Origin of the sequence: Devosia sp., from assembly GCF_028290625.1 — a bacterium.
Classification (GTDB): domain Bacteria; phylum Pseudomonadota; class Alphaproteobacteria; order Rhizobiales; family Devosiaceae; genus Devosia.
Genome location: NZ_JAQGJM010000037.1, coordinates 56,479 through 114,149, shown reverse-complemented (window position 1 = coordinate 114,149; position 57,671 = coordinate 56,479). Strand labels below are relative to the sequence as shown.

The 57,671-nt window shown below is 64.2% G+C and carries 48 protein-coding genes (2 of these 48 only partly in view); 28 read left to right on the top strand and 20 right to left on the bottom strand.

The window, feature by feature from the left end; all coding sequences use genetic code 11:
- The 9 genes from JWR51_RS20840 to JWR51_RS20800 form a co-directional block, all read left to right on the top strand.
- A protein-coding gene (locus tag JWR51_RS20840) for an amidohydrolase family protein (protein ID WP_299752200.1) crosses the window boundary here: on the top strand, positions 1-277 show its end. The gene continues 1,199 nt to the left of window position 1, outside the view; 277 of the gene's 1,476 nt are visible here — the last part of the coding sequence; its start codon lies off the left edge, out of view; its stop codon occupies positions 275-277.
- Positions 274-1,737, top strand: a complete 1,464-nt coding sequence (locus tag JWR51_RS20835) for a chlorohydrolase family protein (protein ID WP_299752197.1) — start codon at positions 274-276, stop codon at positions 1,735-1,737. The genes JWR51_RS20840 and JWR51_RS20835 overlap by 4 nt, the downstream gene beginning before the upstream one ends.
- Before the next feature lie 79 nt (positions 1,738-1,816).
- The gene (locus JWR51_RS20830) at positions 1,817-2,527 is read left to right on the top strand and encodes a GntR family transcriptional regulator (protein WP_299752195.1); all 711 of its coding nucleotides are present in this window, start codon (positions 1,817-1,819) and stop codon (positions 2,525-2,527) included.
- Between the two features lie 149 nt (positions 2,528-2,676).
- Positions 2,677-3,648 (top strand): ABC transporter ATP-binding protein, encoded by a 972-nt coding sequence (locus tag JWR51_RS20825; protein WP_299752192.1) that lies wholly within the window; start codon positions 2,677-2,679, stop codon positions 3,646-3,648.
- A complete protein-coding gene (locus JWR51_RS20820) occupies positions 3,645-4,457 on the top strand; it encodes an ABC transporter permease (protein ID WP_299752189.1) in 813 nt (270 codons plus the stop codon). Before JWR51_RS20825 ends, JWR51_RS20820 begins: the two co-directional genes overlap by 4 nt.
- A gap of 50 nt (positions 4,458-4,507) precedes the next feature.
- Positions 4,508-5,287: a transporter substrate-binding domain-containing protein gene (locus tag JWR51_RS20815; protein WP_299752186.1), complete on the top strand. Its 780-nt coding sequence runs from the start codon at positions 4,508-4,510 to the stop codon at positions 5,285-5,287.
- Positions 5,288-5,450: 163 nt separating this feature from the next.
- Complete coding sequence (locus JWR51_RS20810; protein ID WP_299752183.1) at positions 5,451-6,095, top strand: c-type cytochrome; 645 nt, start codon at positions 5,451-5,453, stop codon at positions 6,093-6,095.
- Positions 6,096-6,144: 49 nt separating this feature from the next.
- Positions 6,145-7,908 (top strand): PQQ-binding-like beta-propeller repeat protein, encoded by a 1,764-nt coding sequence (locus JWR51_RS20805; protein WP_299752180.1) that lies wholly within the window; start codon positions 6,145-6,147, stop codon positions 7,906-7,908.
- Positions 7,909-7,968: 60 nt separating this feature from the next.
- Positions 7,969-8,790: a transporter substrate-binding domain-containing protein gene (locus tag JWR51_RS20800; protein WP_299752177.1), complete on the top strand. Its 822-nt coding sequence runs from the start codon at positions 7,969-7,971 to the stop codon at positions 8,788-8,790.
- On the opposite strand, the gene JWR51_RS20795 is transcribed toward JWR51_RS20800, so the two are convergent.
- Complete coding sequence (locus JWR51_RS20795) at positions 8,791-9,396, bottom strand: hypothetical protein (RefSeq protein ID WP_299752175.1); 606 nt, start codon at positions 9,394-9,396, stop codon at positions 8,791-8,793.
- 212 nt (positions 9,397-9,608) lie between these two features.
- Between JWR51_RS20795 and JWR51_RS20790 the strand changes: the two genes are divergently transcribed.
- The gene (locus JWR51_RS20790; protein WP_299752172.1) at positions 9,609-10,415 is read left to right on the top strand and encodes a PIG-L family deacetylase; all 807 of its coding nucleotides are present in this window, start codon (positions 9,609-9,611) and stop codon (positions 10,413-10,415) included.
- A 20-nt stretch (positions 10,416-10,435) separates the two neighbouring features.
- Here JWR51_RS20790 and JWR51_RS20785 read toward each other — a convergent pair whose 3' ends face one another.
- The 4 genes from JWR51_RS20785 to JWR51_RS20770 all read right to left on the bottom strand — a co-directional run bounded on the left by JWR51_RS20785 (position 10,436) and on the right by JWR51_RS20770 (position 15,765).
- Positions 10,436-10,948: a cytochrome b/b6 domain-containing protein gene (locus JWR51_RS20785; protein WP_299752170.1), complete on the bottom strand. Its 513-nt coding sequence runs from the start codon at positions 10,946-10,948 to the stop codon at positions 10,436-10,438.
- 53 nt (positions 10,949-11,001) lie between these two features.
- A complete protein-coding gene (locus JWR51_RS20780; RefSeq protein ID WP_299752167.1) occupies positions 11,002-11,283 on the bottom strand; it encodes a hypothetical protein in 282 nt (93 codons plus the stop codon).
- A 165-nt stretch (positions 11,284-11,448) separates the two neighbouring features.
- Positions 11,449-14,583: an efflux RND transporter permease subunit gene (locus JWR51_RS20775; protein WP_299752164.1), complete on the bottom strand. Its 3,135-nt coding sequence runs from the start codon at positions 14,581-14,583 to the stop codon at positions 11,449-11,451.
- A gap of 3 nt (positions 14,584-14,586) precedes the next feature.
- Complete coding sequence (locus tag JWR51_RS20770) at positions 14,587-15,765, bottom strand: efflux RND transporter periplasmic adaptor subunit (RefSeq protein WP_299752161.1); 1,179 nt, start codon at positions 15,763-15,765, stop codon at positions 14,587-14,589.
- Between the two features lie 146 nt (positions 15,766-15,911).
- Here JWR51_RS20770 and JWR51_RS20765 point away from each other — a divergent pair, with 146 nt between their 5' ends.
- The 3 genes from JWR51_RS20765 (at position 15,912) to JWR51_RS20755 (ending at position 19,013) form a co-directional block, all read left to right on the top strand.
- Complete coding sequence (locus tag JWR51_RS20765) at positions 15,912-16,580, top strand: response regulator transcription factor (RefSeq protein ID WP_299752158.1); 669 nt, start codon at positions 15,912-15,914, stop codon at positions 16,578-16,580.
- 44 nt (positions 16,581-16,624) lie between these two features.
- Positions 16,625-17,935, top strand: a complete 1,311-nt coding sequence (locus tag JWR51_RS20760; protein ID WP_299752155.1) for a HAMP domain-containing sensor histidine kinase — start codon at positions 16,625-16,627, stop codon at positions 17,933-17,935.
- A gap of 67 nt (positions 17,936-18,002) precedes the next feature.
- Entirely contained in the window at positions 18,003-19,013 is a 1,011-nt protein-coding gene (locus JWR51_RS20755; RefSeq protein WP_299752152.1) for a hypothetical protein, read from the top strand.
- 18 nt (positions 19,014-19,031) lie between these two features.
- Here the strand turns inward: JWR51_RS20755 and JWR51_RS20750 are convergent, their stop codons facing one another.
- From JWR51_RS20750 to JWR51_RS20740, 3 genes are all read right to left on the bottom strand, one after another.
- Positions 19,032-21,662, bottom strand: a complete 2,631-nt coding sequence (locus tag JWR51_RS20750) for a glycoside hydrolase family 38 C-terminal domain-containing protein (protein ID WP_299752149.1) — start codon at positions 21,660-21,662, stop codon at positions 19,032-19,034.
- Positions 21,663-21,803: 141 nt separating this feature from the next.
- Positions 21,804-24,431 carry a hypothetical protein gene (locus JWR51_RS20745; protein ID WP_299752146.1) on the bottom strand — a complete coding sequence of 876 codons (2,628 nt, stop codon included), beginning with the start codon at positions 24,429-24,431 and terminating at the stop codon, positions 21,804-21,806.
- Positions 24,432-24,465: 34 nt separating this feature from the next.
- Positions 24,466-25,563 carry a lactonase family protein gene (locus JWR51_RS20740; protein WP_299752142.1) on the bottom strand — a complete coding sequence of 366 codons (1,098 nt, stop codon included), beginning with the start codon at positions 25,561-25,563 and terminating at the stop codon, positions 24,466-24,468.
- A gap of 126 nt (positions 25,564-25,689) precedes the next feature.
- On the opposite strand from JWR51_RS20740, the gene JWR51_RS20735 reads away from it, so the two are divergent.
- Genes JWR51_RS20735 through JWR51_RS20705 form a run of 7 tightly spaced genes read left to right on the top strand, consistent with a single transcriptional unit; the run spans position 25,690 to position 32,711 of the window.
- Positions 25,690-26,469: an SDR family oxidoreductase gene (locus tag JWR51_RS20735; RefSeq protein WP_299752139.1), complete on the top strand. Its 780-nt coding sequence runs from the start codon at positions 25,690-25,692 to the stop codon at positions 26,467-26,469.
- Positions 26,470-26,473: 4 nt separating this feature from the next.
- Positions 26,474-27,697 (top strand): enolase C-terminal domain-like protein, encoded by a 1,224-nt coding sequence (locus JWR51_RS20730; protein WP_299752136.1) that lies wholly within the window; start codon positions 26,474-26,476, stop codon positions 27,695-27,697.
- Between the two features lie 11 nt (positions 27,698-27,708).
- Positions 27,709-28,797 (top strand): sn-glycerol-3-phosphate ABC transporter ATP-binding protein UgpC, encoded by a 1,089-nt coding sequence (gene ugpC / locus JWR51_RS20725; protein ID WP_299752133.1) that lies wholly within the window; start codon positions 27,709-27,711, stop codon positions 28,795-28,797.
- 40 nt (positions 28,798-28,837) lie between these two features.
- The gene (locus tag JWR51_RS20720; protein WP_299752130.1) at positions 28,838-30,076 is read left to right on the top strand and encodes an extracellular solute-binding protein; all 1,239 of its coding nucleotides are present in this window, start codon (positions 28,838-28,840) and stop codon (positions 30,074-30,076) included.
- A 59-nt stretch (positions 30,077-30,135) separates the two neighbouring features.
- Complete coding sequence (locus JWR51_RS20715) at positions 30,136-31,080, top strand: sugar ABC transporter permease (protein ID WP_299752127.1); 945 nt, start codon at positions 30,136-30,138, stop codon at positions 31,078-31,080.
- Between the two features lie 9 nt (positions 31,081-31,089).
- A complete protein-coding gene (locus tag JWR51_RS20710) occupies positions 31,090-31,977 on the top strand; it encodes a carbohydrate ABC transporter permease (RefSeq protein ID WP_299752125.1) in 888 nt (295 codons plus the stop codon).
- The gene (locus JWR51_RS20705; RefSeq protein ID WP_299752122.1) at positions 31,974-32,711 is read left to right on the top strand and encodes a GntR family transcriptional regulator; all 738 of its coding nucleotides are present in this window, start codon (positions 31,974-31,976) and stop codon (positions 32,709-32,711) included. The genes JWR51_RS20710 and JWR51_RS20705 overlap by 4 nt, the downstream gene beginning before the upstream one ends.
- A gap of 3 nt (positions 32,712-32,714) precedes the next feature.
- Here the strand turns inward: JWR51_RS20705 and JWR51_RS20700 are convergent, their stop codons facing one another.
- The 10 genes from JWR51_RS20700 to JWR51_RS20655 form a co-directional block, all read right to left on the bottom strand.
- Positions 32,715-35,345, bottom strand: a complete 2,631-nt coding sequence (locus JWR51_RS20700) for an AAA family ATPase (RefSeq protein WP_299752119.1) — start codon at positions 35,343-35,345, stop codon at positions 32,715-32,717.
- Positions 35,342-36,466 carry a DNA repair exonuclease gene (locus JWR51_RS20695; RefSeq protein ID WP_299752117.1) on the bottom strand — a complete coding sequence of 375 codons (1,125 nt, stop codon included), beginning with the start codon at positions 36,464-36,466 and terminating at the stop codon, positions 35,342-35,344. Before JWR51_RS20695 ends, JWR51_RS20700 begins: the two co-directional genes overlap by 4 nt.
- Positions 36,467-36,529: 63 nt before the next feature.
- Positions 36,530-38,116, bottom strand: coding sequence for an ABC-F family ATP-binding cassette domain-containing protein (locus tag JWR51_RS20690; protein WP_299752114.1), 1,587 nt, complete (start codon positions 38,114-38,116; stop codon positions 36,530-36,532).
- 124 nt (positions 38,117-38,240) lie between these two features.
- Entirely contained in the window at positions 38,241-38,984 is a 744-nt protein-coding gene (locus JWR51_RS20685) for a FadR/GntR family transcriptional regulator (protein ID WP_299752111.1), read from the bottom strand.
- Positions 38,981-40,081, bottom strand: coding sequence for a four-carbon acid sugar kinase family protein (locus JWR51_RS20680; RefSeq protein WP_299752108.1), 1,101 nt, complete (start codon positions 40,079-40,081; stop codon positions 38,981-38,983). Before JWR51_RS20680 ends, JWR51_RS20685 begins: the two co-directional genes overlap by 4 nt.
- Positions 40,078-41,070: an oligopeptide/dipeptide ABC transporter ATP-binding protein gene (locus JWR51_RS20675; protein WP_299752105.1), complete on the bottom strand. Its 993-nt coding sequence runs from the start codon at positions 41,068-41,070 to the stop codon at positions 40,078-40,080. The genes JWR51_RS20680 and JWR51_RS20675 overlap by 4 nt, the downstream gene beginning before the upstream one ends.
- Positions 41,070-42,074 (bottom strand): ABC transporter ATP-binding protein, encoded by a 1,005-nt coding sequence (locus tag JWR51_RS20670; RefSeq protein WP_299752330.1) that lies wholly within the window; start codon positions 42,072-42,074, stop codon positions 41,070-41,072. Before JWR51_RS20670 ends, JWR51_RS20675 begins: the two co-directional genes overlap by 1 nt.
- Positions 42,075-42,079: 5 nt before the next feature.
- Complete coding sequence (locus tag JWR51_RS20665; RefSeq protein WP_299752102.1) at positions 42,080-43,036, bottom strand: ABC transporter permease; 957 nt, start codon at positions 43,034-43,036, stop codon at positions 42,080-42,082.
- 1 nt (position 43,037) lies between these two features.
- Positions 43,038-43,994 (bottom strand): ABC transporter permease, encoded by a 957-nt coding sequence (locus tag JWR51_RS20660; protein WP_299752099.1) that lies wholly within the window; start codon positions 43,992-43,994, stop codon positions 43,038-43,040.
- Positions 43,995-44,055: 61 nt separating this feature from the next.
- Positions 44,056-45,705: an ABC transporter substrate-binding protein gene (locus JWR51_RS20655; RefSeq protein ID WP_299752096.1), complete on the bottom strand. Its 1,650-nt coding sequence runs from the start codon at positions 45,703-45,705 to the stop codon at positions 44,056-44,058.
- Between the two features lie 286 nt (positions 45,706-45,991).
- Between JWR51_RS20655 and JWR51_RS20650 the strand changes: the two genes are divergently transcribed.
- The 8 genes from JWR51_RS20650 to JWR51_RS20615 all read left to right on the top strand — a co-directional run bounded on the left by JWR51_RS20650 (position 45,992) and on the right by JWR51_RS20615 (position 55,067).
- Complete coding sequence (locus JWR51_RS20650; RefSeq protein ID WP_299752093.1) at positions 45,992-46,756, top strand: SDR family NAD(P)-dependent oxidoreductase; 765 nt, start codon at positions 45,992-45,994, stop codon at positions 46,754-46,756.
- A gap of 5 nt (positions 46,757-46,761) precedes the next feature.
- A complete protein-coding gene (gene pdxA, locus JWR51_RS20645; RefSeq protein WP_299752327.1) occupies positions 46,762-47,757 on the top strand; it encodes a 4-hydroxythreonine-4-phosphate dehydrogenase PdxA in 996 nt (331 codons plus the stop codon).
- Positions 47,754-48,671 carry a dihydrodipicolinate synthase family protein gene (locus JWR51_RS20640; protein WP_299752090.1) on the top strand — a complete coding sequence of 306 codons (918 nt, stop codon included), beginning with the start codon at positions 47,754-47,756 and terminating at the stop codon, positions 48,669-48,671. The genes pdxA and JWR51_RS20640 overlap by 4 nt, the downstream gene beginning before the upstream one ends.
- Positions 48,664-49,830, top strand: a complete 1,167-nt coding sequence (locus tag JWR51_RS20635; protein WP_299752087.1) for an exo-alpha-sialidase — start codon at positions 48,664-48,666, stop codon at positions 49,828-49,830. Before JWR51_RS20640 ends, JWR51_RS20635 begins: the two co-directional genes overlap by 8 nt.
- Positions 49,831-49,945: 115 nt before the next feature.
- Entirely contained in the window at positions 49,946-51,214 is a 1,269-nt protein-coding gene (locus JWR51_RS20630; protein ID WP_299752084.1) for a VpsF family polysaccharide biosynthesis protein, read from the top strand.
- A gap of 99 nt (positions 51,215-51,313) precedes the next feature.
- Positions 51,314-52,753: an oligosaccharide flippase family protein gene (locus JWR51_RS20625; protein WP_299752081.1), complete on the top strand. Its 1,440-nt coding sequence runs from the start codon at positions 51,314-51,316 to the stop codon at positions 52,751-52,753.
- Positions 52,754-52,935: 182 nt separating this feature from the next.
- Positions 52,936-53,931 (top strand): sterol desaturase family protein, encoded by a 996-nt coding sequence (locus tag JWR51_RS20620; protein ID WP_299752078.1) that lies wholly within the window; start codon positions 52,936-52,938, stop codon positions 53,929-53,931.
- Complete coding sequence (locus JWR51_RS20615; RefSeq protein ID WP_299752075.1) at positions 53,928-55,067, top strand: GNAT family N-acetyltransferase; 1,140 nt, start codon at positions 53,928-53,930, stop codon at positions 55,065-55,067. Before JWR51_RS20620 ends, JWR51_RS20615 begins: the two co-directional genes overlap by 4 nt.
- 208 nt (positions 55,068-55,275) lie before the next feature.
- Here the strand turns inward: JWR51_RS20615 and wecC are convergent, their stop codons facing one another.
- Positions 55,276-56,562 carry a UDP-N-acetyl-D-mannosamine dehydrogenase gene (gene wecC / locus JWR51_RS20610; RefSeq protein ID WP_299752072.1) on the bottom strand — a complete coding sequence of 429 codons (1,287 nt, stop codon included), beginning with the start codon at positions 56,560-56,562 and terminating at the stop codon, positions 55,276-55,278.
- A protein-coding gene (gene wecB / locus JWR51_RS20605) for a UDP-N-acetylglucosamine 2-epimerase (non-hydrolyzing) (protein WP_299752069.1) crosses the window boundary here: on the bottom strand, positions 56,555-57,671 show its 3' portion. The gene runs 26 nt beyond the window's last position; only the last 1,117 of its 1,143 coding nucleotides appear in the window; its start codon lies off the right edge, out of view — the gene reads right to left on this strand; the stop codon is at positions 56,555-56,557. The genes wecC and wecB overlap by 8 nt, the downstream gene beginning before the upstream one ends.

Sequence of the window (57,671 nt, the reverse complement as noted above, 5' to 3'; positions counted from 1 at the left end):
TCTGGCGCCGAACTGGATGGTTGTGCATCGCCTCGTATTGCAGGCCGTCGGCCAGGACGTCGAGACGGTCATCGTCGATGGCAAGATATTGATGGAGGACAAGCGCATCCTCACCGTCGATCTCGATGCGGTGCTGCAGGAAGCCGAGGCCCAGGCCTGGGCGGTGGTCAAGCGCGGCGGGCTCGAGAGCCATTTGACCGATCCCGGCTGGGGCATGGTGCAGCGCACCTTCGAAGGCCCGATCGACCTGCCGCTGCCGCCGGAGATCGAGGCGTGATCACGCTGGTCAGGGCCGCCTTCGTCATCGGCTACGAGGGGGGCGACCACGTCATCATCCGGGACGGAGAAGTGGCCTATGAGGGCGAAACCATCATCTTTGTCGGCAAGAGCTTTCCCGGTACGCCCGACAAAGTCATCGATGCCGGCGAGGCGATCCTGGGCCCTGGTTTCATCGACCTCGATGCGCTGGCCGATATCGACCATGCCCTGATCGACAGCTGGCATGGCCCCGAGACCGCGACCGGGCTCGATTGGTCCGAAGACTATTTCCTCAATCGCCGCCACGATGTGTTCTCGCCTGCCGACCGCGATTTCCGCCACGAATTCGCCTTCACCCAGCTGATCCGCAACGGCATCACCACCGCCATGCCGATCGGCGGCGAGATGCACAATGAGTGGTGCGAGACCTATGACGAATGGGCCGCTGCCGCCAGCATCGCTGGCCGGCTCGGCCTGCGCCTCTATGCCGGGCCGAGCTATCGCGCAGGCGTCAATGTCGTCCGCGCCGACGGCACGCGCGACGTGCTGTGGAATGAAGCATTGGGCGAAGCGGGCTTTGCCGATGCCGTCCGCTTCATCGAGGATTTCGATGGCGCCCATGATGGCTTGATCCGCGGCGCTTTGCTGCCCGCCCGTATCGAGACCATGACGCCAGAGCTGATGCGCAAGACGGCCGCGGCATCCAGGCGCCTGGGCGTGAAGGTGCGTCTGCACTGCCTGCAGGGGCTCAAGGAATTGCGGCTACTCGACGCGCGATATGGCAAGACGCCGCTCGACCTGCTCGATGAGACCGGCCTACTCGGGCCGGACCTGTTGATTCCGCATGCGATCTTCCTAGATAGCCACAGCCGCAACCCAAACAAGGGCACGGGCGATCTCGAACGCCTCGCCAGCAGCGGCGCCACGGTCATCCACTGCCCGATGACCTCGCTGCGCTACGGCACGGCGCTCGAAAGCTTCCCAAAATACCGTGCAGCCGGCGTCAAGTTCGCCATGGGCACCGACTCCTATCCACCCGACATGATCCGCAATATCGACATCGGCGTACATATCCCCAAGGTCATCGAAGGGCGCACCGATGCCGGCGGTGCCGCCGAGATTTACCGTGCTGCCACACTGGGCGGCGCGGCCGCTTTGGGTCGCGACGATCTCGGCCGCCTCGCGGTCGGCGCCAAGGCCGACATGATCGTGGTCGACCTGACCAACCCGCGCGTCGGCATGATCGAGGACCCGATCCGCACCCTGCACATGAATTGCACCGGCGCCGATATCAGCACCGTCATCATCAATGGCCGCACGGTCATGGAGGACCGAAATCTCCCCGGCGTCGATGCGGAGGCGATGTCACAGCGGTTGAAGGAATACTACGCCACGATGAAGGCGGGATATTCCGAGCGTGACTACCAGCGGCGGCCGGTAGACGAGATATTCCCGCCGACTTTCCGTGCCGCTATCTAGTGTACGAACTGACGAAGAAATGAATCCAATCTTGCGCGGGCCCTGCGGACAACTTATGTAGCGTGGAGAGGGTTCAGGCATGCTGAAATCGAACGAAGATCGCGCATCCGGGGTGGTGACAAGTGGCCGCTGGGGTCAGATCTACGACGATCTGAAATCGGCAATTCTGGCGCACAATATCGCTCCCGGCACCAAGCTTCCCGAGGATGAACTCGGCGAAGTCTATTCGGTTAGCCGTACCCTGGTGCGCGCGGCGCTTCAGGCACTGGCGCATGATCGGCTGGTCCAGCTCGAACCCAATCGCGGGGCGTTTGTCGCCAAGCCGACCAAGCGTGAAGCCCGCGAAGTGTTCGAAGCCCGCGCCATTATTGAGCCGAAGGTTGCCGCGATGGCCGCGGCCATCGCCAAGCCTTCGGACGTCAAGGTCCTGCGCCGCCATCTCGACGAAGAACACAAGGCGATCCACGATGGTCGTCAGGGTGATGCGGTCATGCTGTCGGCGCGCTTCCATGAGGGTATCGCCGAGATCGCCGGCCAGACCATATTGACTGAGATCATCACGTCCCTATGTTCCCGGTCGGCCCTGATCATCTCGCTCTACTCGCGGCGCGCGGATACATTTTGCGAAAGCCACGCCCACCACGCCCTGGTCGATGCCATCGCCGCCAACAGCGAGCTGGACGCCTCCGAGCTCATGACCAGCCACCTGGTCGACCTGCTTTCAGGCATCGATGTTTCCGAAAGTGCCGGCCCGCAACGCAAGCTGTCTGAAATCCTGCGCGGATTTTGACAGTTCTGTTCGCGTTGCACGCGGGAAGATAATCGCTGCCAACGCGCTTTGCGGTGCAGTGTGGCTATGCAAGAAAGTAAGGCTTGCTGATCGGGCTTGCATGGGGCAACCAAGTCGCGTTCAAGCTGACTGATGCGAAAGCGACTGCAATGACCGCCGCCATCTCGGTAGAAGATGTCAGTGCCTCCTATGGCGCCAAGATGGCGCTGGAGCACGTCAGCCTTGATGTTCCACGCGGCACCAGCATAGCGTTGCTTGGCCCCAATGGGGCGGGCAAGACCACCCTGATCAACATTCTCTGCACGCTGCGGCGGCCCGATGGCGGCCGGGCCAGCGTTGCGGGCGTGGACGTTGTCAGCCAACCCACGCGGGCCCGGCAGTCCATCGGCGTCGTCTTCCAGGATTCCAGCCTCGATGATCGGCTCAGCGCGTGGGAGAACCTCGATTTCCACGGCCTGGTCTATGGCATGGCGCCCAAGGAGCGGCGTGCCCGCAGCGCCGCCGTGCTAGAACTGGTCGAGCTGCAGGATTGGCGCGACGAGATTGTCCGCAGTTTTTCGGGCGGCATGCGCCGGCGGCTGGAAATCGCGCGGGCGCTGCTGCACGAGCCGGAAATTCTGTTTCTCGACGAGCCGACGGTTGGCCTCGACGCACAAACCCGCCAGCGCATCTGGCAATATCTCGACCAGTTGCGCCGCGAGCGCGAATTGACCGTTCTCACCACCACGCACTACATCGAGGAAGTGGAGGGTGCGGACATGGTCTGCGTTATCGACCACGGCAAGATCATCGTTCAGGGTTCGCCCGACGAGCTCAAGGCGCGCTATGGCATGCGCTGGTTGCATGTTGTGCCGAAAGATCCCGTTGCGGGCAAAGCCATCCTGGCGCGGTATCCGGAGGCCAAGCCGCTTGGAACCCACGCTCTTGCCCTGCCGGCAAACGACGACGCCGTAGCCGACGCCTTCCTCACCGAATTTCGCGACAGCCTGGCGGAAATCCGGTTCCAGCCGCCGACCCTCGAAAGCGTCTTTCTGTCGCTGACCGGCCGCCAGCTCAGGGATCAGGCCGATGGCCAGCGCGACGCCGAGCGCGCCGCAGGCAAGCGTGGAGGGCGGCGATGAGCAGACCAATAGTCCTGCTGCGTGGCGTCTACGGCGTATGGCTGCGTGAAATCATGCGCGCCACCCGCGATCGCGGCCAGATGATCGGCGGGGTCAGCAGGCCGCTGATCTGGCTGCTCATCCTGGGTGTCGGCCTCAATCCCTACTTTCGCGGCGAGGTCTTTGGGGAGGTGCGTTATGTGATCCCCTACACCTACCTGCAGTTCCTGTTTCCCGCCGTCATCGTGCTCAACATCATGTACACCTCGATCCAGTTCGCGGTGTCGGTCATCTGGGATCGCGAGTTCGGCTTCCTGCGCGAGGTGCTGGTTTCACCCATGCCGCGTTCGCTGATCCTGCTCGGCAAGGTGCTGGGCGGCAGCACGGTCGCCATGCTCCACGGCGCACTGGTGTTGATCCTGGCGCGGTTCGCCGACGTCACGCTGAGCATCGAGCAGATGGCCATGGCGCTGGGACTGATGTTCGTGCTGGCCTTTGGGCTGACGAGCTTTGGCGTCATTCTGGCGGGTCGCGTCCGCAGCTTTGAGGGCTTCGGGGTCTTCTCCAACACCATCATCCTGCCGCTCTATTTCACCTCGTCTTCGGTCTTCCCGCTCGACCCCGCACTGACCCGAACGCAGACCGCCACGGCCTATCCGGAGTGGCTGGTGTTCATGGTGCAGGTCAATCCGATCACCTACGCGGTCGACGCCCTGCGCGGTATCCTGATCGGGTTCAACCAGTTCCCGCCGATCTACGGGCCAGCCGTGATCTTTGGCATGGCCATCATCTTCTTCGCGTTGGCGCTCGTCGACTTCAGCCGCTCATGAATGGGGCAAAGCCACATCGCTGGCTTCAGGCCGCGCTTAATATCGCCATTGTGGCGGCGCTCCTCGTGGCAGTGAGTTACCTGCCGCCCGACACCTCGCTGCAGGACCGGCAGCGCGACGGCGTGCTCAAGGTCTGTGTGCCCCCCAGCTATCCGCCCCTCGTAACCGGCGACCCGTCCCGACCTGGCTTTGACGCCGAATTGGTCGATGCCATTGCCAAAAACCTCGGGCTCAAACTGGCGTTGAACGTCCTGCCTTCGATCGGCAAGGATTTCAATCCGCGCAATTGGTCCCTGACGCGCGCGCAATGCGACATCATTGCCGGCGGTGTGGCCGACACCGCCCAGACTCGTAGCTTTTTGCAAACCATTCCGACCCCGGCCGAAACCGGCTGGGTTGGCATATCGGCAACCGGCACCATGCCTCCTTCGGGCAGCACCGTCGCCATCCTGCCCGGCACCGCCGGGCTGGACCGTCTGGCGCTGTCCGGCTGGCTGCGCAAGCAGGGACTGCGAGCCCAATTGATGCGCAGCCCGGCCGAACTCGAACACGCACTGAAGTCCGGAACGGTCGCCGCCGGAATCACCGAGCGCTTCGTCGCGGCTAGCCTCGATCTCGACATAAACACGCTGACCATGTTCTGGTTAGACGAAAGTATATCCCCGCGCTTCCGCATGGCCTTGGGCCTATGGAAAGGCGATCAGACTCTCAAACGCGCCGTCGCCGACGCTCTGGAACTGCTTGAGAAGTCTGGCGTTATGCTCCGTCTGAGTGTGCGGTATGGCCTTGATAAGGACATCGAGGAGCCGGTCTCCGACCTGCAAAAATGATCTCGACTTGATCTGAATTGCGGCAGCAAAGTGGACGGATCGCGGCAAAATACCCTGTACTTTCGGTTTCTCCAGGGCTAAATCTAGGACACGACGTTTTGCCTTAAACGACTGAGAGCAAACAATTTTGCTGTCGTAAATCATAACTTATAGGGAGGTTTCTGTGCCTTTCAAACTCAAGCGGATCGCCGCTCCCCTCGGTATTGCGACCCTGGTCTGCAGTGCCCTGAGCACCGGCTCCGTCATGGCCGGCAACTTCACCGCCGAACAGGCGACGGCCGGAAAGACTGCATTCGATTCCAACTGCTCCCAGTGCCATGGACGCAATCTCGAAGGCAATGAGGCACCCGCCCTCGTCGGTCCCGACGTGATGCAGAACTGGGACACGGTCGGTGGACTATACGACTTCATCTCGGTGGCCATGCCGCCATCCGCACCCGGCAAGCTGGGTGAGGAGACCTATGTCAACATCATCGCCTATATCATGCAGTTCAACGGCGCGACGCCCGACGATAAATCGCTGACCTCCGACCGTGACTATGCCATCTCGCTTCCGGCCGAGACGGCCGCTGGCGCAGCCAGTGTCGCCGCGGCTGCACTCGACGCCGGCGGCGCCGCGGCTCCTGCTGGCGATGCCGCCGCTCCGGCCGAACCTGTGGCTACGGTGCCGCAGGCTTTCACCTGGGGCAAGCAATTGCCAGGCGGCCCCGCCCCGGCGGAACAGGCAGCGGCCGCACCGGCCGCCGCTACACCCACGATCCCGCAAGCTTTTACCTGGGGCAAGCAACTCCCCACGGTTGGTAACTAACATGGTCAACTCAGACGTGCTCACCACACGTCGTTGGTAGGAGAAATCGATGAAAATCGATCTGATGAAATCACTGCTGGTGGCGACGACGGCTCTGCTCGCCCTGTCTGGCCCGGTCCATGCCCAGGACGCCAAGCCGGCCTATGCGCCCGTTACCGACGAGATGCTGGCAAATCCCCCGGCCGAAGACTGGCTGATGTATCGTGGCGCCTACAACAACCAGGGCTACAGCCCCCTCGACCTGATCAACAAGGATACGGTCGGCAAGCTTCAGCTCGCATGGGCCTGGCCGATGGCCGAAGCCGGCATCCAGGAAACGGCGCCGCTGGTGCATGACGGTGTCATGTTCCTGCAGACCAACAACAACATCGTCGAGGCGCTCAACGCCAAGACCGGTGACCTGATCTGGCAGTACCGCCATGTGCTGCCCGAAATTCCGGCATCCTGGAGCTATCAGGCCAACCAGGCTCGCCGCCAGAAGAACTCCATCGCGCTCTACCAGGACAAGGTGATCCTCACCACCGCCGACGCCAAGATCGTGGTGCTCAGCGCCGTCGACGGCAAGGTTGTCTGGGAAAAGCAGGTTCTCGATTACAACCTGGGCTACAGCTACACGGTCGGGCCGGTCATCGCTGACGGCAAGATCATCACCGCAATTTCCGGCTGCTCGATCGCCGGTACCGCTGGCGGTTGCTACATCTTCGCCCATGACGTGAACACCGGCGACGAACTCTGGCGCTTCAACACCATCGATGATCCCAACAATCCCAAGCAGGAAGAAAGCTGGGGCGACGTTCCTGCTGAAAACCGTTGGGGCGGCACGCCTTGGACCACCGGCTCCTATGACCCGGCAACCAAGACCACGTTCTGGGGCATCGGCATGCCCGGTCCTTATTCCGAGCTGATCCGCGGTTCGGGCGATGGCTCGGTGCTCTATACGAACTCGACGCTCGCCATCGATATCGAGACCGGCAAGCTCAAGTGGTACTATCAGCACCTGCCGCGCGACAACTGGGACTTGGACTCCCCATACGAGCGCATCCTTGTCGACCAGGACGTCGACGGCAAGACGCAGCACCTGCTGGTCACCGCCGCTGGCAAGAACGGCATTGTGTTCGCCCTTGATCGCGATACCGGCAAGTACCTGTGGCACAAGGACACCGTGGTCCAGAACGTCGTCAAAAGCATCGATCCCGACGGCACCGTCAACATCAACACCGACCTGATCTCCAAGGCCGTTGGTGAAGAGCATCTCGTCTGCGCCTCCGTCTCCGGCGGCAAGCTGTGGATGACCGGCTCCTATAGCCCGCTCACCCAAGCCTACTACGTGCCGCTGACCGAAGCCTGCAACACCGTGGCGCCGACCCAGACCGAATTCACCGCCGGCAATGCCGTGGGTGCCGTCAAGTTTGGTCCCCGCGTTCTGCCTGAAGGCATTACGGATGCCGGCCTGCTCGACGCGGTCTCGATCAACCCCACCCAGGGCGACCATATCTGGCAGGCCCGCAGCCGTCCGTCGATGACCTCCTCGGTGCTGGCCACTGCCGGTGGCCTCGTGTTCGGCGGTGACGCCGCTCGCGATATCAAGGCCTGGGATCAGAAGACTGGCGACATCGTCTGGACCCAGCGCCTGAATGCTCCAGTGGGCGGTTATCCGTCGACCTACGAGATCGATGGCGAGCAGTACCTCGTTGTGCCGACCGGCTATTCCAATGCCGCCAGCTCAATCGCCTCGGCCTTCCCGGAAATCCCATTGCCAACCGGTTCGGGCAATTCGATCTTCGTGTTCAAGCTGCCCAAGGCCACCAACTAAGCTGAACTGCAGGAAACAAAAGAAAGGGGCTTCGGCCCCTTTCGCTTTTAGGAGAATACCATGTTGCGTTTTCTCGCCGTGGGCCTGGCAATGCTGGCGACGACCGCTGCCTTTGGGCAGTCTTCCGGCATCCCACCCGAAGAGATGAACAATACGCGCCGCCTCGCCGGCGACGCGATCAATGTCTGCTTCGACGTCACCAGCCTGGCCCGGCCGTTCGACGAGGAAATCGCCAAGGCGATCGGCGACGCCCTGTTCCTGCAGGTCAATGTGATCGAGGGTTTTGGCGGCTTTCCGCTCAATGGCGACGGCTTCATCGATGAGCTGACGCTGGCCATGAACAACACCTGCGACATGTTCATGGGCGTTTCGATTTCCGCCAATTCACCCTTGTCGGATGCGTTTTCGCTGACCCGGCCCTATGCCACCATTCCCTTCGTGATCGCGGTGGCCGAGCCCGACTGGCAGAGCCTGGGCGATATCCCGAAGGACCGCAAGCTGGGCACCGCCATGGCGAGCCTTGGCGAGATGAACTACATCACCTGGGCGCAGCAGCAGGCCAAGCCAGATCGCTGGATCCGCTTCCCCTACGCCGACTTCGACAAGATGGCGACCCGCGTCCTCGACGGCACCATTGCGGGCATGATTCTCTGGCAGCCGGCGCTGGCTCGCCTGCAGAAAGAACACCCCGGCGCCGACAAGCTGCGCGTTATCGCCAACGATCCAATCCCGCTGGCCGATATCAACGTTGGCGCGCTGGTCTCGAGCCGCAATACTTTCCTGCGCAGCCAGGTCGATCAGGCGATCGACGCGCTGGTTCAGGATGGCACCATTGCGTCGCTGATGGAGAAATACGGCTATACCGGCCACGCCGGCGAGTAGTCAGCGCACCTGCAACAACGGCAACAGCGTCGTCGCCAGGTTGGGCATCCAGCCGGCGACGATCGCCACGATCACCAGCGCCAGCCCGAACGGCTCCAGCCGCCGCAGCCGCCGCTCGGCATTCGGCCAGATCGCCTGCAGCAGGCTCCCCCCAACGAGGCCGGGAACGGGCAGCAGGTTCAGCGCTGTGGACGCAATTGCCACCGCCTGCAACTGCCCCAGCACGTAAAGCACCGCATAGCCCCCCGTGCGTGGCAGCAGCAGCGCCGGTCCCCTCAGTAGGTCGAGCAGCGGCACCAGCGCCACCATTGCGGCCAGCCCCAGGACCGCCACGAGTACGATCCTCCACCGGCCCAGTCGATTGGCCTTGGCATCGAACCAGATCGTGCGGATCCAGCTCATGCCGAATAGCGCTGCCATCGCCGCCCCCCATACCGACAGATGGACGAACGGATTGGGCGTCAGTCGTCCGTCATGGGCCGGCCGCTGGTCCCCGAATATCCTGGCCAGCCCGGCCAATAACAGTCCCTGGAGACCGGCGTAGACAATCGCGGCGACGAGTCGCGACACGATTTCCCCCATGCTGAGTTCCCGCAACAAATTCACGCTCAAACTCCCCGGTCCGCATCAGCAGATACGTCCGCAACGGCCCCCATTGCAACTCACGCCAGAGGCGGGCCGCCGAAATTCCAACGCCCAGCGAGCGGGCGATCAGGCGAGCGGCATGACAACCACAATCCAGCCTTACCGCCCCGATGGTGATGCCGTAAGGATACTCGAAGCGTGGATTGCGGAGGGACGAGATGGTGGACGGCGGAATGCACATTGAAGTGGACGCGTGCAAACGGATACTCGTCATTTCACCGCACCTGGATGATGGGGTATTGAGCGTCGGCGGCATAATCGAGCGGGCCGTCGCCAATGGGGCCGAGGTCATCGTCGCCACGGCCTTCACCGCCGACACGCCCGCTGGCGCCCGCATATCGCCGCTGGCGCTGGAACTGCACGCCTTGTGGGACCTCGGGCCAAACCCGTTCGAGCAGCGGCGGGCAGAAGATGTTGCGTCGGTAACGTCGCTTGGGGCGCGCGTGTTGCATGGCAATTTGCTCGATGCATTGTACCGAGCCGACCAGGCCGGCGATCCGCTTTATCCCACCAGACAATCGGTCTTCGGGGCCCCTTCCGATCGTGATCGCATCGGCGATGCCTTGGTTGAGCTATTCGACGCCTGGATCAGCGAAATTTCGCCAGACCTGGTTCTGAGCCCGCTCGGCGTCGGCCGCCATGTGGATCATGTCTTGACGACCAATGCCGTCCGGCGCCTGGCCATGGTGCGGGCGATGAATGTCGCCCTCTATGAAGACTTGCCCTATGCGACGGGCCTGTTTCCGGTCACGGCGCCGGACAGTGTCGAGGCGGCGCTCGGACGAACACAATGGCAAGTGACGAGCCCGCAGGTGATTTCCGTCGATTTGCCGGGAAAGCTGGCTGCAATCGGCGCCTATGCGTCGCAGATTGCGGACATCTTCCCCAACGGCCTCGCGTTCGGGTCCGTCCTGGACACGTATATGCGTCGGGAAGACGGTGCATTTGGCGAGCGCGTCTGGCACACCGCCACCTCGTGACGGCCGTGCTGCGTCGTCCCTCATCGATCGCTCGGCTTGGCGGGAACCAGCATGCGCTTGAGCGTACCGTCGCGCAGGACAAAATGGTGGAACAATGCCGCTACGGCATGCAGGGCGATGAGAACGATGAACGCCGATCGTGTCAGGCGGTGGACGCTCGCGAAGCCGGGATTGCCATAGAAAGTGAGCAGGCCGCTGACGGGTGCGACCACCAGCAGAACATAGAACAGCCAGTGCGTCGCCCTGCCGGCGAGTGCCAGGATTTTGTTGCCTTCCGAGGGGGCCGGGACGCCACTGCGCAAGCGGATGACGAGGCGAAGTATCGCGAGCACCAGGATCGAGCTTCCGACCCAATAATGGCCCGTCGCCAATATGGCGTCGGTCACGCCGAGCGCCGTCCCGTCCTGGGCGGCATGGATCGCCGTTTGCATGCTTTGGCCGAACACCAGTTGGAATATCACCAGCGCGGCGATCAGCCAGTGCAGGCCGATCTGGATCGGCGCGTAGCCGTTGGTTTTTGCTGCGGTCGCCATCGTGTCCTCCTCTGTCGGCTGCAGGCGGTCGAGACCGCCTGCAGGTGCGCCGGTCAGCCGCGGTTGGGGTTGACCTGCTGCAGATTGTCCGGATCGAAGAACACCATGGTGCTGCCGCCATTGTCGTTGGGGACCCAGGCCAGGATCAGATCACCCCAGGCTTCGACGCCGGAGGTAACGACGCCACGGTCGTGCAGGGCGCTGACCAGTGCGAATTCGGAGCGGCCGTGGATGGTGGTGCCGTCGCTGTTGAAAGCACCATTGTCGCTGGCGAAGGCCGGTGCGATCGAGAAGCTGGTGACGGCAAGAATGGCGGCGATGGAGAGGGTTTTCATAATGATGTTCCTTTCTGATTGAACACCCAGAATTTCGCACCCCTCCATTGCCCGAACATTGCGAAATGCTTTTAGTTTCAATTTCTTAGCTAATGCGAAAGCCGCAACGGCACCCTGCGGGGGAGCAGGGTGCCGTGCGGGTGCGACGCTGTGGAGGGATCAGCGTCAGACGTGGGGGAGCGCAGGCTCCATAGGCGGCGCCTGATGGTCGGGTGCGCGCGGCAGGAAGCGGCCGACAAACCGCGACAGTGCATCCACATAGGTCAACATGACCGGCACCACGACCAGCGTTAGCAGGGTGGAACTGATCAGGCCGCCGATCACCGCATGAGCCATCGGCGCACTCTGCTGGCTGCCCTCGTGGATCGCCAAAGCGAGTGGCAGCATGCCGAAGATCATGGCCAGCGTGGTCATGATGATGGGGCGGAAGCGGGTGCCGCCGGCTTCGATCAGGGCATCGACCAGGGTTGCGCCCTCGCGCCGGCGCTGGTTCGCATTGTCGACAAGCAGGATCGCGTTCTTGACCACGAGGCCCATCAACATGACGAAGCCGATCATCGAATACATGTTGAGCGTCGAGCCACCGGCCAGCAGCCCCAGCATCACCCCGACCAGCGATAGCGGCAAGGCCATCATGATCGCCAGAGGCTGCAGGAAGCTGCCGAACTGGCTGGCCAGCACTAGGTAGATGAAGATCACCGCCAGCAGCAGCGCCGACACCATGCTGCCGACGGTATCGGTCAGCATTTCGGCATCGCCGCCCTGGGCGACGCTGACGCCGGCCGGCAGCTCCATCGAGGCCAGGACGGCATCGATATCGGCCGTGACATCGCCCAGCACGCGGCCTTCGATATCGGCCGTGACGCTGACCTGCCGGGTCAGGTTCTCGCGGCTGATCTCGCTGGGACCGACCGTAGGATTGACCTGCGCAATCTGGTCCAGCCTGATGGCGACCGGCGTGTCGGTCTGGCTCTGGGCGATCGGCAGGCCGCCAATGGCATCGACGCTCTGGCGCAATGCTTCGGGCAGGCGGACGACCACATCGAGCTGGTCGCCACTGGCATTGGTCCATTCCGAGGCGGTCTCGCCCCCCAACATGGCGCGCAGAGCCGAACCTGTCGCCTGCATGCCGATGCCCAGATCGCTGGCGGCCTGACGGTCGAGCACGATATCGAGCATGGGCTGGGCCTGTTGCAGGCTGACGTCTACGTCAACCGTGCCCGGTATGGCCGCGATGCGGTCCGCCAGATCGGCTGCCGCCGTGGAGAGGCTGTCCAGGTTTTGCCCGAGCAGCTTGACTTCGATCGGGCTGCCGCCGCCCAGACCGCCGCCGGAGCTGACGACGAAACTGGCGCCCGGTATCGAGCGCAGCGCCTCGCGCACCGGCGCGGTCATTTCCAGCGAGGACCTGGCGCGGTCGCCGGGATCGACAAGCGACACGACGACCGAGGCGCGGTTTTCACCCGAGGCGCTGCCCGCATTGACGGTCGTATAGATGCTCTCGACCTCGGGCATGGCCTTCAACAGGGCCTCGACCTGATGGGCCTTGACCGCCGTGTAGGCCGTTGACGAGCCGGCCCGGGTCTCGAGATCGACCTGGATCTGGCTGTTATCGGCCGCCGGCATGAATTCGGCGCCAACCATGGGGAACAGCACGAAGCTGCTGCCGAACGACATCAATGCCACCAGCATGGTGATGATGCGGTGTCGCAGCGACCAGCCGAGCACGGCGCGATAGCCATGGGAGAGCTTGTCGAAACCCTTGTCGAACAGGCCAATCAGCCGGCCGATCGGGCCGCGCTTGGCATCGGGCTGGGAGTGCGGATCATACCAGACGCTCGACAGCATCGGATCGAGCGTGAAGCTGACGAACAGCGAGATCAGCACGGCCACGGAAACCGTGACGCCGAACTGCACGAAGAACTTGCCGATAATGCCATCCATGAAGGCCAGCGGCAGGAACACGGCGACGATCGACAGCGTCGTGGCCAGCACGGCCAGCCCGATTTCCTTGGTGCCGTCGAGCGCCGCCTGGATATGGGATTTGCCCATATGCAGATGGCGCGTGATGTTCTCGCGCACCACGATGGCGTCATCGATCAGGATGCCGACCGACAGCGTCAGTGCCAGCATGGTCATCATGTTGAGCGTGAAACCGAGAAGGCTCACCACGGTCAGCGTGCCGACGAGCGAGATTGGCAGCGTCAGGCCGGTAATGATGGTCGAGCGCCAGGAATTGAGGAACACAAAGACGATGACGACGGCCAGGACCGCGCCTTCGATCAGGGTCGCCTGCACGGTCTCGAAATTCTGCTCGACCGGTTCGGCCGAATTCTGCAGTACGTCGATAGACACGTCCTCGGGCAGGCTGCCATCGCTGTTGAGCTTGGCAATCGCTGCCTCGACAGCGTGGGCGATGGCGACGGTATTGCCGCCCTCGATCTTGACCACGTCGATGGCCAACGCCTGCTCGCCATCGCGGAACGCCAGGCCCTCGGTATCGGACTGGCCTTGCGTGACGGTTGCGACATCGCCCACCGTAATGGTCTCGCCGCCCTTGCTGGCCACAATGATGTCGCGGAAACCGGCAACCGAGGGGACCTCGGCATTAATCTGCACGGTCTGCACCAGCATGCCGTTGATGATCGAGCCGGTGGGCAGGGTCTGGTTATCCTGCTGCAGCGCGGAAATCACGTCGCTGACGCCAATGCCGAACGCGTTGAGCAGCTCGGGATCGATGAAGATATTGACCTGATTGTCGAGGCCGCCGACGACCGTTGCACTGCCCACGCCGGAAATGGCGGTCAGGGCCGGCGAGACGACATCGTCGGCCAGTGCCGTCAGGTCCAGCACCGATTGGGTCGGGCTGCTGAGGGCCAGCGACATGATCGGGCTGGCGGTTGGATTGAAGCGCAACACCTGGGAGGTATCGGCTGTTGCCGGCATCTGACCGACAATCGCCGCGAGCCGGTCGCGAACATCCTGCGCGGCGACGGCGGGGTCCGTCTCCAGCGTGAATTGCAGGATGACCGTGGAATGACCGGCGCTGGAGGTCGATGTCACCGAATCGATGCCGCCCAGCGTGTTGACGGCCTCTTCGATGGGCTGGGTGATTTCGGTTTCGACGGCTTCCGGTGAGGCGCCCGTATAGGGCGTCAGCACGGCGACGACGGGGAAATCGACGTCGGGATACTGCTCGATGGCCAGGCTGCGATAGGCGGAGATGCCGAACACCATGATGGCCACCATGATCATGGTAGCAAAGACCGGATGCCGGACACTGATGGAGGTGAGGAACATGGCTCAGTTCCCCTCGATGATGACAGGCGCGCCGTCGGTCAGGCCCGACAGGGCCGTGCGCACGATGGTGGCGCCGGCCGAGATCCCGGAGCGGGCTTCGACCAGTTCGGCCGCGGCCCACTTGGTGCCGGTCTGGATGGTTTGCTCAGTCAGCACGCCATCGACAATCGCCATCACATAGCTCGCATCGCCCCGCTGTTGGACCGCCTCCACCGGGAGCGCCAGCACGTCGTCATCCTGTTGCACGACGATCTCGCCGGTAACGAACATGCCGCCACGCAGCTTGCCCTCGGCATTGTCGAGGTCGAGATAAACCTTGATCGAGCGCGTCCCCGCCTCGGCAATCGGGCTCACCCGATCGACGGTTCCGGTGAACTGCTGCCCCGCCATGCCCTGCACGCTCAGGCGCACCGATTGGCCGGCCACAATACGCGCCGAATCCTTGAGCGCGGCGACCACCTCCACCCGCACGCTGGACAGCTCGACCAGCGACAGCATGGTGGTGCCCGGATTGACGATCTGCCCGGGCTCGATGCTGCGCGAGGCCACGGTGCCCGCAAAGGGCGCCGTGACGCGGGCGCGCCGCAAATTCGTTTCGGCCTGCGCGACCTGGCTTTGCTGGGTGGCAATGGCAGCGCTCAGGCGGTCGACCTCGGCTTGCGCGCTATCCAGCGTCGTCTGCGCCGCCAGCCCCTTGTCGGCCAACAGGCGCGTGCGGTCGAGCGTCGCTTGGGCCGCGCGCAATTGCACTTCGTTCGACGCCATGGTGCTGCGCTGCTGGTCCAACTGCAATTGCAGGTCAGTGGTGCCCACCTCAACCAATAGCTGACCGGCCGCGACGCTATCGCCGGGCCGCACAGCGACGGTTTCGGCTAGCCCGCTGACCTGGGCGGCAATCGCTGCTTCCTGTACGGGATGGATGGTGCCGGTGACCTTGACTAGGTCTTCGATCCGCTGTGGCGTGATGGTCACCACTTCCATGGGATGCAGCCGCATCGTGCGCACCACTTGCGGCGCGCTCACCGTGGCTGCGACCGGCGGCGGCGGCAGATGATTGACCAGCAGCACGGACGCGCCGCCGGTGGCCACGACTAGCAGGGCGACGGGCCAGAACCATTTTGCGCGACGCCGGGGCGCTGTGTTGACGACGGCGGTCTCGGCGACGGGGTCGGATTGGTTCATTGCGGCCTCGCATGACGAAAAAATAGGGCCGATTGCGGCCTGTGATCTCACCAATGCTCGCGCTGGATTGCGTGAACGTTGCGCGCCGCGCAATGCAGCCGCAATGTCTGTCGCTAGACTGGAATAAAGTCAGATAGGATAGTGGCATGCGTATTTTGCTGGTCGAAGACGAGATGGACATGGCGGCCGCGCTGACCGCCGCGCTCAGTCGCCACGACATTGTCGTGGACCACGCCCGCACGCTGGAGATCGCCGAGGAGGCCTGCCGCAGCGGCGTACACGACGCCGTGCTGCTCGATCGCAAGCTGCCCGACGGCGATGGCCTGTCACTGATCCCGCTACTGCGGCGCGAACAGGCGGGGCTGCCGGTCATCGTGCTGTCGGCGCTGGGCAGCCCTGACCAGCGCGTTTCCGGACTCGATCACGGCGCCGACGATTATCTGGCCAAGCCCTTTTCCACCGATGAACTGCTGGCGCGATTGCGCGCGGTGATGCGGCGGCCCGCCCAGCTCGGGGAAAGCTCGGTCAGCGTCGGCAAATTGCGCTTCAACCTGACCGAGCGTCTGGCCGAGGTGGCGGGCGAGCCGCTGGACCTGACCCGCCGCGAACTGCTGGCGCTGGAAATCCTGGTGCGGCGCTCCGGGCGGACGGTGGCGCGCAGCGCACTGGAGGAGGCGGTCTATGGCTATGACGACGAGATCGCGTCCAACACGCTCGATGCGCACATCTCCCGGCTGCGACGTAAGCTGAGCGGCGCGGATGTGGAAATCCACGGTATTCGGGGCTTGGGCTATTTGCTGAAGGCCGCCATATGAGGGCCTGGGGACCGACCTCTCTCCGCGGCCGGCTGACCTGGCGCATGGTGCTGATGCAAGCCTTAGTGCTGCTGGCCTTTACCGGCGCGGTCGCCATTCCCATAATCCGGTTGATCAGCGCCGAGCAGGGCCTCGACGACCGCGTCGTCAATGACATCGCCGATTCGGTGCACCGCAATGCCGCGGGCGGTCTGGATCTCACCCCCAACGACGCGTTGCAGCGGGTTGCCGCCAATTACCCCACCCTGTGGTTCTACGCTTCCGACGCTGACGGTGCCTCGGTGCAGATGGGGCCGGTGCCGGCCCGCATCGTGCCCATGCTGGTGGGCCTGACCCGGCTGAACTCGGCCAATATCGCCGACATCGGTACGGGCGCGTCGACGGTGGCTATCGTGCGACGTCACGATAGCCAAGCCGGCCAGCTGTGGGTTCTGACTGCCGGTGGCCCGCAAATTGGCGCCAAGTCAATCGTGGGAGCCTTCGCCAACCCCATTTTTATTGGCTTGCTGTTCGTTTTTACCGTGGTCTCATTCTTGTATATCCCTGTGGTCGTGACGCGCCAGTTGCGCGGCGTCGACCACATCGCGGCGGAGGCCGACACCATCGATGTCGACCAGCGCGGCGTGCGCCTCTCGTCCGCCCATGTGCCCGACGAATTGCATCCGCTGGTGCGGGCAGTGAACTCAGCCCTGCAGCGGCTCGACGACGGCATCGAACGCCGCCAGCGGTTTCTGGCCGATGCCGCCCATGAATTGCGCACCCCGATCGCCATTCTCTATACCCGCGTCGAGCTATTGCCCGACGATGAGCAGCGCAGCCGGCTGATGCTCGATGTCGCCCGCCTGGGCAATCTGGCCAACCAGTTGCTGGACCTGCAACGGCTCGATGCCGACAGCACGGTTTTCCAGCCGGTCAATCTGGTGGACCTGGCCGCGCAGGTCACGGCCGACATGGCCCCCCTGGCGATCGCCGCCGGTGATGAAATATCCTTCGACGCCGAGATTGACACCGTCACGGTGGCCGCCGATCCCGCCTCACTGTCGCGCGCTATCGTCAATCTCATCCAGAATGCGGTCATTCACGGTGGCAAGAAGACGGCGATCCACGTCGCTGTCGGCCGCGATGGCTCGCTGCGCGTCGCCGATACCGGCCCCGGCATTGCCGAGGAGCATCGCTCGACGATCTTTGAGCCCTTCAACCGCATCGTGCCGCTGGATCAGGGGGCCGGGCTGGGGTTAAACCTGGTCCGCGATATCGTGGCCCGCCATCACGGCCATATCACCGTTGGTGACGCGCCCGGTGGCGGCGCGCTGTTCGAGATTTCCCTCCCGCTCGCCGCGGCCCGGGTTCGCTGAAGCCGGTTAGGTGTTGAACCATCGGCGTATCGCAGGCGATAGTGGAGCCGGTGGATGGGGAGCGACAATGAGCCAAGACAAGCGGGCATTGGCCTGGGATCATGGCGTGACCAGCGTGGAAAGCCTTGGCGGCATGCTGGGGGCGACATCGTTCGTCCTGCCCGATGGGCGCCAGGTCGCGCCATTCCAGATCGCGCCTTGGGGGAACGAGCCGGGAGGCGAGGACCTGCCGGGGATCTTGCGGCGGTTGCGTGGTGAATGGCCCTGCGTGCCGTTCGGTTCGGATGCGGACCGGGCGTCGATGGGCGACTGGCCAGGCTCCCACAGCGCCGGCACCGTCGACAGCTTTCCGCACGGCTTCGGATCGAACAATGCGTGGACCTTTGTCGATGGCGGCACCGGGATCGCATTGTCAATCGCCTATCCGGACGACCACCCCATCGCCTCGCTTGAACGCCGCATAACGCCAGACCCGACCAGCGCCGCGCTCGATTTCGAGCTGGTCATCAATGTGCGGCGGGACTGCGAGTTGCCGCTGGGACTGCATCCCTGTTTCCGCCTGCCAGCCAAGACCGGCGCGATGCATATCGAGGTCGGCGCCGATGTGAGCGGCGCGACCTTTCCAGTCGCCACCGACGCATCGTCGATCTTCCAGCAGGACCAGTTCCTGCCGCGCTGGAACGATGTGCCGCTGCTCGATGGATCGCGGCTCGATGTCAGCCGCTTGCCGTTGCCCTACAATACCGAGGAACTGCTGCAACTCATCGACATGCCGGGTCACGCCGCGCTGTGGAACGCGGCCGAGGGCTACCGGGTGCGGCTCAAGTGGAACCGCGAGCATTTCCCCAGCGCGCTGCTCTGGTTCACCAATCGCGGCCGAACCTTCGCGCCGTGGAACGGCCGGCACCTGGCGCTGGGGCTGGAGCCGATCTGCTCGGCCTTCGACCTCGGCCAGCAGATTTCGGCGGCCGACAACCCGATCTCGCGGCGCGGCGTCGCGACGACGCGAAAGTTCACCGCTGGCGAGCGGTTCGTCACGCGCTATCGGGTTGCGGTAGAGCCCGCCGAAATCGTGTGAATTTCGGCGGCCGCTCGATCAGGGGGTAAAGCGCACGAGAACGGTGCGGATTTCCAGCGGCTTGAGGTCGACGCTGAGAGCCTTGCCATCGAGCGGCAGCGCGGCGCCGGGATGCTCAATGGGATCGGCGGCGCGGGCCGCGGCGGGCGAGCCCGTGAAGGTGACGGTCTGAGTGGCTGGCCGATCCGACAGGTTCTGCAGGCGCAGCGCCACCCAGCCATTGTCTTCGCCCGGCTTGGCGGTGACCAGAACCGGCGACGCCGGATCAGCGGAAAAGAAGCTGTCCGAACGCCTGCCGGTGGGGGCGATGTCGCGCATGGCGACGGGCGGCACCGCGACTTCGGCCGCAAAGCGGGCGGCGGCCGCGATATCGACCGGGCCGTCATGTGTGACCAGCCGATAGCGCAGCGGAATGCGGCCGGACTGGCTGGCGGCGAAGTTGACCAGCCAGTGGTTGTTGAGCGCCCAACTCATGATCGTCGGACCCTCGGGCCGCAACGTGCGCGCCCACTTGCCGGTGGTGACGCCACCCAGATGCACCAGCGGCGCGTCGAGGGGCACGACCGTGACGCCGCGCTGGGCATCGCTGACATCGACCCAGCGACCGACCGGATACCAATCCTTGGCGGCGCCATCGAGCTGGTCGTCATTGGGCACGGCGGGAATGCCGTTGAGGTCGAGCGTGAAATTGGCCGCGTCGAGCCGGAACGGGAAGGCGATGAACACCGCCTCGGCCTCCCTGTGTTCCAGCTTGTCGATGCTCCAATCGACCACGACGCATTTGGTGGCGGCGTCGAGCGCATAGACAACGCTTGCAGCTGAAACGCCAGGCGCCTCGATATGCACGGTGATCGAGGCGCGGCCCTCGAAGATTTTCGCCTCATCCAGCGTTACCTTGCTCGCGGTTCCACGCTTCCATGGCGTATCAGTGTGGCCGGTGAAGAATTCGGGCTTGTCGAAGCTGATATCGGCGATGGCGAGACGGTCATCGGGGGAATCCACGGTCTCGTAGATATACTCGCCCGGACCCCAGCCCTGATATTTGGCTGCGAAATCGTGGTCTTGCGCCTTGTCGAAGAACTCCGCGATGGCGCCGCTCTGGCGATCGATCTTGAGCCGATAGTGCTGGTTCTCGATTGTGTCACCTGCGGCCTTGAGGTCGCCGGCTGGTACGCCATTCCGGAGGTTCAGGAAGGCATAGCCCATCGGCGGCACAATGCCGGCGACACGACGAATTTCGGGGAGGGGACGGGGACCACCCCAGGTGCTGCGGCGGTTGAAGAAGGTGTCGAGCATGCCGACGGGAGCGGCACTACCGCGCGGTTCGGGTTCCTCGACGATGACCTGGCGCTCCCAGGGCAAGGTATTGAACACCAGCACGTCATCGATGCCGGAAGGCTTGAAGGCCTCGGCGGGATCGAGATTGCCGAGATTGAAGATGCCTTCCGGCCCCTTGGTGCCCAGCGGCGGCGCCAGGGCATTTGCCGCCTTGGCGACCGAGCCGTGGCCCTCCATGGCCGCCGTATAGGCATAGCCGGCCTTGCGGTTCCACTGCGCCCGGCTGAACAGCGAGTGCGGCGCTTCGACCGAGGAATAGGCGCCCCACGTGTGCTCATCGAACAGCGTCATCGACTCATAGATTTTGGCGGCATGGTCGGCGTTCCAGGCGCTCTGGCCCTTGGAGCGGCGCCAGGCCTCGAGGCTCTCCCCGATGCCCACGATTTCGTGCGCGGCGCGGTTGACGCCGACCTCGAAGGCCGAGGAGCCGACGCCATCAGCCCAGTGATCGGTCCAGTCGCCGCGCTGGATGCCGATGACCTTGGCGTATTTGCCTTCGAGCAGGCGGCCAAAATCGGTGACGGTGATGAACTCCATCCGGTACGGGCGGCCCTCGGCATTCCAGCGCTTGACGAAGTCGGGCATGCGCGCGTCCGGCGGGCCGTTATCGACGCGCACCGGATGAGTGCTTTCGCAGTAGAGGAAATCGAACGGATAGCTCTCGTCGGCCTCCAGCTCATCGATCCAGCGCGGCAGCAGCCGATCCACCAGATCCCAATTGCCCAGCCCGGCCTGGCTGCGCCCGAACAGGTAGTGATAGCCGTTCCAGGCCAGCACCTGCTTGCCGCTAGGGCCCTCCCAGCGGAAGGCGCCGGGGAAGGGTTTTGGCCGCGCGCCACGAATGGGATTGATCGCGGCCGTATAGAACTTGATGCCGAGATCGGCCAGCAGGTCGGCATAAAGCCAGGACACGCCATTGACGTCATCCTGCATCGCCGCTTCGACATGGAAGCCGAACTCGTCACGCAAAGCCCGCAGCGGATAAAGACTGCGGTGCATCTGCTCGACATTGAGCAGCGGCGTCATGTTGTATTGCATGGCCGCGATGTCGATGCGGCCCTGCTCGTGCCAGTGGCGGAAGCGGGCAATTTCGGCCTTGCTCGCCTGCCGCAGGTATTTGAGGAACGGCCCGGTTGTTTCGATCGTCCAGCGATACTGCGCTTCGGCCGGGAAAGTGTCCGTAGCCTCGATCAGGTCGAGCGCCTGGCCGACGAACTCGCCATGCTGGCGCAAGGCCAGCTCCTGATAATCGGTGAAGCCGATATCGGTGTGGGCGTGGTTGCAAATATAGATGGTCTTAATCTTGCTCATCGGGCGGTTCCTTGGGCGGGCGGCAGTGGCTCTGGAATTGCCCCCCACCGGGTCATCCCCGCGAAGGCGGGGACCTCTGTTTGTGCTGATGGTTCGGCAACGGAGGTTCCCGCCTTCGCGGGAATGACCCGGTGAGCGGGGTTAGTTGGTTTTGATCTCCAGGCGGGTCCAGGCACGGGGCGCGACGGATATGCGCACAGTGCCATTGTCGCAGGGCAGCGGTTCCAGAGGCGCGCCGCTCAGGGACGTTCGCTTGGCGCTGGCCGGCTGAAACGTGCCGGCGCCGATGCCGGCTTCGACGGTCTCATCGCTCGGGTTGAGCAGCGTCAGCGCCAGGCCGTTGCCATCGACTTCGAGCCGCGTCAGCAGCAGGCCGCCCAGTTCGGTGGTGAGCAGTGAGGCGGCGGTGCTGTTGACCGGGCCGCGTTCGGCATAAAGATGCGCCGCCAACGGATGAACCTGGGCGAGGGCGCCCTGGATGGATCGGCCGAGGCCCTGCTTGGCCGAAGGCAGGATGGTGAAGCGAAAGCGGATTTCCCCGCCCTGGTCAGCCTGGAAATTGGTGCTCCAGTAATTGTTGGTGAGCCAGGCGATCAAGGTCGGATTGTCGCGCGCCACCCGCCCGTCGGGATCACCAAAACGGCCATAGTTGAGCCCACCGATCAGCCAGAGCGGGGCATCCGGGCACGCGACTGTCAGCTCGCGCTGGTCATCGGAAATGCGCATGAAGCGCTGGGTGGTGATGTAGTGGCGGCTGGCATATGGCAGTTGCTCGTCATCAAGCCGGACAGTCGCACCGCCGGTTTCGTAATCGACACCCCAGGCCCCCGCGAGGGCGGCCGGCAGCGGCAGGTAGAGCGATTGCGGATCGCCCTGCGCCTGCTTGCTGACCACGGCCTCCAGATGCAGGCTAGGGTCATTAGGCAACAGGCGATAGGTGATCTCTATCTTGTCGCCATTGGCCATGACGAACCGCTGCGCCAGTTCGGCACTGCCGCGCTGCACCGTAGCGCGGGTGTTTTCGACCGTGGCGGGCACATCGCGCTGGGCCTTCCAGTCGGTGTGCCAGGCCTTGTGCCAATCGGGCGATTCCAGCTCCACGGGGGCGAACATGTCGGTGCGCAAGCCACTGGCGATGCGCTCGAGCACCGGCACGCCAAACTTCAGGTTTTCCGTCGCCGCGCCGGCATATTCGACGCCGTCAAGCTTGAGCGAGGTGACGCCGCCCGATGCCTGGTCGAGGATAACGGTGAGGCGGCCGTTGCTGAGCGTGCCATCGGCGGCCGAAAGTCCATCTGTGGCGGCGGGCCGCACCTCGGCGGCCGGCAGCGTCACATAGGACAAAGCCGGCACGGCGATCGGCGTGGTCCAATAGGCGCGCTCATCCGACAGGTCCGACAGGATCACGTCCTGGCGCTGGATGCGGTGCGACGAGGGCCCGGTGGGCACGATATCTTCAAGCCCGAAACCGATCTTGGGATCGGGTGCGCCGGCCAGCGGTGGCACATAGGGCAGGCGGATCGACTGCTCGACCGCAAAGGGATGCGGGTTGAACACCAGAAGGCGCGGCTCGTCGCCGCCGGCATCGATGGCGAGCTGTTCCAGGCCATCACGGCGCAGCATTCGGGCGACGCTGGCGCCGTCGGCGGCCGTCGCAAGTTTGAGCAATTGCTGGGTGCGCGTTTCGGGCGAATGCGGATGGCTGATCGAGCGGTCGGCGCCCCAGGTGTGCTCGGCGTAAAGGGCCAGCCCGGCTCGGGCGGTATCATGCAGCATGGCCCGGCGGCGCGGCGTGGCGCCGGGGTGCCAGGCTTCGAGCGCTAGTGCCTCATCGAGATCGCGCTGGCCGCGCAAGGCCTGGGCGGTTTCATGCGCCGTGCTGCCGGCGCCGAAATTCCACCAGTCGGTCCAGTCGCCGCGCAAGGTCGGCAGGGTCTCGGCCGGCTGGGCACGGATACGATCGAAGAATTCCGAGATCGTGCCGAAGCGCAGCTTGACGCCGCCATGCTCCGCATTGCCCTCGTTGAAGCGGCGGACGAAATCGGGCAGCACGGCCTGCGGCGAGGCATTGTCGTGGTAGCGCACATTGGTGATCTGCTGCATCAGGAAAGGATGGGGGTAGCCGTCCTTCTCCCAGCGCTTGGTCCACGCCGGCACGCGCTGGCGGGCTTCGTCCATATCGGTGGGGATACGCAGGCTCTTGTCGCTGGTGACGCCATAGATGAAGCCGTTGTAGGCGGTGATGGTGCGCCCGCCGGGGGCTTCCCAGTTGAAGGCGCGCGGCCAGGGCTTTAGCGCATGGCCATAGTGCTCGTTGATCGCCATGCTGATGCCCGTAATGCCGTGGTCGAGCAGCGCATCCACAACGCCCCAGGGCAGCCCATTGACGTCGGTGTTCATCGCCGAGCGGACGGGAATGCCAAGATCGCGGAAGAACTGGATCGCCTTGAGCACATCCACCACCATGCCGTGGTCCATCAGCGGGGTCATGTGCCAGCCCATGCCGGCCACCTCGAACTGGCCGCGCTTGACGGCGGCGAGGAAGCGGTCGCGATCGTGCGTGGCGGCGTGCTTCCACCAATCCATGGTGATGCCGGTCACCTCGCAGGTCCAGCGGAAGCGGCTGTCGTCGGGATAGTCCTGCGTGCGTTCGGCGATATCGAGGGCTTCGTCGATGAAGCGGCGGTGCAGTTCCATCACCACCGGCTGGGGGTGGGTGTAGCCGATATCGGTGTGGCTGTGATGGACGAAGAGGATTTCGTTGATCATGACAAATGCTCGGGTTGGCGAAAGCGGGTGAGGGTTAGCCGGCGAAGGCGAGGGACATCGGCGTGCCGACGCGGTGCTGCTGGACGATGTCGCCCAGCAGGCCCTTGTCGGTATCGAAGGCGAAGACTGTGAGCGCGTCGGAGTCCTGGTTGACGACCACGACGTGTCGGCCGGACGGGGCGAAACCCAGCGCGCGCGGCGTGGCGCCGCCGCAAGGCCAGCGGCCGGTCTGGCGGAGCGCGCCGGTTGAGGGATCGACCGCAAAGCCGATCACTTCATTGCAGACGCGTAGCGAAACCAGCAGGTGGCGGCCGTCGGGCGAAAGCACGATGCCGGCCGGTTGCACGATGGTGTCGCTGGAGGGTGGGACCGGGATTGTCGAGATCGCCGTCAGAGTGCCATCCGCCGCGAGCGCAAAACTCATCACCGTGGGGATGAGTTCGCTGACCATAAACAGGAGCTGGCCGTCTGCCGATAACACGATGTGGCGCGGACCGAGGCCGGGCGGTAGGGCAAAATCGCGAGTGGGAACGGCGGTGAGGCCGCCGTCGCCGCCGAGGCTGTAGGCCACCAAGCGATCGATACCGAGATCGGCGACGTAAAGGAATTCGCCATCGGGCGTTGGGATGACGCAATGGGCGTGGGCGGTCGCTTGCCGGTCGGCGTTGGGGCCGGAGCCGGCGTGGCGGACATGGGCAACGGCTGGAAGCAGCGCACCATCCGCTGCGAGCGGAAAGATGGCGATGGATTGGTCAGGCGAGCCGGCGGGCGTGGCGCCGTTATAGTTGGCGACGGCGAGGAAGCGGCCGTCCGTCGTGATGCTGGCGTGGCAGGCTTCGTTGCCGCCGGTGGGGAATTGATTGATCAGCGAGAGATCGCCGCTTGATGGATCGATCCGATAAGCGGCGACCGCGCTTTCCTGCGTGCCGGTGACTTCGCAGGTCGCGTAAAGCCGGTCGCCGGCACGATTGGTCACCAGCCAGGTGCTGTCGTCGATGCTGCCAGTGACACCCGTCGTGGCGAGTTTGCCTGTTGTCTCGTCAAAGCTCAGCCGGCTGATTCCCTCGCCATTGGCCGCGCCGTATTGCGGCATGGAACGCGTCAGGCTGCCGGCAAAAGCGTGAATGGGCATCGCACTCTCCTCAGGGCTTTGGGCGGCTTGCTGCCGCTTCTGGACGCTCGTAGCCGAGGTCAGAAGCCAATTGACACGACTAGTATGGTAGCTCTACATTCATTTGGCAAGAGTGGGAGGACGTCGGTGAACGACGCAAAAAGCACAATTCTGGTGACCGGCGCCGCGATGGGCATTGGCCGGGCCGTGGCGGAGGCGCTGGTGGCCGAGGGCAAGAACCTCGTGCTGCTGGACCGCGATGCGGCGGCGCTGGAAAAGACAGCGCGCGAGATTGGCGGGTCGGTCGCCACCCAGGTTGGCTCGGTCAGCGTACTGGCCGATTGCGAGGCCGCGGTGCGACTGGCGGTCGAGAAATTCGGCGGGCTGGGCGGCGTATCCCACAATGCCGGCATCCAGCGTTATGGCGACGTTGTCACCACCACCGAGGCGCTCTGGGCCGAAGTCCTGTCGGTCAACCTGACCGGCGGGTTCCTCGTCGCCAAGGCGGCAATGCCCGAGCTGCGGCGCAACAAGGGCGCCATCGTCATCACTGCTTCTGTGCAGGGCATGGCCGCGCAAAAGGGTGCGCTGGCCTATGTGGTGGCTAAGCACGGCCTGATCGGTCTCGTCACCGGCATGGCCATGGACGAAGCCGCCAATGGCGTGCGCGTGCTTGGCGTGGCGCCCGGTTCGGTGGACACGCCGATGCTGCGCGACGCCATCAACCTCGATCCAGATCCGGCCAGCCTCAATGTCGAAGTCGACACCATGCACCCGCTCGGCCGTCGCGCCCGGCCCGACGAAATCGCCAACGTGATTGCCTTCCTGCTGTCGGAAAAAGCCTCGTTCATGACCGGTGAAACGGTGCGGGTCGATGGCGGATTGCTGGCCCGTATTCCGGGCGCACCCACGAAATCGGGGAAATAGCCGAATGAAGATCGTCGATATCAAGGCCACCACGATCGCGCTGCCGCTGGAAGCGCCGCTGCGCCACGCGTCGGGCGCCCATTGGGGCCGGTTCGTGCGCACCATGGTCGAGGTGATCACCGACGAGGGCCTGTCCGGCTGGGGCGAATTGGGCGGCGGCGGCGAGAGTGCCGAAAATTCGGTGACCAGCCTGCTGCCCTATCTCAAGGGGCACGATCCGCTACAGCTCGAACAATTGCGCTGGAAGATCATGAACCCGGTGGCCAGCCTCTATAATTCGCGCATGCAGGTGCATGCGGCCATCGAAATGGCCTGCATGGACGTGGCGGGCAAGGCGCTGGGCATTCGTGCCTGCGACCTGATCGGCGGCGCGCTTCGCGAGTCGATCCCCTTCGCTAGCTACCTGTTCTACCGCTATGGCAATGCCGACAACGGCTTTGGCGACGAGTTCACCGCCGACGAAATCGTCAAGGAAGCCAAGCGGCAGAAGTCGCTGAACGGCTTCAAGACCCACAAGCTCAAGGGCGGCGTGTTCAAGCCTGATCATGATGTGGAAGTGTTCTCGGCGCTGGCCGATGCCTTTCCGGGCGACAGCTTCCGGCTCGATCCCAACAGCGTCTGGTCGGTCGAGGATTCCATCCGCGTGGCCGGGCAGATCGCCCATATCCGCAATGATTATTTCGAGGACCCGTGTTTCGGCCTCGAAGGCATGCGCCGCCTGCGCGACCGCATTTCCATTCCCACAGCGACCAATACCGTGGTGGTCAATTTCGAACAATTGGCGAGCTGCATTCGCAATGAATCTGTCGATGTAATCCTTCTCGATACCACCTTCTGGGGCGGGCTGCGGCAGGCCTATCGCGCTGGCCAAATCCTCGAGGCCTTCCAGTTCGGCACCAGCGTGCACTCGTCGGGCGAGGCGGGCGTTCAACTCGCCTCCATGCTCCATCTCGGCGCTGCCCTGCCCAATATGAGCTTCGCCGCCGATGCGCATTATCATCACCTGCTCGACGACATCATCGTCGGCGGCAAGCTGCAATATGTCGATGGCGAGATCGCCCTGCCCAAGGGCCCAGGCCTCGGCGTCGAGGTCGATCGCGACAAGCTGGCCCACTATGCCGGCCATTATCGCGACGTCGGCGGCTACACCTATGATCGCGATCCGCAGCGGCCCGGTTGGTATTCGGTACAGCCCGAAAGTCGCTACGCCGATCCGGCACAGCGCTAGGAGGACTAGATTTGGCAACGGTTACCCTGCGCAACATCATCAAGATCTACGGCGAATTCGTCGCCATCAAGGGCGTCGATATCGATATCGAGGACGGCACTTTCGTGGTGCTGGTCGGTCCCTCCGGCTGCGGCAAGTCCACCCTGCTGCGCATGATCGCGGGGCTGGAAACCATCTCGCATGGCGAGCTCAAGATCGGCGGCAAGCTGGTCAATGACCTGCCCTCGCGCGACCGCGGCATCGCCATGGTGTTCCAAAGCTACGCGCTCTATCCGCATATGAGCGTGGCCGACAATCTGGGTTTTGGCCTCAAGATTTCCGGCGTCGACAAGTCCGAAATCGACCGCCGCCGCGGCGAGGCTGCAACCATGCTGGGGCTCGATCCCTATATGGACCGGCGGCCGTCACAGCTCTCGGGCGGCCAGCGCCAGCGCGTCGCCATTGGCCGCGCCATGGTGCGCCAGCCCGAAGTGTTCCTGTTCGACGAGCCGCTGAGCAATCTCGACGCCAAGCTACGCAACCAGACTCGCATCGAGATCAAGCGGCTGCAGCGCCAGCTCGGCGCCACGGTGGTGTTCGTGACCCACGACCAAGTCGAGGCCATGACCTTGGCCGACAAGATCGTCGTGCTCCAGGATGGGCTGGTGGCCCAAATCGGCAGCCCGATCGAAGTGTTTGAGCGGCCGCAGAACCAGTTCGTTGCCGGCTTCATGGGCGCGCCGTCGATGAATTTCATCGATGCCGTGGTCGGCGCCGACAACACGATCCAAGCCGGCGGCATCAGCCTGCCGGTGCCCGCCGAGCGGTTCGATTTGCCCGCGCCCGGAACCCCGGTGACGCTGGGCATCCGCCCTGAGGACATCGTGCCGGAGGGGCATGGCACCCGCCCGGACCTCGGCGCCGATTTCACCGCGACGGTCAATTTCGCCGAAATGCTCGGCAACGAGAGCCTGCTGTTCGCCGACCTCGGAGGCACCGAGGTGGTGGCGCGCATGCAGCAGCCTAGACCCATCGAACCCGACCAGAAGATTGGCTTCAGGATCGATGGCAGACGCGTTCATGTTTTCGACAAGAACAGCCAGGTGTCGCTGCTCAGGTGACTCTGGCCGCCGGATCACGGCAAAAACGGGAGAGAGAAGCATGTCACTAATCAAGACTATCGCCGCGCTTGGACTGCTGAGCGCAGTTTCAGCGGGCACAGCCTATGCCCAGGACCTGACGCTCTATTCGGACAAGACCGAATGGAACCCCGGCATTACCGCGGTGATGACGGCCGCGGGCACCGAAGCGGGCACAACGATCAAAGTGCAGGACGTGACGCCGACCGATAAATATCAGGCGTTCATGCAAACCTCGATCGCCGGCAACAACGTGCCCGCGTTCTTCACCTGGTGGAATGGCAATCAGTTGAGCGACCTGGTCGCCACCGGCGTTGCCGCCGATCTGACGCCCTACTGGGACAAGGCAATCGCCGATGGTGATTTCAGCGCCGCCCAGCGCGACCTGGTCAGCGTCGATGGCAAGCCCTATGGCGTGCTGCTGAACGTGGCCAACTGGGTGGTGTTCTACAACACCGCGGCCTTCGAGAAGGCCGGGATCGCGGCTCCCCCCACCACTTGGGAAGAGCTGATGGCCGATGCCGACAAGCTGAAGGCCGCCGGCTATACGCCGTTCAATGCCCCCACCTCTGGCGGCTGGATGCCCTTCATCTGGTTCAGCCAACTCGTGCTCGGCACCAGCCCCGACGCGTTTGTCGGACTGACCGATGGCTCGGTCGCCTATGACGGCCCCGAAGTGCAGAACGCCTTCAAGGTCTGGGGCGACATGTACGCCAAGGGCTACTTCACCGATCCGCGTGAGCAGGACGACCAGAAGTTCTTCGTCGACGGCACTGCCGCCATGTACCTGATTGGCGACTGGCATTCGGGCTCGTTCGCCGCCGCCGGCATGAAGCCGGGCGAAGACTTCAAGACCTTCCTGATGCCCGCGCTCACGCCCGATGTCCAACAGGCGGTGATCGTCGAGGCCTCGCCGATCGTCGTCTCCGCCCAGGCACTTGCGGCCAATGCCGATCTCGGCAAGGCCGTGCAGTCGATGATGGGCGCAGACGCCTCCAACGCGCTCGGCTCGGCGGTCCAGGTCTATAACGGCAACCTCAAGGCTGCCGCGCCGAACGCCACGATCGAGGCCAACAAGGAAATGGTCGCAGCCGCCAAGCCGCGCGCCCTGGTGCGCTGGTGGGAAGCGGTGCCGTCGCAGATCCAGGGTGACCTGGTGGCGGCCATGGGCTCCTTCATGCTCGACCCAACGCCCGAAACGGCGGCCAAGTCGATGAGCACGATGCAGGCCATCAACGCCGATTACTGGGCCAACAAGTAAGCCTCCCAGGCCGGCCGCGCCTAACGGTGCGGTCGGCCTTCACCGCAGGGAAATCCGCCATGATCAAGACGGCCTCGGCAACGCTCAGCCCCGAAATTCTCAAGGACGCCCGCCGGCGCGAACGGCGCGTGGCCTGGCGGCAGACGCGGATCGCCTGGCTGTTCATCGCCCCGGCCGTGTTCATGGTCTCAGCGTTTCTGCTGGCGCCCGTAGTGTTCAACGTCATCCTCAGCTTCACCAAGTGGCAAAAGTTCACCGGGCTGGACAAGTTCGCCGGCTTCGCCAACTACGCGCGGCTGTTCGCGGTGCCGTATTTTTCCGAGGCGCTCTCCAACACCGCCGTGTGGGTAGTTGGCGCCATGGTGCTGCCGCTGGCCTTTGGGCTGGGCCTGGCGCTGCTGCTGCGCAACATCCCGCTGCAGGAGACGTTCAAGAGCCTGTTCTTCCTGCCCAAGGTGATGGCGCCGACCGCCGTGGGCGCCATCTGGTATTATGTCTATGCGCCCCATGGCGTGATCAATTCCGCCGTCGCCGGCATTACCGGCCAGCCCTTCGATGTCGGCTGGCTCTACGACGCGCAGACCGTTACGCCCTCGGTGATCGCTACGTTCGTCTGGCAGACCGTGGGCATCACCATGGTGCTGCTGCTGCTCGGCCTTGCTGCGATCCCGCGCGATCCGATCGAAGCGGCGCGGGTCGATGGCGCTTCGGGGTGGCAGATTTTCCGTCACATCATCTGGCCGCTGCTGTTGCCGACCGTCCTGGTGGTGACCATCCTCAATGTCGCCGCGGGCTTCACTACCTTTGATCTGCTCTGGGTGATGGCGGGGAGCTATCCCGGCAAGCGCACGCTCTCGCTGGCGGTCTACATGTATTACGAGAGCTTCTCCAACGGCGCCTGGGCCTATGGCTCGGCAGTGGCGGTGGTGCTGGGCGCCATGGTGATCGCCGTGACGGCGGCGCTGGCGGTGCTGCAAAGCCGCGTCGAAAAGAACATCCGGTAGGGCAGGGCCATGGCGATCGATATCACCGACCAGAATTTCATCAACGGCCTGATCGAAAAGGAGCGCCGCGCGCAGCGACCGCGCGGCCGCTGGCTGGTGGTTCCTATCGTCGTGCTGACTATCGCCTATCTGACGCCGTTCTATTATCTGTTCGTCACCATCTTCAAGACCAGTGAGGAATACGCCAAGTCCGGCGTGCTGCAATTGCCTACCTCGCTGGCCCCGATCGTCGACAACGTGGTGCAGGCCTGGACCATTGCCCATCTGGGGCAGGCGGGGCTGAATTCCCTGAGCTATGCGGTGGTTGGCGCCGCTCTCTCGGTGGCCTTCGCAGCCGCCGCGGCCTTCGGCATGACGCGCCTCAACCTGATCGGCGCCAATGGCTGGTTTATGCTGATCTTCACCGGCACCTTGTTTCCGTTCCAGATGTATCTGGTGCCGCTATTGTTCGGCTATCAGCGGCTGGGGCTGATCAATTCCTGGCTCGGCATGCTGTTGGTCTATGTGGCGATCTGCATTCCGTTCCCGCTGCTGGTGCTGCGCAATTCGTTTTCCGGGATTACCCGCGAAGTCGATGAGGCGGCGCGTATCGAGGGGGCCAGCGAATGGCGGGTATTCATCTCGATGATCGTGCCCAATGCCACAGGCCCGCTGATCGCACTGTTCCTGCTGCAATTCACCTTCATATGGAACGACCTGCTGTTCTCCTCGATCCTGGCCAATGGCATCGAAGTGCGCTCGATCATGGTGGCGCTGCAATCTTTGCAGGGCACCTATTCGACTATCGGGCCGAACGTGGTAATCACCGCCACTCTTATCTCCAGCATTCCAACCGTCCTGCTGTTTATCGTGCTGCGAAAGTACTTCATGGCCGGTTTGCAACTTGGCAACAAATGACCAAAACCATGCCCGTCTCCGACCACACCGGCGATGAGACCTATGCCTTCCGCCAGAACAGTGGCTCGATCGCCTCGCAGGTCTACGACCACCTGATGCAACGCATCCTCGACATGGAGCTGGAGCCGTTCCACGAACTGTCCGAGGCCAAGCTCGCCGCCGAATTCGGCATCAGCCGCACCCCGGTGCGTGAGGCGCTGGCGCGGCTGGCCCGGCGCGGCCTCGTCGATATCCTGCCGCAGCGCGGCACGCGGGTGTCTCCGCTCAGTGTCGAGCTGATCGCCAAGTCACGCTTCATTCGCGAAGCGCTGGAGCGACCGCTGGCCCGCATGGCTGCTGAGAAACTGACGCCCGAAATCGCCACCCTGATGATGCGCGAAATCGCGCTGCAGCAGACCTTTGCAGGCCTCAGCGACGATCAGGCCTTCCTCGAATCGGACGACCGATTCCATGCGCTGATCGCGCGGGCGGCGGGGTTCGAATCCATCTGGGACGATGTGCGCGAAGCCAAATTCCATATGGATCGCGTGCGCCGGCTGTCGCTGCTGAGCCAGCAGCACATGTATTTCATCATCGGCGAGCACCAGGAAATTATCGAACGGCTCAAGGCCCACGATGTGAGCGGTGCCGATGCCAGCATGGCCGTCCACCTGGTCTCGGTCATGCGTGAACTCGACCTGATCCGCGAGCGCCATCCCGAATATTTTGCCCGCGAGAGCGCCCGGCAGCGCTAGGTCTCAGGCCGGCGGAGTCCAGTCCTGCATCTGCAGCACATTGCCGCCGAGCTTGGCAAAGGCGCGCTGGCGACAGGAGAAGACCAGGATCTGCTGGTCGCGCGATTGGCGGTGCAGGGCGTCGAACATGCGCTCGATCCGGTCGTCGTCGGAATAGACCAGCGCATCATCGAGGATAACCGGCGTCGGACGGCCGTCACGGGCGAGCAGGCGCGCAAAGGCCAGACGGGTCAGAACCGATAGCTGTTCGCGCATGCCACCGCTGAGCCGGTCGACATCCTCGTCCTGCCCATTGCGGCGAACTGATTGAGGCAACAGGGTATTTTCGTCGAAGACGATGGAAATATCGTCGAATAACAGGCCGATCAGCGGCAGGAGTTCGGTGATGACGGGCTTGAGATAGAGGTCGCGGGCGGCCGAGCGGGCGGTGGCCAGGGCCTTGAGCAGGCGGTCGAGCACGGCGATTTCGGTCTCGAACCGCTCGACGCGTGCCGTTGCGGCGGCCAGGGATTCGGTGGCTTCGCGCCAGGCTTCCTCCACCGCATTGTCCGAGCGGGCTTGGATGTGGCCGTTGAGATCGGCCAGCGTTACGCGCAACTGGCCCACTTGCTGCTCAGCGGCATTCTGCACCGAACGGGTGCGGTTCAAGGTGGCTTCGGCCCCCGCCAGATCATGGGCGGCGGCGCGCAGGGGGATGGCGCGGGCCTCGGCGGTGTCGTGCAGTGATTTCTGCGTAACATGCTCGGCGGTCAGCGAAATTTCGCGCGATGGCCGGTCGTTTTCCGGCCCCAGTATTGCGTCCAGCGCCGCCAATTCTGCCTGAAGCGCGGCATGGGCGGTTTCGGCGGTGACGACGGCCGCATCGGCCTGGCTGCGGAGGGGTTGGGTCTCGCGGGCGCTGTTGCGGGTGGCGGCGACCTGCTGGGTGGCGGCGGCGAGGCGGGTGCGGACCTGCTCGGGATCGGCCTTGAGTTCGAGGTTGCCGGCGCTGAGCGCGGCCAGCCGGGCGATCTCCTCATGCAGGTGCGGCAGGCCCTTGGGCGCGAGGTCGGTGAGGCGCTGGCGGGCGAGGTTGAGTTCGGTGTTTTTCTCGCGTGCAGCAGCGAGCCGCTGGTGTGCGCCGGCGAGGCTGTCGACGCCTAAAACAGCCAGCATGCTGGATTTCTTGTTCTCGGCCCGGTCGAGCGCCTGATCGGATTGTGGCGGTCGGTTGGAGCGCAAGGCGAGAGTGCCGATGCCGGCGATGTCCAATCGCAGCGAAGTCGCAAAACTGACGTCGGTGGCGTCGGGGATAGCTTCGGCACCGATGGTGATCGAGCCGGCGGCGCCGTCGACGTAATCTAGCCGCAACGTCGGCAAGCTTGCGGCTTGTGCAGCGCGCAGGCCGACGAGTTCGATTTCCAGCGCCTGCAACTGATCGACGGTTTGCTGCGGCAGTGACAGCAAAGCGAGAGCAGCTTCGCTATCCTCGACTTGTTTGCGGGCGGCGTCGGCTTGATCCAGTCGCTGGCGCAAGTCAGTGAGGCGTTCGGCAGCGTCGCGGGCCAGGAGGGCAGCGTCGAGGCGGGCGAGCAGGTCGCGGGCCTCGTGCTCGTCCTGTTCGGCCACCTGCACGGAGGCGATGGCCTGCTCGTTGGCGGCGATGGCGCCGGCGCGGTTGGCATTGGCTTCGTCGCGGCGGCTTTGCGCCAGGCTCGATTGATGGCGCAAGTCTTCGGCGCGTTGCAGGGCGGCGCGGAACTCCGACAATATCCGCGCGGCCGTGTCGCGGCGGTTTGCGGCGAGGGCGGCTTCGGCTTCGGCGGCCTTGAGGGCTTCGCTGTGCGATTTGGCGGCTTCCAGCGCTTTGTCGGCGGCGGCGATGGCGGCGCGGCGAGCGGCGTCTTCGTCGGGGTTTTCCAGCTCGGCCAGACGCGTCAGAGCGATACGGCGCTTGTCGAGCGCGTCGCGCAGGGTGGTGACCTCGGTGGCGAGGCGTTGCTCAAGGGCGAACCACTTGTCGCGCTCTTCGAGGGCCGCCGCATAGCGGCCACCGGCTTTGGGGCGCAGGGTGGCGGTGACGAGACGATACAGTTCTTCCTCGCAGGCGGCGGCGATTTCGGCCATGCGGCGGCCGCCAGTGAGGGCCTCGACTTCGCCCTGCACGGAGGACAGGAGACTTTCGCGGACGCGTTTTTCGCTGTCTTCCTCGGCATTGCTGCGCTTGTCGATGCCGGTAATGCCTTGGCGCACCCAGAGCAGGCCGGCAGGACCGCCAGTGCCGCCCCGGATCAGTCCTGTTATGAAGGCCTCGGCTTCATCGGCCTGCGCGACAAGGCGCCCGCTGGCAAGATCGGTGACGCTGGCGCGCTTGCCGCCATAATACTGCTTGGTCAGGCGGTACCGACCGTCGTCGGTGGCGATATCGGCTTCGACCATCGGATTGCCGCCGCTATAGGGGCGCAGCAATTGCACGGCTTTGGGCGTGCCGGTATGGGGCTGGAAGAACAGGGCGTGCAGCGCCTCGAAGCAGGTCGACTTGCCATATTCATTGGCGGCGCTGAGCACGTTGACGCCATCGCTGATGCCCTCGATGGCAACGCCGCGACCGGCAAAGCGCTTGACGTTGTGCAGGCGCAGCGCGGTGAGTTTCATGGCTCCACCGCCTCCGCATAGCTGAACAGGCGGACGAGAGCGGCGCGGGCAATGTCGCGCTCGACGGCGGAGCGGGCCGGGTCGTCGCTTTCGGTGAGCAGAGCTTGTGCCGCCTCGCGCAGGGCGCCGGCGCGGTCGATCAGGTCCAGGTCGTCGCTCTCGCAATCGGTTGCCAGGTCGGTTTCATCGAGTTCGAAATGGGCGAAGTCGTGTGAGGCGGTTTCGGCTGAGGCCACGAGCGCGGTGCGTCCACCCAGTCGAGTGCGGCCGGAGGCGGCAATGCGCAACAGGGTTTGGCGGCGTAGCGGCGCGGCCGGGAGTAGGGCGTCCAGCGCCATGGCGCTGTCCTCGTCGCCCAGCAGGTGCAGGGGCATTGTGCGCCAGGCGAAGGCGGCGGTATCGACCGGTGTTATCTCCGGCAGGCTGCCCGATCCGGCAATCGAGACCAGCAAGGCCTGTCCCGGCTTGTCGTGCTTGAAGCGGTCGGGCTCGGGCGTGCCGCTATAACGGGTGCGATCGTTGACGGTGACCTGGCCGTGCCAGTCGCCGAGCGCCAGATAATCGAGCCCGGCGCGGGCGGCCCGGTCGGGCGCGATGACGTCGGAGGCGGCAGCGTCCTCGGAAAAGTCCTGGATGGCGCCATGCGCGAGGCCCAGGCGGATGGTGCCGTCGGCAGTCGCTGCACTGCTCATCCACTCGGTCAGGTCGCGGCCGGGGCGCCGGGTGGTGCAGGGGGCGGGCAGCACGACGACGCCGGTGGCCACGGTCAGCGGCTCGGCTCGCAGGGCCAGCGTGACATTGTCCGGCACGACGCCGCGTGCGGCTTCCCACAACTGGTCAGCAAGCAGGCTGTCATGATTGCCCGGTAGCACGATCCAGCGTAGCGGGGCGTGATGGCCCATTTCGGCCAAGGCCTGCCGCAGCATGGCGGGCGTCGGCGTTTCGGTATCGAAGGTGTCGCCGGCCAGCAGGATGGTGCTGGTGCCGTTGGCACGAGCCTGGTCGGCCAGCCGGCCCAACACCCCATGACGCGCTTCGCGCAGCCGCCCGCGCAAATCCTCGGGCAGGTTGCCGAAACGCTTGCCGATATGCAGATCGGAGCTGTGCAGGAAACGAAACATGACTCCCCTTGGCCTAAACGGACTCAAGATGCAATCGCGCACTAGTATCGGCCCGATCACGACCTAACGGGCAAGCGCAATCTCCCGCGTGATCCCGATATTTTCGAGGAACTTTCTGTCATGGCTGATGACCAGCAGGGCGCCGTCATAGGCACGCAGCCCCGCCTCGACCGCCTCGATGGCGGCGATGTCGAGGTGGTTGGTGGGCTCGTCGAGGATGAGCAGTTCAGGTGGCCGCATGCCGCCGATTGTGGCGGCGAGGCCGGCGCGCAGCATTTCGCCGCCGCTGAGGCTGGCGACGATCTGCAGCGCCGCGTCGGCGCGGAACATGAAACGGGCCAGTGCCGAGCGACCGGTGTTCTCGTCGGCGTCGGGATTGAGGGCGCGGAAATTGTCGCGGATGCTCAGGGCGGGGTCGAGGAGACTGACGGTCTGGTCGAGCAAGGCATAGCGGCCAAGGATGCGGGCGGTGCCGGATGTGGGCGGCAGCGCGCCGGTCAACAGCCGCAACAGCGTGGTTTTGCCTGAGCCATTGGGGCCGGTAATCGCGACCCGCTCGGGGCCGATCAGGGTGAAGGAGAGGTCGCGGATGATCGGATGGTCGGTGACCGGGCCGCCGGTCAGGCTGTCGCATTGCACGATGGTCTTGCCGGAGGCGAGGCCAGTTGGGGCAAGTTTGACGGAAAGTGGCGCGAGGATTTCCAGCTGTGAGCGGGCCTCGCTTAGCGCTTCGCTGGCTTCGCCGCGCATGCGGCTGGCCAGGCGGGCATTCTCGCCCCCGGTGTTTTCGGCATTCTCCTTGCGGGCGCCAAGCATGATCTTGGGGATATCACCGCGCTTGCCCTTGCGGGCGCCGGCGCCGTCCTTGCGGGCCTTGCGCTCGGCAGCCTGTTGCAGCTTCTGGTCGATCTCGCCCACCTTGCGTTCGGCCACGGCCAGGCCGTGTTCGGCGGAGGCCAGTTCGAGCGCCTTGCGTTCGGCATAGTGCGCCCAATTGCCCCCATAGGTGCGGGCGCCGAGCGTGGTCAGCTCGACGATGGCATCCATTTCGGCCAGCAGCTCGCGATCATGGCTGACCACGATGGCGCCGCCGCGCCACCGCCGCAGCAGATCGGCTACCGCCGCGCGACCGTCGGCATCGAGATTGTTCGTGGGCTCATCGAGCAGGATCATGTCGGGCTGAGCCAGGATCAGCCCGGCCAGAGCCAGTCGCGTGCGTTGACCGCCGCTGAGCGTGCCGAGGCGGCGCTCTGGGGCAAGATCGGGCAGGCCCACTTGCGCCAGGGCCTCGGTGATCCGGTCGGGCAGGGTCCAGTCGGCTTCGCCGGCGTCCTCGATCGTGCCATTACCGGCTTCCAGGCGCGCGAGGCGATCGAGTGCGTCGGCGACGCCCAGCAGGTTGGCAAGGGTTTGGTCGTCATCGACCTGTACGGACTGGCGGAGCACACCAAGGCTGCCGCTGATGGCGATGCTGCCGTCGGCGGGCGTCAGGTCGCCGGCGATCAGCCGGAGCAGGGTGGATTTGCCAGTGCCGTTGCGGCCGATCAGGCCCGTTCGGTGCGGACCGAAGGCGAGATCAAGGCCGGTAAAGAGCGGCTGATTATCAGGGGTGGCGTAGGACAGATGCTTGAGCGTAACCGAGGCGGGCATGGGCGGATTCCAGATGGGCGATGCGGGTGAGGCAGTCGGTCATCGTGAAATCCATTTTGTGCCGTCCAGTCAGTGCTGCGTATGCGCTGAAAATAGGCCGGCAGGCTCTGATGTCAAGTCGGAGCTAGAACGACAGGTCGAGCACCTTGCCTTCGAACAGGCGATCGCGGGAGCCTTCGAGGTGCGCGCGCATGGTGTCGCGGGCGGTTTCGGCATCGCCGCGCGCGACGGCTTCGTAGATGGCGTTGTGCTCGTCGAAGACGCGTTCCAGCTTGATGCGCGGGCCCATCAGCGACAGGCCGTGCAGGTGCATGCCGACGGCGATGTGTTGCTTCAGCGCGTCGATCGAGGCCGTGTAATAATGGTTGTTGGCGGCCTCGGTGACGGCGCGGTGGAACTGGAAATCGGCATCGGTGCGATGCAGTTGGTGGCGGGTCGCGTCGCGCAGGTCGGCCAGGGCGGCGGCGATTTTCTGCACGGCCGCATCGTCGCGGCGCTGTGCGGCGAAATAGGCCGCGAAGGGCTCGATGGTCAGCCGGAATTCATAGCAGCGCTGGATATCCGCGATGGTCTTGACTGGCGAATAGCTCAAGGCCGAGGTCGGGGTGTCCTGCACGGCCACGAAAGTACCGGCGCCCTGGCGGGAATAGACCATGCCGGCTTCGCGCAGGCGTCCAAGGGCATCGCGGACGACGGGGCGGGAGACACTGAGGGCGGCCGAGAGTTCGTGTTCGCCCGGCAGGCGGGAGCCGGCGGCGTAATCGCCCGAGAGGATGCGCTCGCGCAATTGCTCGAAGACGCGATCGACCAGGTTGGGCTTACTGGCCTTGTCGCCATCGGCTTTGACGGTATCGGGTTGTTGCGTCATTGCCCAAGCCTTGCAGTCACGGAATGAGGGTCGCCTTGCAGATGTGTCGCCTGCGGAGCAGATGCAAGCAAGCTGGCAAGCACTCCGGTATCGCCGAATCCACCGGATTTGACAACGCAGCGCAGCGGACGAAGGTTCGGCCGGTTGATCCAGAACCACGGCAGGCCCGGCGCGGCCTCGCCTTGGGGTTCGACCATGGAGATGCCGAGGGAGCGTAGGATGGCCAGCGCCGTATCGCCGCCGCCGGTGACGAGAGTGGCGGGTTGTTCGGTTGTGATCAGCGTGGTGACGCCGGAGCCGAAGCGACGGGCGACTTGTTCGGGATCGCCGGTGAGTGGCCCGGAACAGCGCAGGATCAGCGGCAGATGCTGGCGGTTGGGCGGGACGTTGCCGGCGGGGGCTTCGAGGGCGAGAATGCCGAGTTGGCGCAGATGATCGATTTGGGCATCGGTGATCGGGTCGCGCGAGCCGAGAGCGAAGAGGGTTTGTGGGTCAGGTGCGAAGGCGACGGGGCCTTGGGCCGGGTGGCCGAGCAGGCGGGCGAAGGCGATGCCGAGACCACGGGCGCCGACGGCGATGGTGTTGGACCAGTCGTTAGCGGCGACGAGGGTGTCGAGATCGGCTTGGGTTTCGGCGTCGATGACCGTGGCGGGGCGGTGGTTGTGGGCAAAGAGTGCGCCGATATCGATGGGCTTGTCGACGCCGCGGCCGGTGACTTGGCCGTTCTGGGTCAGGCGCTGCTGGTCCGGCACAGCCGGGGCGACGACCAGCGAAGTACGTCCGGTCATATCGGCGATGGCATGCGCCTCGACGCCGGGATTGCCCTTGAGACGGGAGTCGATCTTCTTGAGGATGATTGGTGGATTGGCGGCGTTCAGCGCGGTTGCAGCCTGCGCGACGCGGGCGGTGGCTTCGAGCGCGGGCAGGGCGCGGGAGGCGGTGTTGACGGCCACGATATCGGCGCCGGTCGCCAGCGCCGCGGCAATGCCGTCGAGCGTGATGGCGACGGCGGCGCGCAGGCCGGCGGCGACGAAGGGCGTGGCGGTATCGAGAGCGCCGGTCAGGTCATCGGCGATGATGGCCAGCCGGAGTGTCATGCGTGCAGGCCGCCCGGCACCATATGGCAGGCGACCATATGGCCGGGCTCAATCTGGCGCCATTCGGGGATGGTCTGCGCGCAAACCTCCTGCGCGATCGGGCAGCGGGTGTGGAAACGACACCCGGTCGGCGGATTGAGCGGGCTGGGCACATCTCCCTGCAACACCTGGCGCTGGCGGGTTTTCTCCAGCACCGGATCGGCCTCCGGCACGGCCGAGAGCAGCGCTTGGGTATAGGGATGCAGCGGATTGGCGAACAGCTGTTCGCGGGTAGCGAGTTCGGCGAGGCGGCCGAGATACATGACGCCGACGCGGTCGGAGATGTGGCGGACCACAGCCAGGTCGTGGGCGATGAACAGGTAGGTCAGGCCATATTTTTCCTGCAGGTCGAGCAGCAGGTTGATGATCTGGGCCTGGATCGACACGTCGAGGGCCGAAATGGCCTCGTCGCAGACGATGAATTTGGGTTCGCACGCCAAAGCGCGGGCAATGGCGACGCGCTGGCGCTGGCCGCCGGACAGCTCATGTGGATAGCGGCCGGCAAAGCGCGGCGGCAGGCCGACATCGGTCAGCAGCCGGTTGATGCGGTCGGGCAGTTCGGCCTTGGTGCACAGCTTGTGGAACAGGATCGGCTCGCCCACGGCTTCGCCGATGGTCATGCGCGGATTGAGGGTGGAATAGGGGTCCTGGAACACGATCTGCAGGTCGCGGCGCAGCGGGCGCATCGCCTTGTCGTCAAAGGTGGCGATGTTCTCGCCCTTGTAGATCACCTTGCCGGACGTGGCCTGGTGCAGGTTCAGAATGGTGAAACCGGTGGTGGACTTGCCGCAACCGGATTCGCCGACCAGCGACAGCGTCTCGCCCTCGATGATCTCGAAATTGACGTCGTCCAGCGCATGCACGGTGGCGCCACGCTCGCCGAAGGCGCCGAGGCGGACGTTGAAGTGCTTGACCAGATTTTCGATTTTGAGCAGCGGCTCGCCTTGCATTATGCGGCCTCCAACTGGCGCTGGGCAACGAAACAGGCGACGCGGTGCGGACCCGAACCGCCCAGCGGCTCCAGCGGCGGCACCGATTGGCGGCAAATGTCTTCGGCCAACTGGCAGCGCGGCGCGAAGGGACAGCCCAGCGGTCGGCGACCCGGCTCGGGCGGCGTGCCGCCGATCGAGCTGAGGCGGTTGGCGGCGACGTCGCTTAGCTTGGGGATCGAGGCGAGGAGGCCCCGCGTATAGGGATGGCTCGGATTGGCGAACAGCTCCTCGACCGGCGCGTCTTCCACCACGGTGCCGGCATAGAGCACGGCGACGCGGTCGACGAGGCCGGCGATCAGCGCTAGGTCGTGGGTGATCCAGACGACGGACATGCCCAGCTTGACGCGCAACTCCTTTACCAGATCGACGATCTGGGCCTGGATGGTCACGTCGAGCGCCGTGGTGGGTTCGTCGGCGATCAGCAGTTCCGGATCGCAGGCCAGCCCGATGGCGATCATCACGCGCTGGCGCATGCCGCCGGAGAGTTCATGCGGAAACGCATCGAGGCGTTCCGCGGGGCTGGGGATGCCGACGAGGCGCAGGAGTTCGGTGGCGCGGATGCGGGCGTCCGCGCGCTTCATGGCCTTGTGATAGATCAGGGGCTCGCAAATCTGGTCGCCGATGCGCATCACCGGATTGAGCGAGGTCATCGGGTCCTGGAACACGAAACCCACCTGCCCGCCGCGCACCTTGCGCAGTTCGGATTTGGACATGGTCAGTAGGTCGCGGCCGGCGAAGTTGGCGGTGCCGGACTTGACCTTGATCTTGTTGGGCAGCAGCCGCATCAAGCTGAGCATAGTCAGCGATTTGCCGCAGCCGCTTTCGCCCACGATGCCCAGGGTCTCGCCCTTGTTCACATGCAGGTTGATGCCGTCCACGATGGTGGCGGGACCGCGGCGGGTATCGATCTCGATGCTAAGACCCTTGACGTCGAGCAGGCGTTCGGGCGCGGACATGGTCATGGCGTTCATTTGCTGCCTCGCGGATTGAGGGCATCGTTGAGGCCGTCGCCGAGGAAGCTGAAGCCTACGGTGGCGAGGCCCAGCACGGCGGCGGGCGCTGCCAGCAGATGCGGATAATGCTGCCAGACACGCAGCCCATCGGAAATCATATTGCCCCAGCTCGGCGTGGGCGGATTGACGCCGACACCGAGGAAGCTGAAGGCGCTTTCCAGCACCATGGCGGTGCCGAGGCCCGCGCTAACCGAAACAATCAACGGACCGACGGCATTGGGCACCACATAGCGCATCAGGATGATGCGGGTGGTGAGGCCCAGCGCGCGGGCGGCGGTGATGTAGGGGCGGCTGCGGATCGACAGCACCTGGGCGCGGACCAGGCGCGCATAGGGCGGCCAGGAAATCAGCGCCATCGAGCCGAACACCAGGATGAAATCGACCCAGATGGTTTCGCGGAAGAACGGGTTCAGCGTCGCCATGTACTGGGCTTCCATCCAGGCCGCGAGCGGCGCCTTGAGCGAAGCGTTGATCACCACGACCAGCAGCAGGTTGGGCACCGACATTGTGACGTCGGTCAGCCACATGATGATGCGGTCCAACCAGCCGCCGAAAAAGCCCGCCATGGCGCCGAGGGCGACGCCGATGGTCACCGCGATGGCGGTGACCACGATAGCGACCACGAAGGCGGTGCGGGTGCCGTAGATGACGCGGCTAAACACATCGCGGCCCAGATCATCGGTGCCGAACAGGTGCGCCCATGACGGAGCGGCATTGCGCGCATCGAGATCCTGGCTGAGGAAATCGTAGGGCGTCAGATACGGGCCGAATGCTGCGGCAAATGCTAGCACAATGATAACAAAAAGACCGAAAATCGCCAGCTTGTTGCGGACCAGGCGATACCAGGCATCGCGCCACAGGCTGGTCTTGGGTTCGTCGAGTTCGGCGGGAGTCATCGGAATGGTGGCCATGTCAGCGGCTCTTCATGGTGTCGGCGGCGCGGGGGTCGAGCAGTGGATAAAGGACGTCCACCAACAGGTTAGACAGCATCACGAGGAACGAGCCGATCAGGGTAATGGCCAAAATGACGGGGTAGTCGCTATCGGTCAGCGCCGAAACGGTCAGGCGGCCAAGGCCCGGCAAGCCAAACACCAGCTCGACGAAAATGGCGCCGTTGACGATGGTGATCATGATGAGGCCAAGCTGGGTGACGACCGGGGTCAGCACCGGGCGCAGGATATGCTTGATGGCCACGATGGTCTCGGGCACGCCCTTGGCACGGGCGGTGCGCACGAAATCCTCGGACAGCACTTCGATCACGGCAGCGCGGGTCTGGCGCACGATCAGCGCGATCGGCTGGAACGACAAAACAATCAGCGGCAGGATGATGCGGGCATCGAAAATGCCGCCCCAGCCATAGGGCACCGGCACATTAGGCAGCAGCACCAGCAGGCCGACCATCAGCAGGGGGCCGGCCACGTAGGGCGGAATGGCCCAGAGGAATAGGGCGGAGCCCAGGATGGCATAATCGATGCGGGTATTCTGGTTGAGCGCCGCGATCATGCCGAGCGGGATGGCGACGACGGCGGTGAGCACGATGGCGCACAGACCCAGGCTCATCGACACCGGCGCGGCCGCGGAAATGATGGCCCAGACCGAACGGCCCGAGCTCAACGAATTGCCGAAATTGCCATGCGCCAGATTGAGAATGTAGCTGATGAACTGCTCGATGAACGGGCGGTTAAGGCCGGCGGTTTCGCGGATGGCTTCGATGCGCACCGGATCATAGGCCACGTCGCCGGGCGCGCGCAGGAAGATCAGCTTGATCGGGTCGCCCGCGCCGTAAAAGGCCAGGGCGTAGACGCCGAGCATGACCAGGATGACCGACGGAATCCAGAGCAGGAAACGTGACGCTATGTAGCGCAGCATGGCGGCCTCCCGCGTGTGGAGCTATCGCCCGACCAGGGCCGGACGATAGCGAAGTTTAGGCTTAGCTGATGGAAATGTCCCACGGGGCAGCGACCTGCCAATCGAGGTTCTTTTCCATGCCCGCGACATTGGCATTGGCCCAACGCGACATGGTCTGGCTGTACCACGGGATGAACATGTAATCGTCGTGGAACAGCTTCTGCGCATCCTGCGCCTTGGTCACGCGTGCCGGATCGTTGGCAGGCAGGGCCGAGGCTTCGGCGAGCAGGGCGTCGATCGCGTCGTTCTTGTAATTGCCGAGCTTGCCCTGGGCATTGCCCGAGGTCGACGCGATGGAGCCGAGCAAATAGCTGGCCGCATCGGGAACGCGGGTGCCGACGTCGTCGCGGAAAATCTGCACCGCGTTCTGGTCGGGGCCCGCATAGGCGTCCTGCTGCGGCTTCATGTCCACGGCCGTGATGCCCAGATTCTGGCGCCACTGTTCGGCGATGAACTGCGCGGCCGCTTCGATAGCCGGGCCGGAAATGCCGACGAACAGCAGTTTGGGCAGGCGTTCCGGGCCACCATAGGTGGACTCGGCGAGCAGCTTCTTGGCGGCTTCGGGGTCGTAGGGGAAGGGCACGAAACCAGAGTCTTCAGCGCCGGGAACGGAGTTGAGAATCTGGTCGGCCTTGACGTGCGGACCATCGGGGAACGAGGCCTTGAACAGGTCGTCGCGATTGACGGCCATGATCAGCGCCTGGCGCACCTTGGGATCGTCCATCGGCGCACGGCTGGCATTGAACCAGAAATGCTGGCTGGTGGGGATCAGCGGGCCATCGGCGAATTCCTTGCCCAGATCGGCCACGATGGTGGAGGTCACCAATTCGGTATGGGCGTTGAATTCGCCCGACTTCAGCAACTGCGTCGCAGTCACATTGTCTTCCACCGAGGTGATCTCGATACGCGAGAGCTTGGGCTTGGTGCCGAAGAAGTTCTCGTTGACCTCGAATACCAGCTTGCCGGCATCCAGATCGATCGAGGTCGGCTTGAACGGGCCGGACACGACGACGCCGTTCTGCGGCATGTACCAGTCCTGCACCTCGGCGCCATCGGCGCCGCGCGCCTGGGCAACCTTGACGATGGGCGCGATATGGTTGGCAACGCGCATGAAGAAGATCGGATCGGCTGCGGCGAGCTTGACCACCACGGTGGTGGCGTCGGGCGCGGTAATGCCGGAGATTTCAGTGCCCGTGCCGCCGGTTACGTCGGTATAGCCGACGACGCCGCCCAGCACCTGGGAAATGCGCTGGTTCTTGGAGGCCGGCATTGCCGACAGTTCCCAAGAGCCCTTGATGTCGGCCGCGGTGATCGGGCTGCCATCGGAGAATTTCGCATCCGGGTTGACCATGAAGGTCCACTCGGTGTTGTCGGCATTTGGGTTCCATGCGACGCAGATATAGGGATGTATTTCGCCGGCCTGGTCGAAATACATCGGGGCGGCGTGCCAGGCCGAATTCCAGCGGTAGGGCGGGCCACCGCCGCGCAGGGGCGACCAATCCTGATCGAACGCCGGATGGGCGACCTTGAGCACTTGCTCGCCCTGAGCCATGACGATCTGCGCATTCATGCCCAGCAGCGTCACGCCGATGGCAGTGCCCAGGCTATATTTGAGCACGTCGCGACGCGACATGCCCGCGCCGACGCTGGCGCCAGTATCCTTATGAGACATCCCTGTCCTCCCTTGTAGCTCGATCATGGTTCCTCCCCCGGCTTGCAGGCAGGCAAACTGGAGCGCCTTGACGATGGCCGGACATTTGCGCCGGATTGTAAAGATGTCAACTGAATTTCAATGATGATTCGCTCGTGAAATTGCCGTCTTGTCATAATTACCTGGATATTCAGCACATTATGGGAATTTCAGGTTGTTGATGAGGGTATCTATCGCAAATGGCAACTTGACAAGTTTGCTTGATTTGGGGAGTTGTCAGGTCAGCGGTAGACACAAGGAGGCGCCAGTGAGCACGGACCTGAATGGCAAACGATGCCTGATCATCGGGGCAAGCTCGGGAATCGGCGCAGCGGTCGCGCGGCGGTTCGGCGAACTCGGCGTGCGACTGGTGATCGTGTGCAATGAGAATCGGGCCGGTGCCGATGCGGTAGCCGACGAGGTTCGGCAGGGCGGCGGAGTGATCGACGTGTTGCAGGCCGACGTGGCTGATCCCAAGGTCGCAGCCCAAGTGATCGACGATGCCGTCGAACTGCTCGGCGGGCTGGATATCCTCATCAACAATGCCGGCGCCATGTTCGGACGCACCGCCATTGCGGACGCCACCGACGAGCAATATGCCAAGGTGATCGAGCTGAATATCGGCGGCGTGTTCTTCGCTTCGCGCCGCGCGGCGGCGATCATGCAGGCGCAGGGCCATGGCGCCATCATCAATACCACCTCGATCGCGGCGCGCACGGGCGGTGGCGGGGGAGCGGGCCTCTACGGCTCGGCCAAGGGTTTCGTGAGCACTATTACGCGGGTATTGGCCAAGGAACTGGCGGCATCGGGCGTGCGGGTCAACGGCGTGGCGCCGGGGGTGATTACGACGCCCTTCCACGAGCGCGCCTCGACGCCCGCACAGCTCGAAGAGTCGCGCAAAGGCATTCCGATGGGGCGGCTGGGCACTCCTGAAGACTGCGTGGGCGCCTATGAATTTCTCGCCAGCGCGGCGATGAGCGGCTACATCACCGGACAGATTATTGAAGTCAACGGCGGACAATTGATGCCATGAGCGAGATCAGCAAGACAGTCGGTATCACCATGGGCGACCCCGCCGGCGTGGGGCCCGAAATCATCGCCAAGGCGCTGGCTGAAATGCCGGTGGAGCAACGCCTCCTGACCCGGGTCTATGGCGATATCGACATGATGCGCGCGGCGGCCGGGTTTGTGGGCGCCGACATTCGGTTCAGCGAAGAGCGCAATCCGACCGATGGCGCGATCAGCGTCGATCATTCGCCGACCCCGGGCGGCATCGAAATCGGCAAGCTCGATCCACGCGCCGGCGATGCCTCGTTCCGCTATATCGCCAGCGCCGTCAAAAGCTCGGTGAGCAACGAGATCGGCTGCATTGTCACGGCGCCGATCAACAAGGAAGCGCTGAACTCGGCCGGGCATCATTATGATGGCCATACCGGCATGCTGGCGGCGCTGACGGGTTCGCGGTCGTCGTTCATGCTGCTGGCCGATACGCGCATGTCGGTGATCCATGTGTCGACGCACGTGTCGCTCAAGGACGCGATCGGACGGGCGACGACGGCGCGCGTGCTGGAGACGATCCGGGCCGGTTACAACCATTTCCGTCGCATCGGCGTGCAAAACCCACGCATCGCGGTGGCCGGCATCAATCCGCATTGCGGCGAGCACGGCCTGTTCGGCACCGAGGACGAGGACAATATCGCCCCGGCCGTCGAACTGGCGCGGGCCGAAGGCATCAACGCCATGGGGCCGATCTCGCCCGATACGGTGTTTTACCGCTGCTATTCGGGCGTGTTCGATCTGGTGGTGGCGCAGTATCACGACCAGGGCCACATCCCCATGAAGCTGGTCGGCTTCGACACCACGGTCAATGTGTCGCTGGGCCTGCCGATTGATCGCACCTCGGTGGATCATGGCACGGCCTTCGATATCGCCGGCACCGGCAAGGCCAACCACGTCAACATGAACGCCGCCATCGCCTATGCGCGCAAACTGGCGGGCACCCCCAGGATTATCGCACAGGACGCCGCACTATGAGCCAGTTTGCCATTACCGGCGTCTACAGCGCCGCCGCCACGCCATTGAACGCCGATTATTCGCCCGACCTCGGTCTGTTCGCGGACCACTGCAAGCACCTGATCGCCGATGGCTGCCACGGTATCGCGCTGCTCGGCACCACCGGCGAGGCCAATTCGTTCTCGATCGGCGAACGCAAGACGATCCTCGAAAGCGCACTGAAATCCGGCCTTACACCGGATCAGCTGATGCCCGGCACGGGCCTCGCCTCGGTGCCAGATACCATCGAGCTGACCCGCCATGCGCTGTCGCTGGGCGTGACCAAGGTCGTCATGCTGCCGCCGTTCTATTACAAGAGCGTCACCGATGAAGGCCTGTTTTCGGCCTATGCGCAGATCATCGAGGGCGTGAAGGACGACCGGCTCAAGGTCATCCTCTATCACATCCCGCAGATGTCGGGCGTGCCGCTGACGCTGGACCTGATCGAGCGGCTGATCAAGGCGTTCCCCAATACTGTCGTCGGCATCAAGGACTCCGCCGGGCAGTTCGACAATATGCAGGCCATGGTTTCGGCCTTCCCGGGCTTTTCAGTGCTGGCTGGCGCCGATCCGTTGCTGCTGCCGCTGATCCAGGCGGGCGGCGCCGGCTGCATCACCGCGACGTCGAACCTGGTGGCACGCTCCCTGCACACCGTGTTCGAGCACGGCGCCGATGCCAGCAAGAGCGCCGAAGTCGAGAAGGCGCAGGCGCGCATCATGGCCTATCGGACCCTGTCGAACGACTACACGCAGATCCCGGCGATCAAGGCGATGATCGGCATCCAGTCCAAGACCCCGAGCTGGTCGCGCGTCCGCGCGCCAATGCTCGCGCTGGACGAGGCCAAGCTGGCCGATCTCGCCACTAAGTTCGCCGCGCTCGAGGCGATCCATGGCTGAGGGTATAGTTCCCGAATTCGTTGCCGATCTGATGGATGGGCTGGTACGACCCGCTGGTGGCAGGCGCTCCGACGCTTTCCTGCCCTGCGCCACGGTGCAGAACCATGCCGCCAACCTCGCCTACCTGCCCGATGGCACGCTGACCTGCGTCTGGTTCGGCGGCACCATGGAGGGCATGGGCGATATCTCGGTCTATCTATCGCGCCTCGCGCCGGGCAACGACACTTGGTCGGTGGCTGAACAGCTATCCGACGATGCCGCCAAGTCCGAACAGAACCCGCTGATCTTCGTCGCGCCCGATGGCACGGTGTGGCTGCTATATACGTCGCAGACGTCCGGCAACCAGGACGGCTCGGTGGTCAAGCGCCGCATCTCCACTGATGGCGGCAAGACTTTCGGCCCGGTCGAGACGCTGTGCGACGTGCCGGGCACCTTTGTGCGCCAGCCGATCATCATCAACGGGCGCGGCGAGTGGCTGTTGCCGCTGTTCCGTTGCATCAAGATCCCAGGCCAGCGCTGGACCGGCGACGCCGATTTCGCCTCGGTGCTGATCAGCGCCGATGGTGGCGCCAGCTGGAGCATGCATGATGTGCCCGATAGCATCGGCGCGGTGCACATGAACATCGTGCCGCTGGCGCGCGACGAAATGGCGGCCTTCTATCGCCACCGTTTTGCCGAATACGTGCTGCGCAGCACCTCTGGCGATGGCGGGCGAAACTGGTCGGCTCCGGTGCCGACCAATCTGCCCAACAACAATTCCTCGGTGCAGGCAGTCAAGCTGCGCTCCGGCAAGATCGCCATCGTCTACAATCACTCCAGCGCCGCCACCTCATCGGACCGCCGCCTGTCGCTCTACGACGAGATCGGGGGCGAGGAGCCGGAAGTCGTCCCCGTGGCCACGACCTCGACAGAGCGTAAGGCCATCTGGGGCGTGCCGCGCGCGCCATTGAGCCTCGCATTCTCCAGCGATGACGGGATGACCTTTGCCGATCGGGTGGATCTCGAAACCGGCGACGGCTACTGCCTGACCAACAATTCCAAGGACGGGCTGAACCGCGAATTCTCCTATCCCTCGATCATCGAAGGCCACGACGGCGCGCTGCACATCGCGTTCACCTATTTCCGCCGCGCCATCAAATATGTGCGGCTGGCGCCGTAGGACACCGTCCTCCCGTGGTCCGTTGGGGCGCCATTAACGCCAAGTCCTAAGGGCGGCCCCACAAGGGCCGCTCTTGGTTTATGCTGGGCTCGATCGCAACCCGCCCAGGTGAAACGTGAGCGTCTCCGCTGCCGGCCCAGACCGAACCCTGTCCGCCAGCGCACGCCGCCACAATGCGGTGTCGCTGCTGTTCCTGATGTGTGCGGCCTTCGCCTTCTGCTTGCGGTTCTTCGTGTCGCCACAAGTGCTGGACCTGGTGGTCGATTATTCCATCGATGCTGGTGCGTTCTACGAGAAGCTGCATTTCGGCACCTATGCGGTGCTCCTGCTGCTGCCCTTCGTGCTGTTTACGCGGCCCTTCGTGCTGGCCGGCGACGACATCGGCAAGTTCAAGGCGCTGCTGCGCTATTGCGGCCTGCTCCTGCTGCTGATCGCCTATCTGTTCGCCTTCGGCCATAGCGGCTCGTCGGTCTTTGTCGTCGATACCTATTTGGCCGCAGGCGCCGCAGGCCTGATCATGTTGGCCCTCAATCCCAGTGTGCGACGGGCGCTAGGCGACCTCACCCTGATCATGCTGATCCTGAGCGCACTCCTCGGCCTGGTCGAAGAAATTACCCATCATCGCCTGCTGCCTTACCCCTATGTCGAGCTACAATTCCGCCCGATCGGCCTGTCCGAGCATCCGCTGGCGCTGGGGGCGCTATGCGCCACCGCCGTGGGCTTCGTGGCGGTGACCAATTGGCGGCTCTGGGTTCGGGTCGCGGCGATCTTTATCCTGCTGATCGGTTGTGCTGCCTCGGGAGCGCGCTTCGCGCTGCTGCTCACAGCCGCCGAGATACTGGCATTGCTGGTCTTCGTGCGCTGGCCGCGCCTGTCGCCCCGCCATGAGCGCCAGGCCAAGGTCCTGGTGCTGCTGTCGACGCTGGTCGGCGGCGCGCTGCTGGTGGCGGCCCTGTTCGCCGGGGGGCTCTTGGGCCGATTCAGCGACACCATTTTCGACGAAAATTTCTATGCCCGCGTCAACATCTACCAGGTGTTTGGGTATGTGGATTGGAAAGACATTGTCTTCGGCATGAGGGCCAGCGACCTGATCGGTATCGTGCGCGAGCAATTGCATTTGCCGGCCATCGAAAGCGCGCCGGTGGTGCTCATCCTGCTGCTGGGCCTGCCCATCGCGCTGGCCTTTGGGGTGTTGGTGTTCTGGATGCTGCTGCGCCTGTTGCGGGGCGCCCCCATGCCGATCTGGATCGCCACGATAACCTTCCTGCTGGCCGCCCTGTCCAACAATACGCTGTCCGCCAAGACGCCTGTGGTGATGATGATCGTGGTGCTGATCCTCGCCTACAATTCCAAGCCTGTGCCGACGCCGCCGAAGACAGACTGAAGGCGGCCCGTTTACTGTCCGCCGGCTTTTCGCTGGGTTTGGGGCATCCGAAGGATTAATCCAGGGTAAACGGGCTCGCCATGGCCCAAGGACATGCCCTTGCTGCTGCGCTCCACCCTCATTTATGCCCCGGCGATCCTGCTGACGCGCATCTCGGCGCTGCTGTTGCTGGTCATCGCCACGCGGCTGATCGACCAGAGCGAATATGGCCTGCTGACGCTGGTCGTCACCGTCGGCGAAATGACCGACGTGGCGGTGACCAACTGGCTGCGCATTGCACTGCTGCGGCTGGGCGGCAAGGGCGAGGTGAGCCGGGGCAGCTTGTTCCTCGCAAGCCGGGTGCTGCTGGCGACCACGGCCCTCGGCATTGTCGTCTCGATCGCCGGCGCAACCCTGATCGCGCCCGAACGCTGGGTGGAATTCTCCATCGCGGTGTGCAGCTATCTGGTCGCCGGCTCGATCGGCCGTTTCGCGCTGACAGTCCTGCAAATGCAGCAGCGCCATTCGACCTATTCGCTGCTCGAGGCGCTGCGCGCGGCGCTGCAGATGATCCTGCCGGTGGCGGCAATTTTCATCTTTCACAATTCGTTCCTGATGGTGTCGCTGGGCTCCTCACTTGGCGTGCTGATCGCCGGGCTGGTGGCTAGCGTCATGGCCTTCGGCCGGGTTGCGCCGGGTCCGGCGCGGTTCACCCATCGGGCTTTCTTCGCTTTCGGGGTGCCGTTGATCGTCATGGCGCTGATGGGCTTTGGCCTCAACAGCGCCGAGCGCGTGTTCCTCAAGGTCTATTACGATGCCGGCGCGGTGGCGGTGTTCGCCGCCGCCTATGCGCTGGCGCGGCAACCTATCGACATGGTCGCCAATGCCATCAATATGGGGGCCTTCCCCGAAGTGGTCAGCCGCTTTGACGAGCATGGTCCTTCGGCGGCGGCGGATTTCCTGTCGCATCTGATGGGCTTGATGATCCGCCTTTGCCTGCCGGTCGCGGCGCTGCTGATTGCGCTGGCCCCGGCGATCACCGAACTGGCGCTGCCGGCCGAATATCACGGCCACGTCGCCCAATTGTTTCCGCTCATCGCTTTCAGTGTACTCTGCGCCAATCTCACGAGTTTCGTCTATGGCGACGTGGTGCATGCGCATAAGCGGCCCTGGCTGCTGAGCATTCCCACGGCACTGGGTTCGGTCGGCACGATCGCGCTGTCGCTGCTGCTGGTGCCGCCATTGGCTGAGCTGGGCGCGGCCTCGGCGCTGGCGGGTGGATCGGTGGTGAGCCTCGTTGCGTGCCTCATTATCAGCGAGCGGCTGACGCCCATCCCGGTGCCATGGCGCCATATCGGCATTTCGATCGTCATTGCGCTGGCGACCGGGCTGGCGGCAAGCCTTGCCGCCGCCGCGCTCGGCGAGGCCCATGTCATCGTCAGGCTGGCCGCCGGAGGCGTCGCGGGTGGGGCGGTGTTTCTGGGTCTCAACGCGCTGTTCGATCCGGCGGCGACATTGCAATTGACGGGCAAGCTAAAGGCCCGTTTGGGCATTGCTTGAAGGCAGGTCCCTGCAATCTTACCGATTAAGAACGTTACGACTTTGGGCAACAATTGCCCCGCCCGATATGGCATCTTACGCCCATCCGATGGGCCGGCTTTGCCACTGGTCCGCCCGTCGATCGTCGATCCTCAGGTCAGCACCGCCGTCGGATCGCCGCGTTGCGGACCTTGGAGCGCACCATGATTTCCGATCTTGCCAACATTATCGTCGAGAAGCTGTGGAGCGCCAACGGGCTCGCGGCGGGTCTGCTGTTCCTGACCGCATTCGGCAGTGCGCTGGTGGCCTATCTCAAAATCGAGGAACACAAGTCCGTGCTCGATTTCCTCAGCTTCGCCTTCCCCAAGGAGGTGATGATGCATCCCTCGGCGCGGGCCGATGTGCTGTTCTGGATCACCAAACGGGCGATCATGCCGGTCATCCTGATCCCGTTCGGCTTCGGGTTTGTGGCGGCGGTTGCTTACGGCACCAATCAACTCATTGGTGCGGTGTTTCACCTCGATGGCCCGCTGATGGCCGGTCCGGCCAGCCCGTGGATCATCGTGCTGTTCACGCTGACCATGCTGGTGGCCTACGATATCTCCTATTATCTCTACCATGTGGCGCAACACAAAGTGCCGATCCTATGGGAGCTGCACAAGGTTCACCACTCCGCCGAAGTCATGGTGGGCATCACCAAGGATCGCGTGCATCCACTCGATGAATTGCTCAATCGCGCCTGGGATGGGGTCATCCCCGGCATCTGCTTTGGGCTGTGGAGCGTGGTGGCGCTCGATCCGGTCGAACTGACCATTTTCGGCATCAATGTCTATGTCATCCGCAATATCCTGATGATGGATTTCGTGCGGCATACCCATTTCAAGATTTCATTCGGGCCGCTCGACAATGTCGTGCTGTCGCCGCACTGGCACCAGTTGCACCACAGCACCGATCCCAAGCATTACGACAAGAATTTCGGACTGCTGTTCTCGTTCTGGGACCGCATGTTCGGAACGGCCTGCGTGCCGGAGCCTGATGAGGATTTCAAGTTCGGCCTCTTGGACCGCGATCACCGCGATTACCAGTCGCTGTTCGGGCTTTACATTCTGCCGCTCCAGAAGATGGGCGGGCATGTGGCCAAATGGCTCGGGCGGCGTCCTCGTGTGACTGCTCCACCGCCGGAAAGTCCACAGTCGTGAATGCTCATGCCGCAATAAGTGTGGCGGCGGACGAGCGGCTGGAGATTGTTCAGTCGAGCGAACGGCTGGCCGAGATCGGCCCAGCCTGGATGGCGCTGTGGCGCCAGACCGATGGGCTGATCTTCCAGAGTCATGCCTGGATTTCGGCGTGGTGGAATACGCTGCCGGATCACGATGGCCGGGCCCTGCGCATCGGTCTGGTCTGGAATGGCGAGCGGCTGGTTGCCGTGCTGCCGCTGGCAGTCAGCCGGCGCAAGGGCCTGCTCATGCTCGAATGGGCCGCCAATGCGCATAGCGACTATGAGGATGTGCTGGCTGCGCCCGACTGCGCGCCGGAGATGCTGCAGCGGTTGTGGGGGCAGATGTCTACCTTGGGCGGATACGATCTGGTCAGACTCAATCGGCTGTTGCCGGGCGCGTTGGCCAATGGGCTGACCGGCGCCACGGCCGGCGTCAAACTGCGGCCCAATCATCGCGAGGAAATGAGCTATCGCGTCTCCGGCCAATGGGTGGATGGCGCGACCTGGTTCGACGAGCAGCCCAAGAAGACGCGGCAGAATTATCGGCGTGGCCGCAAGGCCCTGGACGAGGCTGGGGACGTGCAGTTCCGGCTCTTGCCGCCGGAAGCGCCGCTCGGGCCGGTGCTCGATCGGCTAGCGGCGCTCAAAAGCAAATGGCTGTCGGCGCGCGCTATCGAATCCGAATTGTTCGATGATGGCGCCGTGGCGTTGGCGGCATTGGCCCAGGCTTTGGCGCAAGCCGGCGTGCTGCATGTCTTCGTGCTGGAGAGCCAGGGCACAATCATCGCGGTGTCGCTCAATTTCGTGCAGCGCGGCACCATGATGGCGTTCGTGACCACCTATGATCCCGACTTCGAGCGGGCCTCTCCCGGCATGGTGCTGATGATGGATTACATCCAGTGGTCAATCGATCACGGGCTGCACACCGTGGATTTTCTCTGTGGCGCGGAGGCGTTCAAACGCCGGTTTGCGACGCAGTCGGTGACGCTGAGCACGATTGCTGGCGTAGGAAGCGCCAAGGGAGCAGTGGCGGCATTGGCCGATCGGACGCGCCATAAGGTGCAGGTGCTGCAGGAGCGGTGGAGCGAGCGGGGCGCTGCAGTGCAGGCGGAGTAGGGGGGATTGGCTGCACGGTTTGTGTCCCCCCTCTTTCTTGGCTACCCCTTTCTTCCTTCCCGCGGACTTGATCCGCGGGCCACTCTCAATACGGCACGCGTGGAGCGAGGCCCGCGGGTCAAGCCCGCGGGAAGGGTGCGTGTGGGGTGCTGTGCGTCCGAGGGGCAGGTGTGGAGGCGTCGTGCCTCAGACAGGGGTGGTGTTGCCCCTAAACCACCAATCTTGCGTCCGACTTGCGGCTCTTCTTCCAGGTCCACAGCCCGCGCGTATCGATCAGCTTCTTGTTGCTGAGGGCCTCGGGGTCAATGAAGTTGAAGTGCCGATGATCGACCAGCAGCACCACCACATCCGCCCGGTCGATCGCCGTCAACGCATCGCGGAATTCGATGTCGAGGCCTTGCAGTTGTGGCGGTAGGGCGTCGGTATGGGGCTCGCTGGCGATGATCTTGTGGGCGATGCCGGCCTCATGCAGTAGCCGCACCACCTCGACCGCCGGGCTTTCGCGCAGGTCATCGATATTGGGTTTGAACGCCAGCCCGAGGCAGGCCACCGTCTGTTTCTTTTTCGGGTCCAGCACCGACTTGATCTCGTCCACCACAGCCTGTGGGCGAGCGCTGTTGATCTTGCGGGCGCGGGCCATGAGCTGGCTCTGCTTGGGCGCTGCGTCGATGATGAAATAGGGGTCGACCGCGATGCAGTGGCCGCCGACGCCGGGGCCGGGCTGCAAGATATTGACGCGCGGATGGCGGTTGGCCAACTCGATCACCTCCCACACATTGATCTTGAGATGCGTGCACACCGACGCCAGCTCGTTAGCGAAGGCGATATTGACGTCGCGGAAGGCGTTTTCGCTGAGCTTGACCAGCTCGGCCGCCTCGGCCGAGGTGAGGAACAACTCGCCCGCGAGGAAACTTGAATAGAGTAGGCCGGTGGCCTCGGCCGAGCGCTTCGACAGGCCGCCGACGCTGCGGTCGTTCTGTACCAGTTCGGTCAGCACCTTGCCGGGCAGCACGCGCTCGGGGCTATAGGCGACCAGCACGTCGGCGTCTTCGCCGGCGCTGGTGGGAAAGCTCAGGTCTGGGCGCAGCGTGGCCAGTTCCTTGCACATGGAGCGCGTCGTGCCGACGGGCGAGGTGGATTCCAGCACCACCAGATCGCCCTTTTTCAGCACCGGCGCTATTGAGCGCGCAGCGGCGTAGACATAGGTGGTGTCGGGGCGGTGGTCCTCGGTCATCGGCGTCGGCACGGCGATAATGTAGGCGTCCGAGGATTCCGGCTTGAGCGCGGCGCGCAGATTGCCGTTGGAGACGACCTTCTGGATCAGGCCATCCAGGTCAGGTTCGACGATGTGGACCTCGCCGCGATTGACCTTTTCGACGACGCTCTGATTGACGTCGACGCCAAGCACCTTGAGGCCGCGGCTGGCGAAGATGGCGCAGGTGGGCAGGCCGATATAGCCCATGCCGACGACGCAGACGGTCTTGAAATCACGCATCGCGCGCAAGCTCCTCGAGAATTCGCAAACTGGCCTTGCCATCGCCATAGGGATTGTGGCGCAGGCTCATCTGGCCATAGGCCTCGGCATTGTCGAGCAGCCGAGTGGCCTCGCCGACAATGCGATTGGTATCGGTGCCGACGAGGATAGCCGTGCCAGCGCGCACGCCCTCGGGGCGTTCGGTATTGTCGCGCAATACCAGCACCGGCTTGCCCAAAGATGGGGCTTCTTCCTGCACGCCGCCGCTATCGGTCAGCACCAGATGGGCGCGCTTGAGCAGGTAGAGGAAGGGCAGGTAATCCTGCGGCTCGATCAGGTGGATGCCCGCGACGTGGTCGAGCGCGGCATGGACCGGCAACATCACCTTGGGATTGGGATGGACGGGATAAACGATTTCGACATCGCCGCGGCCCGCCAGGGTCTTCAGCGCGGCGCAGATGCGCTCGATGCCGCTATCGAAGTTCTCGCGGCGGTGGCCGGTGACGAGGATCAGGCGCTTGGACGGATCGAGGAAATCGAAACGCTTGGCCATCGGGGCGGCGAGGCTCGTATCGGCATCGAACCGCTCGCTGAAATGCAGCAGCGAATCCACCACCGTATTGCCGGAGACGAAGATGCGGCTGGCATCCTTGTTCTCGGCCAGCAGATTGTCCCGCGCTTCCGTGGTCGGCACGAAGTGCCAGGCCGCGATATCGCCGATGACCTTGCGGTTCATCTCCTCGGGCCAGGGCGAATAAAGATCGTGGCTGCGCAGGCCGGCCTCGATGTGCGCGACCGGAATGCGCTTGTAAAAACTGGCCAGCGCCGCCGTCATCGCCGTGGTGGTGTCGCCTTGCACCAGCACCACATCGGGGCGGGCGGCATCGAGCACGGCTTCCATGCCCTTGAGAATGCGGGCGGTGACGTCGAACAGGCTTTGGCCGGGCGACATGATGTCGAGATCGTAATGCACCGGCAGGCCGGTCATGGCGATGATGGCGTCGACCATTTCGCGATGCTGGGCGGTGACGCAGATTTCGGTGTGAAAGCGCGGATCCGCCAAGGCGTCGCGCGCCACCGGAAAGCATTTGATCGCCTCGGGTCGCGTGCCGAAAACGATGAGAAGGCGG

Coding starts and splice junctions, on each gene's coding strand:
- JWR51_RS20800 (WP_299752177.1), top strand. CDS start 7,969: ATGTTGCGTTTTCTCGCCGTGGGCCTGGCAATGCTGGCGACGACCGCT.
- JWR51_RS20690 (WP_299752114.1), bottom strand. CDS start 38,116: ATGCCCGCCTCGGTTACGCTCAAGCATCTGTCCTACGCCACCCCTGAT.
- JWR51_RS20825 (WP_299752192.1), top strand. CDS start 2,677: ATGACCGCCGCCATCTCGGTAGAAGATGTCAGTGCCTCCTATGGCGCC.
- JWR51_RS20705 (WP_299752122.1), top strand. CDS start 31,974: ATGACCAAAACCATGCCCGTCTCCGACCACACCGGCGATGAGACCTAT.
- JWR51_RS20685 (WP_299752111.1), bottom strand. CDS start 38,984: ATGACGCAACAACCCGATACCGTCAAAGCCGATGGCGACAAGGCCAGT.
- JWR51_RS20770 (WP_299752161.1), bottom strand. CDS start 15,765: ATGAACCAATCCGACCCCGTCGCCGAGACCGCCGTCGTCAACACAGCG.
- JWR51_RS20755 (WP_299752152.1), top strand. CDS start 18,003: ATGAGCCAAGACAAGCGGGCATTGGCCTGGGATCATGGCGTGACCAGC.
- JWR51_RS20740 (WP_299752142.1), bottom strand. CDS start 25,563: ATGCCCATTCACGCTTTTGCCGGCAGCCTGACGCGTTCCATGCCGCAA.
- JWR51_RS20635 (WP_299752087.1), top strand. CDS start 48,664: ATGGCTGAGGGTATAGTTCCCGAATTCGTTGCCGATCTGATGGATGGG.
- JWR51_RS20670 (WP_299752330.1), bottom strand. CDS start 42,074: ATGACCATGTCCGCGCCCGAACGCCTGCTCGACGTCAAGGGTCTTAGC.
- JWR51_RS20785 (WP_299752170.1), bottom strand. CDS start 10,948: ATGGCGACCGCAGCAAAAACCAACGGCTACGCGCCGATCCAGATCGGC.
- wecC (WP_299752072.1), bottom strand. CDS start 56,562: ATGCGTGATTTCAAGACCGTCTGCGTCGTCGGCATGGGCTATATCGGC.
- JWR51_RS20715 (WP_299752127.1), top strand. CDS start 30,136: ATGATCAAGACGGCCTCGGCAACGCTCAGCCCCGAAATTCTCAAGGAC.
- JWR51_RS20680 (WP_299752108.1), bottom strand. CDS start 40,081: ATGACACTCCGGCTGGCCATCATCGCCGATGACCTGACCGGCGCTCTC.
- JWR51_RS20655 (WP_299752096.1), bottom strand. CDS start 45,705: ATGTCTCATAAGGATACTGGCGCCAGCGTCGGCGCGGGCATGTCGCGT.
- JWR51_RS20710 (WP_299752125.1), top strand. CDS start 31,090: ATGGCGATCGATATCACCGACCAGAATTTCATCAACGGCCTGATCGAA.
- JWR51_RS20820 (WP_299752189.1), top strand. CDS start 3,645: ATGAGCAGACCAATAGTCCTGCTGCGTGGCGTCTACGGCGTATGGCTG.
- JWR51_RS20790 (WP_299752172.1), top strand. CDS start 9,609: ATGCACATTGAAGTGGACGCGTGCAAACGGATACTCGTCATTTCACCG.
- JWR51_RS20830 (WP_299752195.1), top strand. CDS start 1,817: ATGCTGAAATCGAACGAAGATCGCGCATCCGGGGTGGTGACAAGTGGC.
- JWR51_RS20750 (WP_299752149.1), bottom strand. CDS start 21,662: ATGAGCAAGATTAAGACCATCTATATTTGCAACCACGCCCACACCGAT.
- JWR51_RS20640 (WP_299752090.1), top strand. CDS start 47,754: ATGAGCCAGTTTGCCATTACCGGCGTCTACAGCGCCGCCGCCACGCCA.
- JWR51_RS20765 (WP_299752158.1), top strand. CDS start 15,912: ATGCGTATTTTGCTGGTCGAAGACGAGATGGACATGGCGGCCGCGCTG.
- JWR51_RS20620 (WP_299752078.1), top strand. CDS start 52,936: ATGATTTCCGATCTTGCCAACATTATCGTCGAGAAGCTGTGGAGCGCC.
- JWR51_RS20675 (WP_299752105.1), bottom strand. CDS start 41,070: ATGCAAGGCGAGCCGCTGCTCAAAATCGAAAATCTGGTCAAGCACTTC.
- JWR51_RS20660 (WP_299752099.1), bottom strand. CDS start 43,994: ATGCTGCGCTACATAGCGTCACGTTTCCTGCTCTGGATTCCGTCGGTC.
- JWR51_RS20745 (WP_299752146.1), bottom strand. CDS start 24,431: ATGATCAACGAAATCCTCTTCGTCCATCACAGCCACACCGATATCGGC.
- JWR51_RS20665 (WP_299752102.1), bottom strand. CDS start 43,036: ATGGCCACCATTCCGATGACTCCCGCCGAACTCGACGAACCCAAGACC.
- JWR51_RS20720 (WP_299752130.1), top strand. CDS start 28,838: ATGTCACTAATCAAGACTATCGCCGCGCTTGGACTGCTGAGCGCAGTT.
- JWR51_RS20700 (WP_299752119.1), bottom strand. CDS start 35,345: ATGAAACTCACCGCGCTGCGCCTGCACAACGTCAAGCGCTTTGCCGGT.
- JWR51_RS20760 (WP_299752155.1), top strand. CDS start 16,625: ATGGTGCTGATGCAAGCCTTAGTGCTGCTGGCCTTTACCGGCGCGGTC.
- JWR51_RS20775 (WP_299752164.1), bottom strand. CDS start 14,583: ATGTTCCTCACCTCCATCAGTGTCCGGCATCCGGTCTTTGCTACCATG.
- JWR51_RS20805 (WP_299752180.1), top strand. CDS start 6,145: ATGAAAATCGATCTGATGAAATCACTGCTGGTGGCGACGACGGCTCTG.
- JWR51_RS20695 (WP_299752117.1), bottom strand. CDS start 36,466: ATGTTTCGTTTCCTGCACAGCTCCGATCTGCATATCGGCAAGCGTTTC.
- JWR51_RS20730 (WP_299752136.1), top strand. CDS start 26,474: ATGAAGATCGTCGATATCAAGGCCACCACGATCGCGCTGCCGCTGGAA.
- JWR51_RS20780 (WP_299752167.1), bottom strand. CDS start 11,283: ATGAAAACCCTCTCCATCGCCGCCATTCTTGCCGTCACCAGCTTCTCG.